Annotated in this window: 55 protein-coding genes, 2 tRNA genes, 1 pseudogene and 1 riboswitch (2 of these 59 cut by a window edge); of the genes and pseudogenes, 24 read left to right on the top strand and 34 right to left on the bottom strand. The window is 70.6% G+C overall.

Features of this window, described 5'->3' with window-relative positions; all coding sequences use genetic code 11:
• Both ABT147_RS10840 and ABT147_RS10845 read right to left on the bottom strand, forming a co-directional pair.
• Nucleotides 1-976, bottom strand: partial view of a carbohydrate ABC transporter permease gene (locus ABT147_RS10840; protein WP_351404197.1) — the 5' portion only. Its footprint begins 17 nt before the window's first position; only the first 976 of its 993 coding nucleotides appear in the window; its start codon is at nt 974-976; the stop codon falls past the left edge of the window.
• Between the two features lie 311 nt (nt 977-1,287).
• A complete protein-coding gene (locus tag ABT147_RS10845) occupies nt 1,288-2,571 on the bottom strand; it encodes an extracellular solute-binding protein (protein ID WP_351404199.1) in 1,284 nt (427 codons plus the stop codon).
• A 367-nt stretch (nt 2,572-2,938) separates the two neighbouring features.
• Here ABT147_RS10845 and ABT147_RS10850 point away from each other — a divergent pair, with 367 nt between their 5' ends.
• From ABT147_RS10850 to ABT147_RS10890, 9 genes are all read left to right on the top strand, one after another.
• The gene (locus ABT147_RS10850) at nt 2,939-3,703 is read left to right on the top strand and encodes a GntR family transcriptional regulator (RefSeq protein ID WP_351404200.1); all 765 of its coding nucleotides are present in this window, start codon (nt 2,939-2,941) and stop codon (nt 3,701-3,703) included.
• Nucleotides 3,704-3,847: 144 nt separating this feature from the next.
• On the top strand, nt 3,848-5,995 hold the full coding sequence (locus ABT147_RS10855) for a carbon starvation CstA family protein (protein ID WP_351404202.1): 2,148 nt from the start codon (nt 3,848-3,850) through the stop codon (nt 5,993-5,995).
• The gene (locus tag ABT147_RS10860) at nt 5,976-6,176 is read left to right on the top strand and encodes a YbdD/YjiX family protein (protein WP_502983075.1); all 201 of its coding nucleotides are present in this window, start codon (nt 5,976-5,978) and stop codon (nt 6,174-6,176) included. The genes ABT147_RS10855 and ABT147_RS10860 overlap by 20 nt, the downstream gene beginning before the upstream one ends.
• A gap of 167 nt (nt 6,177-6,343) precedes the next feature.
• Nucleotides 6,344-6,622, top strand: a complete 279-nt coding sequence (locus ABT147_RS10865; protein WP_351404206.1) for a DUF3311 domain-containing protein — start codon at nt 6,344-6,346, stop codon at nt 6,620-6,622.
• On the top strand, nt 6,619-8,244 hold the full coding sequence (gene mctP / locus ABT147_RS10870) for a monocarboxylate uptake permease MctP (RefSeq protein ID WP_351404208.1): 1,626 nt from the start codon (nt 6,619-6,621) through the stop codon (nt 8,242-8,244). Before ABT147_RS10865 ends, mctP begins: the two co-directional genes overlap by 4 nt.
• 354 nt (nt 8,245-8,598) lie before the next feature.
• The gene (locus tag ABT147_RS10875) at nt 8,599-9,588 is read left to right on the top strand and encodes a nucleoside hydrolase (RefSeq protein ID WP_351404210.1); all 990 of its coding nucleotides are present in this window, start codon (nt 8,599-8,601) and stop codon (nt 9,586-9,588) included.
• Nucleotides 9,589-9,685: 97 nt separating this feature from the next.
• Entirely contained in the window at nt 9,686-10,192 is a 507-nt protein-coding gene (locus tag ABT147_RS10880) for a GNAT family N-acetyltransferase (protein WP_351404212.1), read from the top strand.
• Between the two features lie 63 nt (nt 10,193-10,255).
• A riboswitch (cobalamin riboswitch) is annotated at nt 10,256-10,391 on the top strand.
• A gap of 122 nt (nt 10,392-10,513) precedes the next feature.
• Nucleotides 10,514-12,937 (top strand): ribonucleoside-diphosphate reductase subunit alpha, encoded by a 2,424-nt coding sequence (locus tag ABT147_RS10885; RefSeq protein WP_351404214.1) that lies wholly within the window; start codon nt 10,514-10,516, stop codon nt 12,935-12,937.
• Nucleotides 12,937-13,947, top strand: coding sequence for a ribonucleotide-diphosphate reductase subunit beta (locus tag ABT147_RS10890; protein WP_351404216.1), 1,011 nt, complete (start codon nt 12,937-12,939; stop codon nt 13,945-13,947). Before ABT147_RS10885 ends, ABT147_RS10890 begins: the two co-directional genes overlap by 1 nt.
• A 151-nt stretch (nt 13,948-14,098) precedes the next feature.
• Here ABT147_RS10890 and ABT147_RS10895 read toward each other — a convergent pair whose 3' ends face one another.
• Complete coding sequence (locus ABT147_RS10895) at nt 14,099-14,320, bottom strand: hypothetical protein (RefSeq protein ID WP_351404218.1); 222 nt, start codon at nt 14,318-14,320, stop codon at nt 14,099-14,101.
• A gap of 93 nt (nt 14,321-14,413) precedes the next feature.
• Between ABT147_RS10895 and ABT147_RS10900 the strand changes: the two genes are divergently transcribed.
• Complete coding sequence (locus tag ABT147_RS10900; protein ID WP_351404220.1) at nt 14,414-15,376, top strand: GlxA family transcriptional regulator; 963 nt, start codon at nt 14,414-14,416, stop codon at nt 15,374-15,376.
• Between the two features lie 34 nt (nt 15,377-15,410).
• Here the strand turns inward: ABT147_RS10900 and def are convergent, their stop codons facing one another.
• From def to ABT147_RS10940, 8 genes and pseudogenes are all read right to left on the bottom strand, one after another.
• Nucleotides 15,411-16,061, bottom strand: a complete 651-nt coding sequence (def, locus tag ABT147_RS10905; protein ID WP_351404222.1) for a peptide deformylase — start codon at nt 16,059-16,061, stop codon at nt 15,411-15,413.
• A gap of 142 nt (nt 16,062-16,203) precedes the next feature.
• Complete coding sequence (locus ABT147_RS10910) at nt 16,204-17,208, bottom strand: tetratricopeptide repeat protein (protein WP_351404224.1); 1,005 nt, start codon at nt 17,206-17,208, stop codon at nt 16,204-16,206.
• A gap of 127 nt (nt 17,209-17,335) precedes the next feature.
• Nucleotides 17,336-18,565, bottom strand: coding sequence for an HD-GYP domain-containing protein (locus ABT147_RS10915; protein WP_351404226.1), 1,230 nt, complete (start codon nt 18,563-18,565; stop codon nt 17,336-17,338).
• Between the two features lie 332 nt (nt 18,566-18,897).
• Nucleotides 18,898-20,220, bottom strand: a pseudogene (locus ABT147_RS10920) (HD-GYP domain-containing protein); the annotation flags it as partial.
• A gap of 214 nt (nt 20,221-20,434) precedes the next feature.
• Nucleotides 20,435-20,824: a roadblock/LC7 domain-containing protein gene (locus ABT147_RS10925; protein ID WP_351404228.1), complete on the bottom strand. Its 390-nt coding sequence runs from the start codon at nt 20,822-20,824 to the stop codon at nt 20,435-20,437.
• Nucleotides 20,825-20,877: 53 nt separating this feature from the next.
• Complete coding sequence (locus tag ABT147_RS10930) at nt 20,878-21,399, bottom strand: hypothetical protein (protein ID WP_351404230.1); 522 nt, start codon at nt 21,397-21,399, stop codon at nt 20,878-20,880.
• Nucleotides 21,399-22,235, bottom strand: coding sequence for a hypothetical protein (locus ABT147_RS10935; protein WP_351404232.1), 837 nt, complete (start codon nt 22,233-22,235; stop codon nt 21,399-21,401). Before ABT147_RS10935 ends, ABT147_RS10930 begins: the two co-directional genes overlap by 1 nt.
• The gene (locus tag ABT147_RS10940) at nt 22,232-22,573 is read right to left on the bottom strand and encodes a hypothetical protein (RefSeq protein WP_351404234.1); all 342 of its coding nucleotides are present in this window, start codon (nt 22,571-22,573) and stop codon (nt 22,232-22,234) included. Before ABT147_RS10940 ends, ABT147_RS10935 begins: the two co-directional genes overlap by 4 nt.
• A 196-nt stretch (nt 22,574-22,769) precedes the next feature.
• Between ABT147_RS10940 and ABT147_RS10945 the strand changes: the two genes are divergently transcribed.
• Nucleotides 22,770-23,135 carry a hypothetical protein gene (locus ABT147_RS10945; protein WP_351404236.1) on the top strand — a complete coding sequence of 122 codons (366 nt, stop codon included), beginning with the start codon at nt 22,770-22,772 and terminating at the stop codon, nt 23,133-23,135.
• Between the two features lie 86 nt (nt 23,136-23,221).
• On the opposite strand, the gene rsrA is transcribed toward ABT147_RS10945, so the two are convergent.
• The 4 genes from rsrA to ABT147_RS10965 form a co-directional block, all read right to left on the bottom strand.
• Entirely contained in the window at nt 23,222-23,533 is a 312-nt protein-coding gene (gene rsrA / locus ABT147_RS10950) for a mycothiol system anti-sigma-R factor (RefSeq protein WP_060883359.1), read from the bottom strand.
• On the bottom strand, nt 23,530-24,201 hold the full coding sequence (sigR, locus tag ABT147_RS10955) for an RNA polymerase sigma factor SigR (protein WP_013000816.1): 672 nt from the start codon (nt 24,199-24,201) through the stop codon (nt 23,530-23,532). The genes rsrA and sigR overlap by 4 nt, the downstream gene beginning before the upstream one ends.
• Nucleotides 24,202-24,469: 268 nt before the next feature.
• A complete protein-coding gene (locus ABT147_RS10960; RefSeq protein ID WP_351404239.1) occupies nt 24,470-25,117 on the bottom strand; it encodes an alpha/beta hydrolase family protein in 648 nt (215 codons plus the stop codon).
• Between the two features lies 1 nt (nt 25,118).
• Complete coding sequence (locus ABT147_RS10965; RefSeq protein WP_351404241.1) at nt 25,119-25,934, bottom strand: SOS response-associated peptidase; 816 nt, start codon at nt 25,932-25,934, stop codon at nt 25,119-25,121.
• A 50-nt stretch (nt 25,935-25,984) separates the two neighbouring features.
• Between ABT147_RS10965 and ABT147_RS10970 the strand changes: the two genes are divergently transcribed.
• From ABT147_RS10970 to ABT147_RS10985, 4 genes are all read left to right on the top strand, one after another.
• Entirely contained in the window at nt 25,985-26,707 is a 723-nt protein-coding gene (locus ABT147_RS10970; RefSeq protein ID WP_351404243.1) for a M50 family metallopeptidase, read from the top strand.
• Nucleotides 26,708-26,820: 113 nt separating this feature from the next.
• Nucleotides 26,821-28,161, top strand: a complete 1,341-nt coding sequence (gene aroA / locus ABT147_RS10975) for a 3-phosphoshikimate 1-carboxyvinyltransferase (protein WP_351404245.1) — start codon at nt 26,821-26,823, stop codon at nt 28,159-28,161.
• A gap of 16 nt (nt 28,162-28,177) precedes the next feature.
• Nucleotides 28,178-29,191 (top strand): ribosome small subunit-dependent GTPase A, encoded by a 1,014-nt coding sequence (rsgA, locus tag ABT147_RS10980; RefSeq protein WP_351404247.1) that lies wholly within the window; start codon nt 28,178-28,180, stop codon nt 29,189-29,191.
• Between the two features lie 145 nt (nt 29,192-29,336).
• Nucleotides 29,337-29,660: a DMT family transporter gene (locus ABT147_RS10985; RefSeq protein ID WP_045559048.1), complete on the top strand. Its 324-nt coding sequence runs from the start codon at nt 29,337-29,339 to the stop codon at nt 29,658-29,660.
• Between the two features lie 22 nt (nt 29,661-29,682).
• Here the strand turns inward: ABT147_RS10985 and ABT147_RS10990 are convergent, their stop codons facing one another.
• Nucleotides 29,683-30,306, bottom strand: a complete 624-nt coding sequence (locus ABT147_RS10990; RefSeq protein WP_351404612.1) for a TetR/AcrR family transcriptional regulator — start codon at nt 30,304-30,306, stop codon at nt 29,683-29,685.
• Nucleotides 30,307-31,002: 696 nt separating this feature from the next.
• On the opposite strand from ABT147_RS10990, the gene hisN reads away from it, so the two are divergent.
• The 3 genes from hisN to ABT147_RS11005 all read left to right on the top strand — a co-directional run bounded on the left by hisN (nt 31,003) and on the right by ABT147_RS11005 (nt 33,034).
• On the top strand, nt 31,003-31,803 hold the full coding sequence (hisN, locus tag ABT147_RS10995; protein ID WP_351404249.1) for a histidinol-phosphatase: 801 nt from the start codon (nt 31,003-31,005) through the stop codon (nt 31,801-31,803).
• 203 nt (nt 31,804-32,006) lie between these two features.
• Entirely contained in the window at nt 32,007-32,399 is a 393-nt protein-coding gene (locus ABT147_RS11000; protein WP_086758175.1) for a CBS domain-containing protein, read from the top strand.
• Nucleotides 32,400-32,617: 218 nt separating this feature from the next.
• On the top strand, nt 32,618-33,034 hold the full coding sequence (locus ABT147_RS11005) for a Fur family transcriptional regulator (protein WP_351404252.1): 417 nt from the start codon (nt 32,618-32,620) through the stop codon (nt 33,032-33,034).
• Nucleotides 33,035-33,148: 114 nt separating this feature from the next.
• On the opposite strand, the gene ABT147_RS11010 is transcribed toward ABT147_RS11005, so the two are convergent.
• The 4 genes from ABT147_RS11010 to ABT147_RS11025 form a co-directional block, all read right to left on the bottom strand.
• Nucleotides 33,149-33,222 (bottom strand) — tRNA-Met (locus tag ABT147_RS11010).
• Between the two features lie 238 nt (nt 33,223-33,460).
• Nucleotides 33,461-35,467, bottom strand: a complete 2,007-nt coding sequence (locus ABT147_RS11015; RefSeq protein WP_351404254.1) for a tetratricopeptide repeat protein — start codon at nt 35,465-35,467, stop codon at nt 33,461-33,463.
• Between the two features lie 171 nt (nt 35,468-35,638).
• Nucleotides 35,639-35,712: transfer RNA gene (locus tag ABT147_RS11020), tRNA-Met, on the bottom strand.
• Nucleotides 35,713-35,756: 44 nt separating this feature from the next.
• On the bottom strand, nt 35,757-38,690 hold the full coding sequence (locus ABT147_RS11025; protein WP_351404614.1) for a UPF0182 family membrane protein: 2,934 nt from the start codon (nt 38,688-38,690) through the stop codon (nt 35,757-35,759).
• A 163-nt stretch (nt 38,691-38,853) separates the two neighbouring features.
• Here ABT147_RS11025 and ABT147_RS11030 point away from each other — a divergent pair, with 163 nt between their 5' ends.
• Nucleotides 38,854-39,396 carry a PPA1309 family protein gene (locus ABT147_RS11030; protein WP_351404256.1) on the top strand — a complete coding sequence of 181 codons (543 nt, stop codon included), beginning with the start codon at nt 38,854-38,856 and terminating at the stop codon, nt 39,394-39,396.
• Between the two features lie 108 nt (nt 39,397-39,504).
• Here the strand turns inward: ABT147_RS11030 and ABT147_RS11035 are convergent, their stop codons facing one another.
• The 4 genes from ABT147_RS11035 to ABT147_RS11050 form a co-directional block, all read right to left on the bottom strand.
• Nucleotides 39,505-40,602 carry a YlbL family protein gene (locus ABT147_RS11035; RefSeq protein ID WP_351404258.1) on the bottom strand — a complete coding sequence of 366 codons (1,098 nt, stop codon included), beginning with the start codon at nt 40,600-40,602 and terminating at the stop codon, nt 39,505-39,507.
• Between the two features lie 95 nt (nt 40,603-40,697).
• Nucleotides 40,698-40,844: a hypothetical protein gene (locus tag ABT147_RS11040; protein ID WP_351404259.1), complete on the bottom strand. Its 147-nt coding sequence runs from the start codon at nt 40,842-40,844 to the stop codon at nt 40,698-40,700.
• Between the two features lie 149 nt (nt 40,845-40,993).
• On the bottom strand, nt 40,994-41,455 hold the full coding sequence (locus tag ABT147_RS11045) for a molybdenum cofactor biosynthesis protein MoaE (protein WP_351404261.1): 462 nt from the start codon (nt 41,453-41,455) through the stop codon (nt 40,994-40,996).
• Nucleotides 41,456-41,627: 172 nt separating this feature from the next.
• Nucleotides 41,628-42,740, bottom strand: coding sequence for an SDR family oxidoreductase (locus ABT147_RS11050; protein WP_351404263.1), 1,113 nt, complete (start codon nt 42,738-42,740; stop codon nt 41,628-41,630).
• Between the two features lie 190 nt (nt 42,741-42,930).
• Between ABT147_RS11050 and ABT147_RS11055 the strand changes: the two genes are divergently transcribed.
• Nucleotides 42,931-44,361 (top strand): zinc-dependent metalloprotease, encoded by a 1,431-nt coding sequence (locus ABT147_RS11055; protein ID WP_351404265.1) that lies wholly within the window; start codon nt 42,931-42,933, stop codon nt 44,359-44,361.
• On the top strand, nt 44,358-44,873 hold the full coding sequence (locus tag ABT147_RS11060) for an NUDIX hydrolase (RefSeq protein WP_351404267.1): 516 nt from the start codon (nt 44,358-44,360) through the stop codon (nt 44,871-44,873). The genes ABT147_RS11055 and ABT147_RS11060 overlap by 4 nt, the downstream gene beginning before the upstream one ends.
• Nucleotides 44,874-45,035: 162 nt before the next feature.
• Here the strand turns inward: ABT147_RS11060 and ABT147_RS11065 are convergent, their stop codons facing one another.
• The 4 genes from ABT147_RS11065 to ABT147_RS11080 form a co-directional block, all read right to left on the bottom strand.
• On the bottom strand, nt 45,036-45,788 hold the full coding sequence (locus ABT147_RS11065; protein ID WP_351404269.1) for an AIM24 family protein: 753 nt from the start codon (nt 45,786-45,788) through the stop codon (nt 45,036-45,038).
• Between the two features lie 27 nt (nt 45,789-45,815).
• Entirely contained in the window at nt 45,816-46,493 is a 678-nt protein-coding gene (locus tag ABT147_RS11070; protein ID WP_351404271.1) for an AIM24 family protein, read from the bottom strand.
• Nucleotides 46,494-46,501: 8 nt separating this feature from the next.
• A complete protein-coding gene (locus ABT147_RS11075) occupies nt 46,502-48,118 on the bottom strand; it encodes a TerD family protein (protein WP_351404273.1) in 1,617 nt (538 codons plus the stop codon).
• A 160-nt stretch (nt 48,119-48,278) separates the two neighbouring features.
• Nucleotides 48,279-48,875 carry a M48 metallopeptidase family protein gene (locus tag ABT147_RS11080; protein WP_351404275.1) on the bottom strand — a complete coding sequence of 199 codons (597 nt, stop codon included), beginning with the start codon at nt 48,873-48,875 and terminating at the stop codon, nt 48,279-48,281.
• A 218-nt stretch (nt 48,876-49,093) separates the two neighbouring features.
• Here ABT147_RS11080 and ABT147_RS11085 point away from each other — a divergent pair, with 218 nt between their 5' ends.
• A complete protein-coding gene (locus ABT147_RS11085) occupies nt 49,094-50,362 on the top strand; it encodes a ThiF family adenylyltransferase (RefSeq protein WP_351404617.1) in 1,269 nt (422 codons plus the stop codon).
• Nucleotides 50,355-51,710: an ABC1 kinase family protein gene (locus ABT147_RS11090; RefSeq protein WP_351404277.1), complete on the top strand. Its 1,356-nt coding sequence runs from the start codon at nt 50,355-50,357 to the stop codon at nt 51,708-51,710. The genes ABT147_RS11085 and ABT147_RS11090 overlap by 8 nt, the downstream gene beginning before the upstream one ends.
• A gap of 20 nt (nt 51,711-51,730) precedes the next feature.
• Here ABT147_RS11090 and ABT147_RS11095 read toward each other — a convergent pair whose 3' ends face one another.
• The 5 genes from ABT147_RS11095 to ABT147_RS11115 form a co-directional block, all read right to left on the bottom strand.
• Nucleotides 51,731-51,940 (bottom strand): hypothetical protein, encoded by a 210-nt coding sequence (locus ABT147_RS11095; RefSeq protein WP_351404279.1) that lies wholly within the window; start codon nt 51,938-51,940, stop codon nt 51,731-51,733.
• A gap of 144 nt (nt 51,941-52,084) precedes the next feature.
• A complete protein-coding gene (locus ABT147_RS11100) occupies nt 52,085-52,408 on the bottom strand; it encodes a putative WhiB-interacting protein (protein ID WP_351404281.1) in 324 nt (107 codons plus the stop codon).
• A complete protein-coding gene (locus ABT147_RS11105; RefSeq protein WP_037695023.1) occupies nt 52,405-52,773 on the bottom strand; it encodes a WhiB family transcriptional regulator in 369 nt (122 codons plus the stop codon). Before ABT147_RS11105 ends, ABT147_RS11100 begins: the two co-directional genes overlap by 4 nt.
• A gap of 172 nt (nt 52,774-52,945) precedes the next feature.
• The gene (locus ABT147_RS11110) at nt 52,946-53,269 is read right to left on the bottom strand and encodes a hypothetical protein (protein WP_351404283.1); all 324 of its coding nucleotides are present in this window, start codon (nt 53,267-53,269) and stop codon (nt 52,946-52,948) included.
• A 164-nt stretch (nt 53,270-53,433) separates the two neighbouring features.
• Nucleotides 53,434-55,713, bottom strand: coding sequence for an ATP-dependent DNA helicase UvrD2 (locus ABT147_RS11115; protein WP_351404285.1), 2,280 nt, complete (start codon nt 55,711-55,713; stop codon nt 53,434-53,436).
• Between the two features lie 158 nt (nt 55,714-55,871).
• Here ABT147_RS11115 and ABT147_RS11120 point away from each other — a divergent pair, with 158 nt between their 5' ends.
• On the top strand, nt 55,872-56,114 hold the full coding sequence (locus tag ABT147_RS11120) for a mycoredoxin (protein ID WP_257540862.1): 243 nt from the start codon (nt 55,872-55,874) through the stop codon (nt 56,112-56,114).
• 13 nt (nt 56,115-56,127) lie between these two features.
• Here ABT147_RS11120 and nudC read toward each other — a convergent pair whose 3' ends face one another.
• Nucleotides 56,128-56,366, bottom strand: partial view of an NAD(+) diphosphatase gene (gene nudC / locus ABT147_RS11125; protein ID WP_351404287.1) — the final stretch only. The gene runs 709 nt beyond the window's last position; the window shows 239 of its 948 coding nt (coding positions 710-948); the start codon falls outside the window, past its right edge; the stop codon is at nt 56,128-56,130.

The raw sequence follows: 56,366 nt of genomic DNA on the forward strand, positions 1-56,366 counted from the left end.
TCTTCAGCATCTGGCGCATGTAGACGCCGATCACGCCGAGCAGCAACAGCACGGTGAGCAGGGCGATCGCCGAGCCCTGCGCGTAGTCGTTGACCACGAAGGCCTTGTCGTACGAGTAGGTCGTGAGCAGTTGGAACTCGGCCTCCGGGTGGCCGTTGCGCATCACGAAGACCTGCGGGAAGACGCCCATGTCCCAGATGACGGAGAGGGTCGTGAGCATCACGATGATCGGCTTGAGAATGGGGAGCGTGACGTAGCGGAACACGCCCCACGCGCCGGCGCCGTCGAGCCGGGCGGCCTCCTCCAACTCCTTGGGGACCTGGGTGAGTCCGGCGCTGAGGGTGATGACGACGAACGGCACCGCGCCCCACACCACGAGGAGGGTGATGACGGCCAGGCCCTCGGGACCGCTGGCGAACCAGTTGTGGCCGATCATGTCGACGCCGGGGAGCTTGCTCAGAAGGGCGTTGAAGATGCCGTAGTCGGAGTCGAAGAGCCATTTGAAGACGGTGGTGGCGACGATGATGGGCATGCCCCAGCTCGCCACGAGCGCGATGTTGACGAGCGTCTTCACCCAGCCGGAGACCCGCTGGAGCAGCAGGGCGATCGCCATGCCGATGACCATGGTGAAGACCACGCAGGCGCCGGCGAAGACGATGGTCCGGACGACGACCGCCCAGAACTCGCTGTCCCCCAGCACCTTGGAGAAGTTCTCGAAGCCGACCGACTCGGCGGGCTTGAACCCCCACAGCTGGGACTGGCCGAACTCCTGGAAGGACAGGGTGACCAGACGGACCAGCGGATAGCCGAGGACGACGGCGAGGATCAACAGGCAGGGGGCCAGCAGCGCCCAGGGAACGGCGGCGCCGCCTGCCGAACGTCTGGCCGAACCCCCGGCGACCACGGGCGGGGTCGGCGGCGGCGCCGGCCGCGCGGGCGGCACCTTCGCGGGGGCTGTCGTGTCTGCGGCACTCATCGCGCGCTCCTAAGCAACTGAAGGAGGGGCCGGCAGCAGGCGCCCTCGAAGGGGCGCGGGGAACTGCGCGACCAGCCACGACGCACCGGCACCGAACCCGACACCCATCGCGGCACTTTCGTAGATCACCCACCGGCCGAACCGATGTCATCGACCGGCCCGACCGGTGTCGTCAACCGGCCCGACCGATGTCCCCCACCGGCCGGCCACTGCGGCACCCCGGGCCGGACCCGGGGCACCCACCGGCCGGCGGCGATGGCACCCCCGGCCGGGCCCAGCCATCGCGGCCAGGCCCGACCGGCAGGTCACCGTCACTCGTTGTTGATGACCTTGTCGATCTCGGCGTCCGCCGTCTTCGCGGCCTCCTCGACCGACTGCTTGCCGGTGCCGATGGACTGCAGCATCGTCTGCAGGATCTGCGCCTTCTCGACCTGGCCCCAGCCCGGAGCCATCGGGACGAACCAGTTGGACTCGGCAGCGGTGGCCGGGACCGCCGTCGCCGGGTCGTCCTTCAGGGTGGCGAGGTCGGTCTTGTTGTTGGGCAGGTTGCCCTTCTCGATCAGACCCTTCTGGCCGGCGGGCCCGGTGAAGGCGTTGATCCACTCGGCGGCGACGGTCTGCGCGTCGGACTTCACCGGGACGGCGAGGTCGGAGCCGCCGAGGAAGACGGGGAGGTTCTTGCCGGACGGGCCGGGCATCACGAAGTTCTCGACGTTGCCTTCGAGCTTGCCGGTCTTGTCGTTCTCCTTGGCCGCGGCGGTCGCGCCCTCCCAGGCGGGGGCGAAGATCATGCCGGACTTGCCCTGACCGTAGACGATGTACCGGTCGGACTCGTCCTTGGTCTTGTCGCCGTGCATGTACGTGTCGACGACGTCCTTGAACGCGTCGAGCCCCTTGATGGACTCGGGCGAGGAGAGGCTGGCCTTCCACTTGCCGCCCGACTCGACGGCTATGGAGCCGCCGGCGTCGTAGACGAAGGACATGGCCGCGTACCAGTCACGGGTGGGCTGGTACCAGGCGCTGAACTTGTCGCCCTGCTTCTTCTGGACCTTGTCGAGGGCGGCGGTCAGCTCGTCGTACGTCTTCGGCGGGGACTTGACGCCCGCGGCGGCGAAGACGTCCTTGCGCCAGTTGGCGACACGGCCACCGGCGTAGTACGGGACGCCGTAGGTCTTGCCCTCGTAGGTGACGGAGGCCTTGAGGCCGTCCAGCCAGGCGTCGGAGTTGTCGAACTTCGCCGGGTCGACGGGGGCGAAGGCGCCCTTGACCATGTAGGCGAGCATCTCCGTGTTGCCCATCTCGACGACGTCGGGGGCCTTGTCGGTGGCGAGGACGGCGTCGAGCTTGGCGTTCTTGTCGGGCCAGCCGTAGTACTCGTGCGTGATGGTGATGCCGGGGTGCTTCTTCTCGATCGCCTCGTCGGCGGCCTTGACCAGCTCCGGCCAGTTGTTCTGCGCGTCCACCGTGAGCCAGACCGTCAGCTCCTTGGTGTCCGCCCCCGTGTCCGAGCTCTTGCTCCCGCCGCCGCCCCCGCACGCCGCGACGGAGACCATCATGCCCGCGATACAGACCGCGATCGTCAGCTTCCTCTTCACGCCACCCTCCTCAGGGATGCCATTGCTCAGGGATGCCACAAACCCCCCTGCTCCCCGCGGTGACAGACGTACCGCCCATGGGGCCAGGACCTGGACCAATGGTGTAGACCAGTAGGCGGAGCTTGGCTCAGACCATTCGGCGTGTCAAGAGGGTGCGAACCGGCTCCCACCAGCCGTTATGCGACCTACATATGCAAGAACCTTTATGTAATAAGCCAGCGAAAACAGCGCGCTTGAGCCACACTCTTCAGGTAGACCACTGCCCGTTCGCGGAGTGGACCAGCGGAGACCTCGCCGTGGACTAGACCAGCGGGGCCTGCGAAGGTATACAGAGGGATCACGCCACGAGGAGCCGGGAAGGCGGAGCATGAGCACCGACGTCAGCAGTGCGGAGAACGAGAACGGGGCGACCGTCCGTACCGCACGCGTGCCCAAGTACTACCGCCTGAAGAAGCACCTGCTCGACATGACCGAGACGCTGCCGCCCGGCACCCCGGTGCCGCCCGAGCGCACGCTCGCCGCCGAGTTCGACACCTCGCGCACGACCGTGCGGCAGGCCTTGCAGGAACTGGTCGTCGAGGGGCGCCTGGAGCGCATCCAGGGCAAGGGCACGTTCGTCGCCAAGCCGAAGGTCTCCCAGGCGCTGCAACTCACCTCGTACACCGAGGACATGCGCGCCCAGGGCCTCGAACCCACCTCGCAACTGCTGGACATCGGCTACATCACCGCCGACGACACCCTCGCGGGGCAGCTGGACATCACCGCCGGCGGGCGCGTGCTACGGATCGAGCGCCTCCGGATGGCCAACGGCGAGCCGATGGCCATCGAGACGACCCATCTGAGCGCCAAGCGCTTCCCCGCCCTGCGCAGGTCACTGGTCAAGTACACGTCCCTCTACACCGCGCTCGCCGAGGTGTACGACGTCCGTCTCGCCGAGGCCGAGGAGACCATCGAGACCTCGCTGGCCACCCCACGCGAGGCCGGCCTGCTGGGCACGGACGTGGGCCTGCCGATGCTGATGCTCTCCCGGCACTCGCTGGACCAGGACGGACAGCCGGTGGAGTGGGTGCGGTCGGTGTACCGGGGCGACCGGTACAAGTTCGTGGCGAGGCTCAAGAGGCCGCAGGACTGAGCCACTTGGGGCCCTCCCGGGGCGAGCGGGGCACGGCGGCCGGGGCGAGCGGGGCGAGTAACAGGTGATGCACGCGGTGTAGCGCAACCGTCGCGCCTGTTCTACGGTCCTTGGCGTCGCCGCATGGACACGGGAGGCCCCGCTGTGCGTACCGCGAACGTCCGCACCATCGTCATCTGGACCCTCGTCGCCCTGATCGCCGGGACCGGTTGGGCCGTACTCGCGCTGGCCCGGGGCGAGAACGTGTCGGCGGCCTGGATGGTCGCCGCCGCGCTGGGCTCGTACGCGATCGCCTACCGCTTCTACGCCAGGTTCATCGCGTACAAGGTCCTCAAGGTCGACAAGACCCGGGCCACCCCGGCGGAACGCCTCGACAACGGCATCGACTTCCATCCGACCGACCGCCGGGTGCTGCTGGGCCACCACTTCGCGGCGATCGCGGGCGCGGGGCCGCTGGTCGGGCCCGTACTCGCGGCGCAGATGGGCTATCTGCCCGGCACGATCTGGATCATCGCGGGCGTGATCTTCGCGGGCGCGGTCCAGGACATGGTGGTGCTGTTCTTCTCGACGCGCAGGGACGGCAGGTCGCTCGGCCAGATGGCCCGCGAGGAGATCGGCCCGTTCGGCGGGGCCGCCGCGCTGCTCGCCGCCTTCGCCATCATGATCATCCTGCTGGGTGTGCTGGCGCTGGTCGTCGTCAACGCCCTCGCGCAGTCGCCGTGGGGCACCTTCTCCATCGCGATGACCGTCCCGATCGCCCTGCTGATGGGCTTCTACCTGCGGGTTCTGCGTCCGGGCCGGGTCGCGGAGGTCTCGCTGATCGGCGTCGGCCTGCTGCTGCTCGCGCTGGTGGCGGGCCGCTGGGTCGCGGAGTCCTCGTGGGCGGAGACCTTCACGCTCGCGCCCTCCACCCTGGTGATCTGGCTGGTGGCGTACGGGTTCATCGCCTCGATCCTGCCGGTGTGGATGCTGCTCGCGCCCCGCGACTACCTCTCCACCTTCATGAAGATCGGCACGATCGTGCTGCTCGCGCTGGGGGTCGTCTTCGCCCTGCCGACACTGCGGATGCCCGCGGTGACGGACTTCGCCTCGCGCGGCGACGGCCCGGTCTTCGCGGGCTCGCTCTTCCCGTTCGTCTTCATCACCATCGCCTGCGGGGCGCTCTCCGGCTTCCACTCCCTCATCTCCAGCGGTACGACGCCGAAGATGATCCAGAAGGAGACGCAGGTCCGGATGATCGGCTACGGCTCCATGCTGATGGAGTCGTCCGTGGCCGTGATGGCACTGATCGCCGCCTCGATCATCGACCCGGGCCTGTACTTCGCGATGAACGCGCCCGCCGGGGTCATCGGCGACACCGTGCAGAACGCCTCGCAGGTGGTGAGCGGTTGGGGTTACTCGATCTCGCCGGAGGAGCTGGCGGCCGCCGCGAAGAACGTCGAGGAGGCGTCCCTGCTGTCCAGGACCGGCGGCGCGCCCACGCTCGCCGTCGGGGTCTCGGAGATCTTCTCGCAGGTGACGGGCGACGGGCTTCGGGCCTTCTGGTACCACTTCGCGATCATGTTCGAGGCGCTGTTCATCCTGACCGCCCTCGACGCCGGCACCCGCGTGGGCCGGTTCATGCTCCAGGACACCCTCGGCAACGTCTACCGACCGTTCAAGGACATCAGCTGGAAGCCCGGCCTGATCATCACCAGCGCGATCGTGTGCGGGCTGTGGGGCTACTTCCTGTGGGTGGGCGTCCACGAACCGCTCGGCGGGATCAACCAGCTGTTCCCGATCTTCGGCATCTCGAACCAACTGCTCGCGGCGGTCGCGCTGACGGTCTGCACGACGCTGCTGGTGAAGTCGGGACGCCTGAAGTGGGCCTGGATCACGGGCGTTCCGCTGGCCTGGGACGCGACGGTCACCCTGACGGCCAGCTACCAGAAGGTGTTCTCCAGCGACCCGCGCGTCGGCTTCTTCAAGCAACGCGGCGTCTACCAGGACGGCATCGACCGGGGCGAGGTCATCGCCCCCGCCAAGAGCATGGACGACATGCACACCATCGTCACCAACTCCACGGTCGACGGCGTGCTGTCGGCCGTCCTCGCCCTGCTGATCATCGTCGTGATCGCGGACGCCGCACGCGTCTGCGTACGGCATGTCCGCCGCCCCGCGCTGTCCACGCTGAGCGAGGCCAAGTACGTCGAGTCGAAGATCGTCGCCCCCGCCGGGCTGATCCCGACCAAGGAGGAGAAGGAAGAGGAGGCGACGGCACGTGCTGCGGTCGGTGCTGGGCAGGGCGGCTAGGGCGGCCAGGGGCGTGCGCTGGTACGTACGGGAGCTGACCGACGAGTCCGCGTACGACCGCTATGCGGAACATCTGCGCACACACGACCCCGACGCGCCGGTGCCGACCCGGCGGGAGTTCGAACGCATGCGGATGGACCGCCAGGAAGCGGACCCCCGGCAGGGGTTCCGCTGCTGCTGAACCCACCGCCGAACCCGCTGAACACACAACCTCCGCATCCGATATCCGGACTGGGGGTTCCATACGACGGAACCCGTCCCTTACATTTCCTGCGCGTTAAGCAGGTGATCAGTGGTGACCGGTGCGGTCACCAGTGCGGTGATCAGCGAGGGGACGGAAACCGGGACATGTCGGAAGCGCCTGAAGTGAGACCACCAGGGCCACCGGTGGTGACACCTGTCAGGGTGGTCATCGCCCTGTGCCTGTTCACCCCGTTCGTGGCGATGCTCTGGGTCGGCTCGTACGCCAAGACGGACCCGGCGTTCATCGGCATCCCCTTCTTCTACTGGTACCAGATGGCCTGGGTGCTCATCTCCACCGCGCTCACCGCCACCGCGTACGTCCTGTGGCAGCGTGACCAGCGGGCCCGTAGGTCCGAGACCAAGGACGGGGGTGCCGCGCGGTGAAGGACGGCGTGAACGGCGTGGCACTCGCCGTCTTCATCTTCTTCTTCCTGGCCGTCACGGTCATGGGCTTCCTGGCCGCGCGCTGGCGCAAGGCCGAGAACGACAGCCTCGACGAATGGGGCCTGGGCGGGCGGTCGTTCGGCACCTGGGTCACCTGGTTCCTGCTCGGCGGCGACCTCTACACGGCGTACACCTTCGTCGCCGTCCCCGCGGCCATCTACGCGGCGGGCGCGGCCGGCTTCTTCGCGGTGCCCTACACGATCCTCGTCTACCCGCTGATCTTCACGTTCCTGCCCCGCCTGTGGTCGGTCTCCCACAAGCACGGCTATGTGACGACCTCGGACTTCGTACGGGGCCGCTTCGGCTCCAAGGGCCTGTCCCTTGCGGTCGCCCTCACCGGCATCCTGGCGACGATGCCCTACATCGCCCTCCAACTCGTCGGCATCCAGGCCGTGCTGGACGTGATGGGCGTGGGCGGCGGCGAGAACACCAACTGGTTCATCAAGGACCTGCCGCTGCTGATCGCGTTCGGTGTCCTGGCGGCCTACACCTACTCCTCCGGTCTGCGGGCGCCCGCGCTGATCGCGTTCGTGAAGGACACCCTGATCTACATCGTCATCGCGGTGGCGATCATCTACATCCCGATCAAGCTCGGCGGCTTCGACGACATCTTCGCCAAGGCCGGCGAGGCGTACAGCCAGACCAACCCGGCGACGGACAAGCCGCGCGGCTCCCTCGTCCCCGGTGACGCCAACCAGTGGACGTACGCGACCCTGGCCCTCGGCTCGGCCCTGGCGCTCTTCATGTACCCGCACTCGATCACGGCGACGCTGTCGTCCAAGAGCCGCGAGGTCATCCGCCGCAACACCACGATCCTGCCCCTGTACTCCCTGATGCTGGGCCTGCTCGCCCTGCTGGGCTTCATGGCGATCGCGGCCGGGATCCAGGTGCAGAACGGCCAGCTGGCGATCCCGCAGCTGTTCGAGACGATGTTCCCGGACTGGTTCGCGGGCGTCGCCTTCGCGGCCATCGGTATCGGTGCGCTGGTCCCCGCGGCGATCATGTCCATCGCGGCGGCGAACCTCTTCACCCGCAACATCTACAAGGACTTCATCAAGCCGGACGCCACGCCCGCACAGGAGACCAAGGTCTCCAAGCTGGTGTCCCTGCTGGTGAAGGTCGGCGCCCTCGCCTTCGTCCTCACCATGGACAAGACGGTCGCCATCAACTTCCAACTGCTGGGCGGCATCTGGATCCTCCAGACCTTCCCGGCCCTGGTCGGCGGCCTCTTCACCCGCTGGTGCCACCGCTGGGCACTCCTCGCGGGCTGGGCGGTCGGCATGCTGTACGGGACGATCGCCGCGTACGGGGTGGCCTCGCCCACGCAGAAGCACTTCGGGGGCTCCTCGGCGGAGATTCCCGGGATCGGTGAGATCGGGTACATCGGTCTGACGGCGTTCGTGCTGAACGTGGTCGTCACGGTCGTGCTGACGTTCGTCCTGCGGGCCGCCAACGCCCCCGACGGCATCGACGAGACCCGGCCGGAGGACTACACGGCGGACGCGGGCGACGCGGGCGTCCAGGTGGAACTGCCGCCGGCGACGGCGGGGTCGAGCCACTAGGTTCGCGTACCGGATTCCGGGGCGGCGCGGGGTGTCTTTCGCCCCCGCCGCCCCTACCCGTCCCATCCCCCAGGGGCGGTGCCCCTTCGACCCCCTTCGCGCTCCGCGCGGGATGGGTGGGTGAGTGAGTGCGGGTCCGGTGGGGGCTGGTCGCGCAGTTCCCCGCGCCCCTGAAAAAGCAGGGGCTGCGCCCCTCGCTTTTCGCCCCGAAAGGGCCGGAGGCCCTTAAGGGGCGCGGGGAACTGCGCGAGAAGCCCCACGCACCGGCACCTTGGGGGTCGAAGGGGCGCAGCCCCTGTTGGATGGGACGGGTAGGGGCGGCGGGGGCGAAACCCATCCGGCTACGCTGGCCGCGTGACCGCTCGCACCCCGATCGTCCTGGACAGCGACCCCGGCATAGACGACGCCGTAGCCCTGCAGTACCTGCTCGGCACGGACCTGTGGGACCTCAAGGCCTACACATCGGTCGGCGGCAACCTCCCGGCAGCGGCCACATACGCCAACGCCCGCGCCCTGACCCGAGCCCTCCGCATCGACGCCGACGTCCCCGTACACAGAGGCACGGGCCGCCCCCTCTCCCGCCTCCCCTACCGAGAGGCCTCCGCCTTCCACGGCCCGGCGGGCCTCGGCGACGAAACCCTCCCCGACTCGACGGCCCCGCACCCCACGGAGTCGTCCGCACAGGCCCTCCTGCGGCTCTCCCGGGAGTACGAGGGCGAGCTGACCCTCTGCGCGACCGGCCCGCTCACGAACGTGGCCGTCGCCCTGCTGGAGGACCCGGACTTCGCCCGCCGCATCGGCAGGTTCGTGTTCATGGGCGGCGCCGCCCACGTCCCGGGGAACATCACCCCGGTCGCCGAGTTCAACATCTGGGCCGACCCGGACGCCGCCGAGATCGTGCTCTCCTCCGGCATCCCGTTCACCATGGTCGACCTGGACGCCTCGCACCGCTGGCTGTTCCGTCCCGCCGACCTCGCCGCGCTGGAGGCCGCGGGCCCGGGCGCGGCCCTCGCCGCCCGGCTGATGCGTACCTACATGGACGCCTACACCCGCCACGGCGGCGACGGCACCTGCCCGCTGCACGATCCGCTGGCCGTCGGGGTCTGCGGGGACGAGGCGTTCATCGAGGCGGCCGAGGGGGCGGTCGTCGTGGAGTGCGCGAGCGAACTCACGCGCGGCCAGACCGTGTTCGTGCCGGCCGCCGCCCACCGCGTCCACTACTCCGAGTCCCCCGCCCTGACCGCCCGTCTCGGCGCCACGGGCCGCGTCGCCCTGGGGCCGGGCACACGCGACTTCAGCAGGGACTTCGTGGCGACGCTGCCGCGGTGGCCTGCGGTGGGCTGAGCGGAACACACCCGTCCGGGTCGGATCATCGGACAAGTCTTCGCCCCTGTGGACAACTGCGGGCCCCGCTCCCGCCCGCTGATGCACACTGCGACGCATGGACATCACGATCAGGCCCGTGGCCCCGGACGAGTACACCACCCTCGGCGAGACCACCGCGCAGGCTTACCTCGGCGACGGACTCCTGGACTTCGGGGAGAGCGATGCGTACCTCGTCGAGCTGCGCGACGTGGCGAAGCGGGCCGCAGCGGCCGAGGTGCTCGTCGCCGTGGCGGACGGCCGGGTGCTCGGCGGTGTGACCTTCGTCCCGGCGGGCGGCCCCATGGCCGACATCGCCCGTGCGGGAGAGGCCGAGATACGGATGCTCGCGGTCGATCCGGAAGCGCGTGGGCGGGGTGTCGGCGAGGCCCTCGTGCGGGCCTGCGTGGAGCGCGCCCGGGCCGTGGAGGGCTGCGTCCGCGTGGTGCTGTCGACCCAGCGGAGTATGCACGCCGCCCATCGCGTCTACGAACGCCTGGGCTTCACCCGCACACCGGAGCGCGACTGGAGACCTCTCCCCGACCTCTACGACCTCACGCTGATCACCTATGAGTTGACGCTCTGACACCCTGCGAAGTCGATGGCGACACAACATGTGGGGGTGCCACCGCGCCCCGGCACTAGATGTATGCTCATGCTCGCTGTCGCCGCAGGGGAATCCGGTGCGAATCCGGAACTGTCCCGCAACGGTGTACTCGCGTGCGTACATCTCCATTTGCGCACGCCTGTTCAGTCCGAACACCTGCCGACAGCGCACCCGGCCGTCCGGTCCGGGTGCCTGACGTCCGGGCCTCGTGGAATGGGCCGGTGGACGCGACGCCGCGTGCGCTCGTGTGCTGCCGCCTGCCCTCCGCAAGGCCCCTTGCCGAGCGAGGGAGAGCCCCACGTGACCATCGCGCCAGCCGACCCGGTTTCAGCCGATTCGGTTTCAGCCGACCTGGCTTCAGCCGAACCGGCGACGGAGACCGACGGTCCCGGGACCGCGTTGCTGCGGACCCTGACCGAGCTGACCGTCGACCTCCCCGACGCCGATCCCGGCCGGGTCGCCGCCGCCGCGTTGCGAGGCCGGTCCTCGCGTGCGGCCTCCGCCGAGATGATCGTGGAACTGCGAGAGCTGGCCACGGAAGCGGCCGCGGGACTCATCTCCGAGGACCCCGCCTACTCGAAGCTGGCGGCCCGGCTGCTGGCCATCGGCATCCGCGCCGAGGCCGCCTCGCAGGGGGTCACGACGTTCACCGAGTCCATCGCCGTCGGCCACCGGGAAGGTCTCGTCGCCGACCGCACGGCGGAGTTCGCCCGTGTGCACGCCGGGCGTCTCGACGCCCTGATCGACCCGGCCGGCGACGACCGCTTCGGCTACTTCGGCCTGCGCACCCTCCACAGCCGCTATCTGCTCCGGCACCCGATCACCCGCAAGGTCATCGAGACGCCCCAGCACTTCATGCTGCGGGTGGCGAGCGGCCTCGCCGAGGACGACACCTCCCGTGCCGTCGACGAAGTCGCCGCGCTCTACCGGCTGATGAGCCGCCTCGACTACCTCCCCTCCTCCCCCACGCTCTTCAACTCCGGTACGCGCCACCCCCAGATGTCGTCCTGCTACCTCCTGGACTCCCCGCTGGACGAGCTGGACTCCATCTACGACCGCTACCACCAGGTGGCCCGCCTCTCGAAGCACGCCGGCGGCATCGGCCTGTCGTACTCCCGCATCCGCTCGCGCGGTTCGCTGATCCGGGGCACCAACGGGCACTCCAACGGCATCGTGCCGTTCCTGAAGACCCTGGACGCCTCGGTGGCGGCCGTGAACCAGGGCGGCCGGCGCAAGGGCGCCGCGGCGGTCTACCTGGAGACCTGGCACTCCGACATCGAGGAGTTCCTTGAGCTGCGCGACAACACCGGTGAGGACGCCCGGCGTACGCACAACCTGAACCTGGCGCACTGGATCCCGGACGAGTTCATGCGCCGGGTCAACGCCGATGAGCAGTGGTCGCTGTTCTCGCCGTCCGACGTGCCCGAGCTGGTCGACCTGTGGGGCGAGGAGTTCGAGGCCGCGTACCGCGCGGCGGAGGCGAACGGCCTGGCGAAGAAGACCATCCCCGCCCGTGATCTGTACGGCCGCATGATGCGCACCCTCGCGCAGACCGGCAACGGCTGGATGACCTTCAAGGACGCGGCCAACCGCACGGCCAACCAGACGGCCGAGCCGGGCCATGTCGTCCACTCCTCCAACCTCTGCACGGAGATCCTGGAGGTCACGGACGACGGCGAGACGGCGGTCTGCAATCTGGGCTCGGTGAACCTGGGCGCCTTCGTGGACCGGGCGACGGGCGACATGGACTGGGAGCGGCTGGACGAGACCGTCCGCACGGCCGTCACCTTCCTCGACCGCGTCGTCGACATCAACTTCTATCCGACCGAGCAGGCGGGCCGCTCCAACGCCAGGTGGCGCCCGGTCGGCCTCGGCGCGATGGGTCTCCAGGACGTCTTCTTCCAGCTGCGCCTGCCCTTCGACTCCCCGGAGGCGAAGGCGCTGTCCACCCGGATCGCCGAGCGCATCATGCTCGCCGCGTACGAGGCCTCCGCCGACCTCGCCGAGCGCGGCGGCCCGCTGCCGGCCTGGGAGAAGACCCGTACGGCCCGTGGTGTGCTGCACCCCGACCACTACGGCGTCGAGTTCACCTGGCCGGAGCGCTGGGCGGCCCTGCGCGAGCGCGTCGCGACGACGGGCATGCGCAACTCCCTGCTTCTCGCGATCGCGCCGACGGCCACCATCGCGTCCATCGCGGGTGTGTACGAGTGCATCGAGCCGCAGGTGTCCAACCTGTTCAAGCGCGAGACGCTGTCGGGCGAGTTCCTCCAGGTCAACTCGTATCTGGTGGCCGAGTTGAAGAAGCTCGGAGTGTGGGACGCGCAGACCCGGGAGGCGCTGCGCGAGTCCAACGGCTCGGTGCAGGGCTTCACCTGGGTGCCGCAGGACGTCCGCGACCTGTACCGCACGGCCTGGGAGATCCCGCAGCGCGGCCTGATCGACATGGCCGCCGCCCGCACCCCGTATCTGGACCAGTCCCAGTCGCTGAACCTGTTCCTGGAGACGCCGACCATCGGCAAGCTCTCCTCGATGTACTCGTACGCCTGGAAGTCGGGCCTGAAGACGACGTACTACCTGCGCTCCCGCCCGGCGACCCGTATCGCCCGCGCGGCCCAGGCCCAGGCCCGGCAGCCCGAAACGACCATCCCCGTCCAGCAGGCCGGCTCGGAAGACGCCGTCGCCTGCTCCCTTGAGAACCCCGAGTCCTGCGAGGCCTGCCAGTAATGTCCAGCGACCAGAACCTGCTCGACCCCGGCTTCGAGCTGACTCTCCGTCCCATGCGCTACCCGGACTTCTACGAGCGCTACCGGGACGCGATCAAGAACACCTGGACCGTCGAGGAGGTCGACCTCCACTCGGACGTCGCCGACCTGGCGAAGCTGTCCGAGGGCGAGCAGCACATGATCGGCCGGCTGGTCGCGTTCTTCGCGACGGGCGACTCGATCGTGGCGAACAACCTCGTGCTGACCCTCTACAAGCACATCAACTCCCCCGAGGCGCGGCTCTATCTGAGCCGCCAGCTCTTCGAGGAGGCCGTGCACGTCCAGTTCTATCTGACGCTCCTGGACACCTACCTGCCCGACCCGGAGGACCGGACGGCGGCCTTCGCGGCGGTGGAGAACATCCCCTCCATCCGCGAGAAGGCGGAGTTCTGCTTCAAGTGGATGGACTCGGTGGAGAAGCTGGACCGCCTGGAGTCCAAGGCGGACCGCCGCCGCTTCCTGCTCAACCTGATCTGCTTCGCCGCGTGCATCGAGGGCCTGTTCTTCTACGGCGCCTTCGCGTACGTCTACTGGTTCCGCAGCCGAGGCCTGCTGCATGGTCTGGCGACGGGCACCAACTGGGTGTTCCGCGACGAGACGATGCACATGTCCTTCGCCTTCGAGGTGGTGGACACCGTCCGCAAGGAGGAGCCGGAGCTCTTCGACGACCTGCTCCAGCAGCAGGTCACGGACATGCTGAAGGAGGCCGTGGAGGCCGAGCTGCAATTCGGGCGCGACCTGTGCGGTGAGGGCCTGCCGGGCATGAACACCGAGTCGATGCGGCAGTACCTGGAGTGCGTCGCCGACCAGCGGCTGACCCGCCTCGGCTTCGCGCCGGTCTACGGCTCGGAGAACCCGTTCTCCTTCATGGAGTTGCAGGGCGTCCAGGAGCTGACCAACTTCTTCGAGCGGCGCCCGTCCGCGTACCAGGTCGCGGTGGAGGGCACCGTGGACCTGGACGAGGACTTCTGAGCCGGTCCGCCTCCAGATGACGGCGTCCCCGGCCGACGTGACCCTCGGGGTCGTCGTCGGGCCGGGGACGTACCGGTGGCGGCTGCCCGCCGCCGTGATGATCACCCACCGTGACGATCACCTCGGTGCCCTCGGCGATCTTCACCCGGGGTCAGGCGGCGCGGGCGACGCGGTGCGCGTGCGCGGCGGTGCCGCGGGCGTACCGCTCCGGGCCGGCCCCGTCGAGGGCGGCGGTACGTTCCTCCGCCTCCCTGAGCTGCCGGTCGACGCGCCGGTCGTGCGCGACGCCGATGATCGCCGGCAGTACGACCAGGGCGAGCAGTCCGAGAACGGCCAGCATTCCGATGAGTCCTTGCAGCTGTGTCGTATCCATGGACACCACTGTCGTACCGAATACTCCTTACCAACAGTGGCAGGACTGCCGTACAGCCTCGATTTACTGCCACATGCGAGGCACACTGGCAGCATGCTGAAAAACGTGGCCGCCATCCTCCTGGACGGAGTGCATCCCTTCGAGCTGGGTGTCGTCAGCGAGGTCTTCGGACTGGACCGCAGCGACGAGGGCCTGCCGGTGTACGACTTCGCGGTCGCGTCGGCGGAGGGCCCCACCCTGCGGACACACGCCGGGTTCACGGTCTCGACGCCGTACGGCCTGGACCGGCTCGAAGAGGCCGACCTGGTCGTCGTACCGGCGGGCGACAGCTATGTGCACCGGATCTACCCGGCCGAGCTGCTGGACGCGCTGCGCCGGGCCGCCGACCGGGGTGCCCGGGTGCTGAGCGTGTGCTCGGGGGTGTTCGTGCTCGGCGCGGCCGGGCTGCTGGACGGACGGCCGTGCGCGGTGCACTGGCGGCACTCCGAGGAACTGGCCCGGCAGTATCCGCGGGCGGTGGTCGAACCGGACGTGCTGTACGTGGACGCGGACCCGGTGATCACCTCGGCGGGCACGGCGGCCGGTATCGACGCCTGTCTGCACATCGTCCGCAAGGAGCAGGGGCCGGAGGTCGCCAACCGGATCGCCCGGCGGATGGTGGTGCCGCCGCACCGCGACGGCGGACAGGCGCAGTACATCGAGCGACCGCTGCCCCGCTCGCAGTGCGACACGGTCGGCGAGGTGCTCGTGTGGATGGAGGAGCACCTCGACGAGGAGGTCACCGTCGAGCAGCTCGCCGCCCGCGCGCACATGTCCCCGCGCACGTTCGCCCGCCGCTTCCAGCAGGAGACCGGGACCACGCCGTACCGCTGGATCCTGCGTCAACGGGTGCTGCTGGCCCAGCGGTTGCTGGAGGCGACGGACGAGACGGTGGACGCGATCGCCTGGCGCACCGGCTTCGGCACCGCCGCCGCCCTGCGCCATCAGTTCGTCCGGTCACTGGGCACGACCCCGCAGGCCTACCGCCGGACCTTCCGGGGCCCGGAGGCCGCCTGACGGCAGGCCGGTCGGCGTGACCCGGTGGGGCGGCTCAGTCGTTGGCGACCACGGGGTACCGGGGCTCGTTCTCGGCCATCTGCCGCAGCGCGTCCTTGCGTTCGCGCTTGGAGAGCCGGTCGATGTACAGGTAGCCGTACAGGTGGTCGGTCTCGTGCTGCAGACACCGCGCGAAGTAACCGGTGCCCCGCACCTTGATCGGGTTGCCCTTCTCGTCCTGCCCGGTGACCTCGGCGTAGTCGGGGCGGGCGAGCGGCATGTACGCGGTCGGCACCGACAGACAGCCCTCGTTGCTGTCGTCCAACCGGCGGGTCTCGGCGGGCAGTTCGACCAGTTTGGGGTTGCAGATCACACCGGTGTGCCGCTTGCCCTCGTCGTCCGGGCAGTCGTAGACGAAGACCTTCAGGTCGACGCCGACCTGGTTGGCGGCCAGGCCCACGCCCTCGGCGGTGTGCTGGCTGGCGAACATGTCGTCCACCAGCTTCGCCAGCTCGTCGCCGAACTCGGTGACGTCCTTGCACTCCTTGTGCAGCACCGGGTTCCCGACCACGGTGATCGGCAGAGACGTGCCACGCTCCCGGTACGCCTGCTCGCGCTCCTCGCAGTCCTCCGTGTCGACGACGAACCCCTCGTCATCGACGGGGAGCACGCCCACGTGCTGCTGATCGGTGTCCTGCTGGGCCATGACAGACGTACGCCTTCCTCAAAACAACAAGCGGTGAAGTTGCTGATACAGGGTACGGGGAGCACGCCCCGTCTTTTGGGGGCGCGGGGAACCGCGCGAGAAGCCCCACCGGACCCGCGGCCGAAAACGAACCGCAAGCCCCCTAACAAACCTCTTCCAGATCCCGCCAATCCCTGGAATCAGGGCTGTCGGCGACCCACCCGTCCAGCAACCCCCGAACCAGCGAGGCAGGCGCAGCCACCCCGCACTCCCGCTCCGGCGCCCACAGCTGCCCGTCCGTCACATGCCCCAGCGGCCCGGGATGCCCCGGCTCACTGTGATCGTGCGGATCGAGATGCTCCCCGTCACCCTCGTCGGACGGCATCCGCGACTCCGAACACAGCCGGCACAGCAACCGCACCGACGACGACCAGTCCTCCGCCGCGAACCCGGCGTCCGCCGCGAGCCGCTCCAGCGCGTCCCGGTCCGACTCGGTCGCGGCCTCCAGCAGCACCACCCACGTCGGCACCGGCGACGGCGCCCACAACTCGATCTCGTCGAACACCGGATACGCGTGCCCCGCGGCGGTGGTCCGCTCCCCGTGCGGCACCCCGTCGTGCAGGACGACCTCGCCCCAGCGCCGCCCGGACGACGGCAGCGGAATGGAGAGCACCTCGATCCGCGCGGGGTCGAGCCGCCGCCCCCACACCACCTCGGCCTCACCCTCCGGCGAGAGCCGTACGGCCGCGCTGCCGAGGTCCATGCCCACCGGCTCGCCGTTGTCCCCGGCACCCCCCGGCTTCGGCCGGGACGCGCCTCCGGGCACCCGCAGCCCGTACGCCTGCCAGGCCCGGCGCGCCAGCGGCCAGTCCTGCAGGGCGGTCGCGGCGATGCCCACGTTCCACCAGTCGGGCGCCCCGGTCTCCCGGTCGAGCAGCGCGACGGCGCGCAGACCGGCCGCCCGCGCCTGCTCCCAGTCGTGCCGGAACTTGTGCAGCAGCGCGAGGTTGAACCAGGACTCGGACAGCCACGGCTCCAGGTCCGCGGCACGTGTCAGCAGCGCGCCCGCGTCCTCGTACCGACCGTCGCCGATCAGCGTGAACGCACGATCGGTGGCCTGCCGCCAAGAGGCGGAGGGCCGATGCCGTCCCTTGCCGAAGATCCTCACGATTCCCGCCTGCCAGTTACGGTTCCCGCCTGCCAGTTCCGTCGGAGTGGGCTGGCCGTCGCCCCCGGTACACCCTCTCCCTCGCATCCAACCACGACCGCGTGGAGGGCCGCTCATTACCCATGGGTTACCCCACCTCGGGCAGGGTCAGACAGTCTCTCGACAGTACCCTCGCGAGCGATTCCACCACCTCCGGGTGATAGTCCCGGGCCGTCCCCAGCCGCAGTTCCTCCAACGCCCTGAGCGGGCCTCCCGGCCCTGCTGCCCGGACCTTCTCCTCGTATGCGTTCACGGCCCGCACGATTCGCGCGCCGACCGGCTGTTCACGGTACGGATCCGCCTGCCGCTCCACCACCACGGCGACCTCGGTGTCCACCCCGGTCCGCCGGACGACCTCGCCCCCCAGCAGCGCGATCCGGCGCTGTTCTGCCGCCGGTAGCCCGGCGGTGGCCCCAGCCGGCACGGGGTCGACGAGGCTCAGCCGGCCGATGTCGTGCATCAGCGCCGCGTACTCCAGCACGGTCAGCTCCGGCTCACCGAGCCCCAGCTCACGCCCCACCGCACGGCTGAGGACGGCCACCCGCCGGGCGTGCCCGGGCGGGGTGTGTCCGGCGATCTCGGTGGCCCGGGCGAGCGAGGCGATGGTCTGTCGGTAGGTGGCGCGTACGGCCGTGTACCGCCGGAACGACAGCTGGGCGAGCAGGAGGGGGAGGGAGAAGACCGGCAGCGCCCACAGTCCGACGACGCCGACCGCGAGTGCCATGACGACCCCGGTCGCGCACACCGCCGACCCGATCCCCGGCAGCGCCCGCAGTTCGTCCCTGAGCAGCGGCCCGAACGGCCACCGGGTCCGGGCGTGCGCCATGGCCGCCGCGAGCACGGCGTCGCACAGCGCGGTCACCACGAGCAGCGCGACGAGCAGCAGTACATAGGAGGGACCGTGCCACTCCGGCGGCCCGCCCCGGTCGTACAGCGGCTGGAAGCAGAGGGCGGCGAAGGCGACGGTGAGCACGCGCCGGGTGAGGTGATCGACGGTGGACCCGCACCCCCGCGCCACATGCGGCACACATCCGAGGAGGGCCGCCGCGACGACGACGGCGACGATCTGGAACACCCCGTGCCCGGCCGCGCGCCCGCCGTTCTCGCCCAGCAGGGCGTACGCCAGCGCCCCGGCCGCCCCGAGCGGAGCCACCTCCCGCCCCTCCGCCCCGCGCCACCGCGACAGCTCCCCCACCAGCACGAGCACCCCGAACGCCAGAGCGACACCGGGTTCGTCGAGACCGTGCCAGAGGGTGTGGGCGAGGGCGAGGAGGGTGAGGAGGAGGGCGCCGGAGCGAAGGAGAACGAGAAGGCTCACGGCGCCCGCCTGCCGACGGCCTCCGACTGCCCTGCCTCCGACTGCCCTGCCTCCGCTCGGCCTTCTTCCGCCGGGCACGCCTCGACCTGGCCCGCCTCCGCGCGGCCTTCCTCCGCCGGGCGCGCCTCCGCCTGACCTGGCCCCGCCCGACCCGCCTCCGCTCGGCCTGCTTCCGCCGGGCGCGCCTCCGCCTGACCTGGCCCCGCCCGACCCGCCTCTCCCTGGCCTACCTCCGCCCGTTCCCTCTCTGCCCGTTCCCTCTCTGCCCGACCTGGCTCCGCCCGTTCCCTCTCTGCCTGTCCGGCCTGCGCCCGCCCCGACCGCGCCTGGCCTGCGCCCCGCCCGGCCCCGGACGCCGCCGCATGTGGCGGTACGTTTCCGCAGGGGTCGGCGGTCACGGCCGGGTGCCATCCGTGCCGGTCGAGGGCCCGTGTCAGCGCCCCCACCATGAGGGGGTCGAACTGTGTCCCCGCGCACCGCTCCAGTTCGGCCAGTGCGGTGGTGACGGGGCGGGCCCGGCGGTAGGAGCGGGTGGAGGTCATGGCGTCGAAGGCGTCGGCGACCGCCACGACCCGGGCGCACTCGGGGATCTGGCCGCCGGCCAGCCCGTAGGGGTATCCGCTGCCGTCCAGCCGCTCGTGGTGGTGCAGGACCGCCGCCCGGGCCTCCCCGAGGAAGGCGATCCCGCGCACCATCTCGTGGCCGTACTCGGGATGCAGTTCGACGACCCGCCGCTCTTCCGGTGTCAGCGGCCCGTCCTTGCGCAGCAGCCGCGTGGGAACCCCGAGCTTGCCGATGTCGTGCAGGATCCCGGCGAACCGGAGGACCTCGGCCCGCTCGTCGTCCATGCCCAGCTCCCGCGCGATCAGCAGGGACGCCTGCCCGACCCGCTCGCTGTGCCCGCGCGTGTAACCGTCCTTGATGTCGACGGCCTGGACGAGCGCGCGGATGGTCGCCCGGTGCGCGGCGCGCTCCCGGTGGTACTGCGCGAACACCCAGCAGGACACGTACATCGGCAGCAGCACGAGCAGCGCGGCGACGGGCCCGTACGGGCTGCGCCACAGCACGGCCATCATCAGCCCGGCGAGCCCGTGCACGACGACGGGCGCCACCGACCGCCAGAAGAGCCCTTTCCAGGCTCCCCGCGCGGGCACCCGGTCGGCGAGCGCCAGGATGCCGCCGTCGAGCAGGGTGAGCACCGCGCAGAACACCAGCGCAGCGGCCCCGGCGGGCAGCAGCGCGTACGGGAAGTCGGGGGCGGCGACCGCGTCCCGGCCGCCGAGCGCCTCGTGCGCCCCCGCGGCGGCCCCCACCGCGAGGGCGAGCCGGCCCGCACGCCAGATTCGCCGCAGCCACCGCGGCCGCTGCTCGACCCGGGAGATCAGCGCCCCCGGTACGGCCACGAGCGCGGCGGCGGGTGGCGGCAGCAGGAAGGCCCCGGCGAGGAGGACCGGGAAGAAGGTGCCCATGCCCGTGGGGGCGCGGTGGCCCATGAAGGGGCACCGGGTGATCTGCTCGCACCCGGCGTACAGCGCGGCGAGCAGGGCCACCGCCCACCACGGGACACGGAGGCCCGGCAACGGGGCGAGACAGGCCAGGGCACCGAGGACGACACAGGCGACGTACACACGTGCCCATGCCGGCACCGGCCCCATGGCACCCTCCCGAGTTCAGGTTCCGGAGCCTAGGACGGGCGGGAGCGGGCGGGGACGGCTACGGGTGAATCCATGGGGTCACGATGGCCGGATTAACTCCTTCGAGTGACAACACCGTTGCGTCCCCGCACGCCGGGTCCGCCCGTCCCTGTACGCCGGGTCCGCCTGTCTCAGCCGGCCACGTCCGCGTCTCAGCCCGCCACGTCCGCCCGTCTCAGCCCGCAACGTCCGCCGCGAGCACCTTGTTGAGCTGCTCCACGGTCGCCGGGGACTCGCGCTGGAAGGCGGCGAGGTCGAGGCCGTCGTCGCCCATCACGGTCAACAGGGTGCGCTCGCCGACGGCGACGACGATGACGTGCCCGGCGCCGCACCGGACGACGACCTCGCGGAGCGCGCCGACGCCGGACTGGTCGGCCATGCGGCGGCCGACGCCGAGGGTGGCGGCGGCGAGCGCGGCCACGGACTCGGGATGGACCTTGTCGACGTCGGCGACGACGAGGAGCCCGTCCACGGTGGACAGGACGCTCTCGGCGACCCCCATCACCCGGTCACGCAACGAGGCCAGGATGCCGGTCAGCGATTCGGTCGATGCGTGTGCGGTCATGGGCACGTGCTCCTTGGTCCAGACAACTGCGGTGGGTGTGCGGTCCGAGCGGCTCAGTCGGACAGGTGCCGGTCGGACTCGGGGAGAGCCCGCAGCCCGCGGCGGACGCGCCGCAGCATTTCGACGGAGGGTTGGTCGGCGAGCAGTTCCTCGGCCGACAGCAGGGACAGGGGCGGGAAGGGGGGCGGCACGGCCGGGTTGTCCGGCGTGGCGTCCCCGGCGCTTGCGGGAACCGGTGCCGCGCCCCGCACGGGTAACGGCGGCGGCCCGGCGGCGACGCGAGCGGGTTCGGCGCGCGACGGCGGTTCCCCGGCGGCGACGCCGGAGGGGCTGGACGGTGACTGTGGGGTCGCCGTACCACCGGGCTCGGCGGACGGCGGCTGTGCCGCGGTCGTGGGGACGGGTGCGGCGGGCGGTGGGGCGTCTGTGGGCGTGGAGGTCGTGGCGGGCGGTGGGGTTTCGGGGGTCGGGACCGGGCGGTCGTCCGCGGCCGCTCCGGAGGCCGAACGCCGTCGGAGGCGGGCGGCCTTGCTGCGTATGCGGCGCTTGCGGGCCGGGTCTTTGTTGGGGCTCACTACCCGTCCTTCGCTCCGAGGTCTCCGGTGGGAGAGCCTCCACCGGGCCTGCGTCTGGGCAGGGGACCGGCTCTCGGTGACGTTTCAGCGGCCGTCGGCTGCCCCTGTGGGATCCGGGGCGCGGTGCTGGGCCGGTTGTCGGGCGCGGTCCTGGTCTCCCATCGGACGGCCTGGAGCGATTCCAGCCGGATGAGGTCCAGCATCACCGCGTAGAGGCCGCGCCCCCGGGCGAAGGCGATGTCACGTGGGGTGCGGCGGCCGTTGACGTGTTCGACGAGGTCGCGGTGGCGTCGGGTCAGCCGGCCGTCGGATTCCGGGGTGCCGCGGCCGGTGACCGGTTCGGGCCGGACGCGGGCCAGTTCGCCCGCCGGCCCCCACAGCCGGGTCAGCAGCGCCATGCGGCGGGTGGTCTCCTCGGCCAGGGGCCTCGGCGCGATGCCGGGCCGGGCGAGGAGGGTGGGCTGCCGTTCGTCCAGTTCCCAGCCGCCGGGCGGGCTGAGCGTCATCGCGAAGGCACCGTCGAACACGGCGGCCGTGCAGAAGACCTCCAGCTCGGCGGCGCCGATCAGTCCGGCGGCCGACAGGTGCGAGTCGAGCCGGTCGGCGTCGGGTTCGGCCGCGCAGGCCGCCAGCCAGGCGTCGTCGTCGATCCGGCCCGAGGCGAGCAGTGTGGACGTCGCGGTCGGCGCGCCCGGTGTCTCGATCGCGCCGATCAGGCCGTCCCGGAGGTGAATCGTGCCACCAGGGGAGCCGGAGACCCGTACGGTCCCGGTGTAGCCCTCCTGGTGCAGTGCCTGCAGAAGCGCGGGGACGTTGCGCGCCGAGGGAGTCTTCACGCCAGCACCTCTCGGGCCCGGTCGCCGAGGCTGCGCATCGCCAGGGCCACGTTCGCCCGGTCGCGGTCGAGACCGGCCGCCAGCAGCAGCGGATCACCGCCCGGCCGGTCCACGGAGAGCAGCACCTGATGGCGTCGCCTGCTGGTCATGACCACGCTTTCCAACTCCCCCTCGGCCCCCGCCGCGCCGAGCCGCTCGGAGATGAGCGAGGCGAGGTCGGAGCACTCCGCCCCCGTCCCCACCTCGGCGGCGTCGCCCGCGACCGCGTAGGTGAGGCCTGTGACCGCGTCGACGAGGGCGACTCCGGTGACGCCGGGAGAGTCGAGAAGCCGGTCCAAGGAGGCCTGGAGCGCAGGCTTCCTTTTCTCAAGTCCCCCCATTCGCCCTCCACGTCCACGCGCCGCACAGTACTTTGAACGCCAACTTCCGTAACACGCAAAAAAGTTGATGTTTGTGACCGGTGGGTCACTCGTGTTCGATCGTAGTTGGCCGGACAGTGACCGGTCAGCAGCACTGAGGAATTGGGGCAGCAATATGAACATCGAGACCGCGCTCAAGGAAGCCATGACCCTCGACGGTGCGATCGGTGTCGCGCTGGTCGACTACGAGAGCGGTATGTCGCTCGGCGCCCTCGGCGGCGGCCAGCACCTCGACCTGGAACTCGCGGCGGCCGGCAACACCGAGGTCGTGCGCTCCAAGATGCGCACGCTGGCGTCGCTGGACATGAACGACGTGATCGAGGACATCCTGATCACGCTGGGCCGGCAGTACCACCTGATCCGCCCGCTGACCAGCAGCAAGGGCTCGCTCTTCCTCTACCTGGCGCTGGACCGCTCGCGCAGCAACCTGGCACTGGCCCGGCACGGCCTGAAGCGCATCGAGAACGGCCTGGAGGTCTGAGCCCGCCACGCCCCCGCGCCGCACACAACTGAGCCCGTTCCGGGGACGGCCGCACAGCCGCCCCGGAACGGGCTCAGAAATCAGCTTCAGCTCTCCTGCGGTGTGACCGGCGACGCGGTCACATCATGCTCGGGAACGGTCTGCCCCGACCGGATCAGATCGATCCTGCCCATCACCTTGGCCCGCAGATCGGTGGGCACGTCGTCCTGCCCGCAGCACCGCTTGACCAGCTTCTTGACGGCCTGTTCGAGCCCGTACTTCTCCAGGCAGGGCGAGCACTCCTCGAAGTGGTGCTCGAACTTGGTGCAGTCGGCGTCGGGCATCTCCCGGTCGAGAAACTCGTAGAGATGATCCAGGATTTCGCTGCAATCCGTCTCGTGCGGCTCTCCGCAGCTCATGAGCCCGAGCCTTTCGCTTCGTTCGACTCTCCGGCACCGGCCGGGACCAGGCCACGGTCACGGGCGTAATCCTCCAGCATGCCGCGCAGTTGACGGCGACCGCGGTGCAGCCGGGACATCACCGTACCGATGGGTGTCCCCATGATGTCGGCGATCTCCTTGTACGCGAAGCCCTCGACATCGGCGAGATAGACCGCGATGCGGAACTCCTCGGGGATCGCCTGCAGCGCCGACTTCACGTCCGAGTCGGGCAGGTGATCGAGCGCCTGCGACTCGGCGGAACGCAGCCCGGTCGACATGTGCGACTCGGCACGCGCCAGCTGCCAGTCCTCGATCTCCTCGGCCGCCGAGCGCTGGGGTTCGCGCTGCTTCTTGCGGTACGAGTTGATGAAGGTGTTCGTGAGGATGCGGTAGAGCCAGGCCTTCAGATTGGTGCCCTCACGGAACTGGTGGAAGGACGCGTACGCCTTCGCGTACGTCTCCTGCACCAGGTCCTCGGCGTCGGCCGGGTTGCGCGTCATGCGCAGCGCGGCCGAGTACATCTGGTCGAGGAATTCCAGGGCGTCCCGCTCGAAACGGGCGCTGCGCTCCGCGGCGGTCTCGGTGCCCTCGGGCTGCTCCGCCTGGCCCCGTTCGGTCCCTGCGTCGGTCCCAGTGACCGGACCCACCTCCTCCAGCGTCTGTGCGGTACCGAAACCGGTACCACCAGAATCGGAGGATAGACGACGATCCATGCCCGCCGCCGCCCGAACAGGGCCGCTCTTGGCCGCGTGCAGCACTGTCCAGTCCAGGTCAGCGCGGCTGCTGCGGCTCGGGCAATAGGTCGAACCCATGCGGCGGACTTCCTCTCCTACGGCGGTCAGCACGGTCTTTCGCGCTGTCTGATCCGCACAACAGAGCCCCGCCGCTCGGCATTCCCACCGGCCGCCCGGCCCGTCACCCGAGTGACGCGATCCACTCCACGACACCGTCGGTGATCACCGTCAGCGCCTCCTCCTGCCCGAGGGGCGCACGCTTCGGCACGGCGAACCCGTGATCGCCGTACGGCACCTCCACGAGCCCGTACGAGCCCACCGGGAACTCCTCCGGCCTGCCGAACGGATCGTTCCCGCCCTGGACGACGAGCGTGGGCACCCCGGCCCCGAGCAGTTCGTCGGCCCGCGACTTCTCCGGCTTGCCCGGCGGGTGCAGCGGAAAGCTCAGCGCCAGTACGGCCGCCGCGCCCATCTCCGTCGCCGTACGGCAGGCCACCCGGGCGCCGGCGCTCCGCCCGCCCGCGATCACCGGCAGCCCCGGCTTCACCAGCGCGGGCCACAGGCCCCGCCAGCCCACGTCCAGCGTCTTCGGCGCGGGCGCGAGCCTCTTCCCGGCCACCCGCCACGGCTGCTCCACCAGGGCGACGGTCACGCCGTGCGCCGGGAGCACGGCGGCGAGGGCCTGGAGATCCCGCGCCTCGATGCCACCACCGGCGCCATGGCTGACGGCGAGGACGGTTTTCGGCCGCTCGGCCGCGTGCCAGGTGACGCGGGCCGTACCGGCCGCGGTCTCGATCTCTTCCCGCTCTGCTGCCTCGATCTCGCTCACGTCAGAAGAGTGTGCCCTCCTCGGGCCCCTCCAGCTCGGTCAACAGCTCCGGGCTGTTGTTGCGGACGTTGCTGACGGCCGTGGAAACGGGGTAGGCGCGCATCAGACCGGCGGGCGGCGGGTCGAGCAGTCCGCGCAGGTCGTCGAGGTCCGTACGGGCCGGATCGAGCCAGCTGTCCCAGCGGTCGGGCGTGAGCATCAGCGGCATCCGGGGGTGGATCTCGGCCAGCGCGTGCGGGCCGTCCGCCGGGGCCACGGCCAGCGGGGTCGTCTCGGCCTCCGTCGTGATCACCGAGCAGGTCACCCACCAGGCCCCCGGGTGATCGTCGGGCAGCGTCCTGTCCCGCCAGAACTCGTACAGCCCGGCCATCGCGAAGACGGAGCCGTCGGCCGGGAGCACGAAGTACGGCTGCTTGCGCGGCCGCTTCTTCTTCCCCTCGACCTCCAGATCCCGCTCGCCCTTGGCGGTGACCCACTCGAAGTAGCCGTCGGCGGGCAGGATGCAGCGCCGGGTGGCGAAGGCTCGGCGGAACGACGGCTTCTCGTGCACGGTCTCCGCACGGGCGTTGATCATCCGGGCGGCGCCCTCGGGGCTCTTGGACCAGGACGGGACCAGACCCCACTTCAGCTTCCGCAGCTGGCGAACCGGCCTCTTGTCGTCGGCGTCCTTCACAGGGCGGTCGAGAATCGCGTAGACCTCCTTGGTGGGAGCCACGTTGTAATCCGGCTCCAGAGTCTCCTCCGGCTCCCACTTCTCGATCTCAAAGATTCCTGCGAGATCCTCGGGCCTACGACTCGACGCATACCGTCCGCACATAAGTGCCACACTGCCAGATCCGAAGCGACCCGAGGGAGCCACCACAGAACATGGAAAGCACCGCAGCCACCTCGCTGGCCAGCCTGTGGGACGAAGTCTTCGGCACCCAGCCCGACCCGGACCTCTGGGTCGTCATAGCCACCGCGGTCGCCGCGCTCGCGGCGATCGTCCCGCACGGCGTCTGGCGGCTCTCGCGCAACGCCATCACCATCGCGCACGAGGGCGGCCACGGTCTGATCGCGCTGCTCACCGGCCGCACCCTGACCGGCATCCGGCTGCACTCCGACACCAGCGGCCTCACGGTCAGCCGCGGCAAGCCCACCGGTATCGGCATGATCCTCACCGCCGCCGCCGGCTACACCGCGCCCCCGCTCCTCGGCCTCGGCGGCGCCGCCCTCCTCGGCTCCGGCCGCATCACCCTCCTCCTCTGGCTCGCCACGGTCCTGCTGGTCGCCATGCTGGTCATGATCCGCAACGCCTACGGCGCCCTGACGGTCGTCGTCACCGGCGGCACCTTCGTGGTCGTCTCCTGGCTGGCCGGCCCCCAGGTCCAGGCCGCCTTCGCCTACGCGGTGGTCTGGTTCCTGCTCCTGGGGGGCGTACGCCCGGCCTTCGAACTCCAGGCCAAGCGCCGCCGGGGCGGAGCCGGCGACTCCGACGCGGACCAACTGTCCCGCCTGACCCATCTGCCGGCGACGGTGTGGCTCGTGATGTTCCACGTGGTGTCACTGTGCGCCCTGATGGGCGGCGGCCGCTGGCTGCTGGGACTGTAGGGCCGACCTGCTGTCAGGGGCGCGGGAACCGCGCGACCAGCCACGACGAACCCGCGGTCGCCCACGGCGATCACGAGGCACCCCCTCGGGCGAAGCCCCACTAAAGTGGCTGCATGGCCCTGAACGCACAACCCGCCCTCTGGCCCGCCCCCACCGCGAGCGGAGCCGTCGACGCGACGGTCCACGTCCCGGGGTCCAAGTCCGTCACCAACCGCGCCCTCGTCCTCGCCGCCCTCGCCAGCGAGCCGGGCTGGCTGCGCCGCCCCCTCCGCTCCCGCGACACCCTCCTGATGGCGGCGGCGCTGCGCGCGATGGGCGTCGGCATCGAGGAGACCGTCTCCTCCAGCTCCGCCGCCACCGGCGGCTCCGGCGGTACGGGCGAGGCCTGGCGCGTTCTGCCCACCGGTCTGCAGGGCCCGGCCACGGTGGACGTCGGCAACGCGGGCACGGTCATGCGCTTCCTCCCCCCGGTGGCCGCCCTCGCCGACGGCCCCATCCGTTTCGACGGCGACCCCCGGTCGTACGAGCGCCCCCTGAACGGCGTGATCGACGCCCTGCGCGTCCTCGGCGCCCGGATCGACGACGACGGCCGGGGCGCGCTCCCGCTGACGGTCCACGGCGGCGGCGCCCTGGACGGCGGCCCGGTGGCGATCGACGCGTCCTCGTCGTCGCAGTTCGTCTCGGCGCTCCTCCTCTCGGCCCCCCGCTTCAACCAAGGCGTGGAGGTCCGCCACATCGGCGCGACCCTCCCCTCCCTCCCCCACATCCGGATGACGGTCGACATGCTGCGCTCGGTCGGCGCGCAGGTGGACACCCCGGAGTCGGGCGGCGAGCCGAACGTCTGGCGGGTCACACCGGGCGCGCTGCTCGGCCGCGACCTGACGATCGAGCCGGACCTCTCGAACGCCCAGCCGTTCCTGGCGGCGGCCATGGTGACCGGCGGCAAGGTCGTCGTCCCCGACTGGCCGGCCCGCACCACCCAGCCCGGTGACCAGCTCCGCGAGATCTTCTCGGAGATGGGCGGCACCTGCGAACTGACCGAGTACGGACTGGTGTTCACCGGTTCCGGCTCGATCCACGGCATCGACGTGGACCTGAGCGAGGTCGGCGAGCTGACCCCGGGCATCGCGGCGGTCGCCGCCCTCGCCGACTCCCCCTCGACCCTGCGCGGCGTCGCCCACCTCCGTCTCCACGAGACGGACCGCCTGGCCGCGCTCACCAAGGAGATCAACGAACTCGGCGGCGATGTCACCGAGACCGCCGACGGCCTCCACATCCGCCCGCGGACGCTGCACGGCGGTGTCTTCCACACTTACGACGACCACCGCATGGCCACCGCCGGTGCGATCATCGGTCTGGCCGTGGAGGGCGTCCGCATCGAGAACGTGGCGACGACGGCCAAGACCCTGCCGGACTTCCCCGAAATGTGGGCCGCGATGCTCGGGAAGAACTGACGGGCGGACCGGGATCATGCGCCGTTACGGCAAGCACACCGACGAGGACGACATCCGCAGCCGCCCGAACCGCAAGGGCAACCGTCCTCGTACGCACATCCGCCCCAAGCACGAGGACGCCGCCGAGGGCATGGTCCTCACCGTCGACCGGGGCCGGCTGACCTGTCTCGTCGAGGACCGCGTCGTCCTCGCGATGAAGGCCCGTGAACTGGGCCGCAAGGCCGCGGTCGTCGGCGACATCGTCGCCCTCGTCGGCGATCTCTCCGGCAAGAAGGACACCCTCGCCCGGATCGTCCGCATCGCCGACCGTACGTCGGTGCTGCGCCGCACGGCCGACGACGACGACCCCTACGAGCGCGTCGTGGTCGCCAACGCCCATCAACTCGCCATCGTCACCGCCCTCGCCGACCCGGAACCCCGCCCCCGGCTGATCGACCGCTGCCTGGTGGCGGCGTACGACGCCGGTCTGGCCCCCCTGCTCGTGCTCACGAAGTCGGACCTGGCCTCCCCCGACAAACTCCTGGAGGCCTACGGCCACATCGACCTCCCGCACGTCGTGACGAGCCGCGAGGAACTGGAGACGGGCGGCGCCGCCGACCGCGTCCGCGAACACCTCGACGGCAAGGTCACGGCCTTCGTCGGCCACTCCGGCGTGGGCAAGACGACCCTGGTGAACGCCCTCGTCCCCGAGGACCTCCGCCGTACGACGGGCCATGTGAACGCGGTGACGGGCCGCGGCCGGCACACCACGACCTCGGCGCTGGCCCTGCCGCTGGCGGACTCGCACGGCGGCTGGGTGGTGGACACTCCGGGCGTACGGTCGTTCGGGCTGGCCCACGTCGACCCGTCCCGGGTCATCAACGCCTTCCCGGATCTGGTGCCGGGCACGGAGGGCTGTCCGCGTGCGTGCAGTCACGACGAACAGGACTGCGCGCTGGACCAGTGGGTGGCGGACGGTCACGCGGACCCGGCCCGCCTCTACTCCCTGCGCAGGCTCCTCGCGACACGCGAACGACGGGAAGGCGACTGACCTCCGCGTTGTTTGCGCCCCTCTCCACCCGGTAAGTGCATAATCGCACCAAGTCGGAGCCAGACCAGACGAGATCAGCCGAGAAGCCTAGAAGTCGAGAACAGTCGAAGCGGTCACGGAACGTGGGCCCACGGGAGGACTAGACATGGCGTGGCTGCTGGTGGTGGTGGCGGGACTTCTGGAGACCGGATTCGCCGTCTGTCTGAAACTTTCGCACGGCTTCACCAGACTCTGGCCCACGGTCGCCTTCTGCGTCTTCGCGCTCGGCAGCTTCGGCCTGCTGACCCTCTCCCTGAAGAAGCTCGACGTCGGCCCCGCCTACGCCGTCTGGACGGGCATCGGCGCGGCCGGCACCGCGATCTACGGGATGATCTTCCTCGGTGACATCGTGTCGACCCTGAAGATCGTCTCGATCAGCCTGGTGATCGTGGGGGTCGTGGGACTGCAACTGTCGGGCTCGGCGCACTAGTTCGCGGCTGTCGCCCCCGCGACTACAGGTGGTTGAGGGGCCGGCTCAACTGCCGGGGCAGCGCCGTCCGCACGAGATCGGTGACTCCCCCCTCGCCCGGGGGCGCCGCCACGCACGACAGGGCGAGCCGCACGGCGAGTTCGCAGGAACGGGCCAGTTCCCCCGTGTCCGACCTGGGCGTACCGGGCGCGGAGAGCACGGCGACGGCCCGCTCACGCACCAGGGCCACGAAGTCGCCGGGCGCGGGCAACGGCCCGTCCGCGCGGCGCTGCGCCGGCACCGCGGAGGACGAGGGCACCGCCGAGAGCGTCGGCGAGGGCAGCCGCTCGCTCCAGCAGCCGGTGAGCATGGCTCGAACGAGTGCGTTGTTCCGGGAGGCCGCCACGGTCCACTCGGCGGTCGCGGCCAGTCGGTCCCGGGTGTCGGCGGGGGTGGCCAGCGCCCGGTCGACGCCCGCCAGATAGCCGTCCGCTTCCCTCCGCACCAGGGCCCGGGCGAGCCCGTCCTTGCTGCCGAACTCGTTGTACAGCGTCTGACGTGACACTCCGGCCACCGCCGCCACGTCCACCATGCGCACGGCCGACCAGGGCCGACGCACCAGTGCCGTGTAAGCGGCGTCCAACAAGGATTCCCGCGCTGCAGGCATCATCGCCTCCCTAAGAGCGAGCGGGCGGCTCTGGCCCTCACATTTGACGCGCATCAAGTCACTGTCAAGGGTTCGCGGCGGCCCCCAGGGGCGCACACCAGCCAACACGCGCGCCCCACACCAAGAACACCCCACCGAGGCCCACCGCCCACCACGACACAGCCGCAGAGACAACGGCGACCGCAGAACCGCAAGCCCCCGAAACACCCCACCAGACAGCAACATCAACTCGGGTGCCCACCACGACGGGCGACATTCGCACCCAGCGACAACTGCGAGCAATCGCGCCTGCCACATCTGCGGACGGTCGCGCCGGTCGCAACTGGGGGCAACCGTGCCGGTCACAGCTGCGGGCAATCGCACCAGCCGTAGCTGCGGACAACCGCGCCAGTCGTAGCCGCGGCAATCGTGCCTGCCGCAGCTGCGGGCAATCGTGCCGGTCGCAGCTGCGGACAATCGCACCAGCCGTAGCCGCGGCAACCGTGCCAGTCGTAGCTGCGGGCAATCGTGCCGCTGGGGCGGCACGGGTGGGCGCAGCGGCACCCGGCAAGCGCCGGTGAGCGAAACCCCGCCCGAGCCCGGCCCCAGCGGAGGGCGCCCGACCGATCCACCGCCCCGACCCCCACGCCCCCAACCGCCCCCCGACCCCCGGCCCCCTGTAGCCCCGCACCGACCTCGACAGATACCGTTCGCCACATGGCCGACTACCTCGACGACCTCCGCTTCGCCCACGTCCTCGCGGACGCCGCCGACGCGACCACCATGGCCCGCTTCAAGGCCCTCGACCTCAAGGTCGAGACGAAGCCGGACATGACCCCGGTGAGCGAAGCCGACAAGGCCGCCGAGGAACTCATCCGCGGCCAACTCCAGCGCGCCCGCCCCCGGGACGCCGTCCTCGGCGAGGAGTTCGGCCTCGACGGCACCGGCCCCCGCCGCTGGGTCGTCGACCCGATCGACGGCACCAAGAACTACGTCCGCGGCGTCCCCGTCTGGGCCACCCTGATCTCCCTGATGGAGGCGGGCGAGGGCGGCTACCAGCCCGTCGTCGGCGTCGTCTCCGCCCCCGCCCTGGGCCGCCGCTGGTGGGCCGCGAAGGGCCACGGCGCCTTCACCGGCCGCAGCCTCAGCTCGGCCTCCCGCCTGCACGTCTCCCGCGTCGCCGAGCTGTCGGACGCCTCCTTCGCGTACTCCTCCCTCAGCGGCTGGGAGGACCGAGGCCACCTCAACGGCTTCCTGGACCTGACCCGCGAGGTGTGGCGCACGCGCGCGTACGGCGACTTCTGGCCGTACATGATGGTCGCCGAGGGCTCCGTGGACATCTGCGCCGAACCCGAGCTCTCCCTCTGGGACATGGCCGCCAACGCGATCATCGTCACCGAGGCGGGCGGCAGTTTCACCGGTCTCGACGGCCGCCCCGGCCCGCACAGCGGCAACGCGGCGGCCTCGAACGGCCTGCTCCACGACGAACTGCTGGGATACCTGAGCCAGCGCTACTGAACGAACAGCGGCTCGCGATGCGTACGGGGCCCCCGAGTGATCCCGGGGCGCCCCGAACTGACCACGCACGCCCCCTTGTTGACCTCCGCTTTGCCTGCCACATTGAGAGTCCCCCCACTTGTGAACTTGTGAATCCTTGAACTAGCTGCCCAGAACCAGCTGCCCAGCCGTTCACCGGATTCCCTAGGAGGTGGCTGAACTCCATGCTCGTCCGCGACGCCATGAGCACAGTGGTCCTCACCATCGGCCCCGATCACACCCTCCGCCAGGCCGCCGCCCTGATGTCGGCTCGCCGGATCGGCGCGGCCGTGGTCCTCGACCCGGACGCCGGCGGACTCGGCATCCTGACCGAACGCGACGTCCTCAACTCCGTAGGCCTGGGCCAGAACCCCGACGCCGAGCGGACCCACGCCCACACCACCAACGACGTCGTGTTCGCGGCGCCGTCCTGGACCCTGGAGGAAGCGGCCCGCGCCATGACCCACGGCGGCTTCCGCCATCTGATCGTCCTGGACCAGGGTGCCCCGATAGGCATCGTCTCGGTCCGCGACATCATCCGCTGCTGGGTCCCGGCCCGACAGCACGCGACGGCATAGCCGAACGGGCCGGGGTCTCGAAGGAGATCCCGGCCCGTCCTCAACGGCAAACGGTCCAACCCCGGTGAGCCGCACAGGGCCTGGACGGCGGCCACCGGGCGCCTGCCGAAGCCCAGCTTGATCGAACAGATCCTATATTGGATTAAATCCAAGTCAAGCCAAACTCCAAAGTCACACCTGTTCGGGATCTGTTCCCGTCGACTGTTACGCTGACCGGTATGAGTGACCTTCTGGAGCGGCTGCGCGGACGCGGATGGCGTATGACCGCGCAGCGGCGCGTCGTGGCCGAGGTCCTCGACGGCGAACACGTCCATCTGACGGCCGACGAGGTACACGCGCGCGCTGTCGCCAAACTGCCCGAGATCTCCCGGGCGACCGTCTACAACACCCTGGGTGAGCTGGTCTCCCTCGGCGAGGTGCTCGAGGTCGCCACGGACAGGCGCGCCAAGCGGTACGACCCCAACGCGCACCGCCCGCACCACCACCTGGTCTGCGCCCGCTGCGGCACGATCCGGGACGTGCACCCCACCGGCAACCCCCTCGCCGACCTCCCCGCCTCCGAGCGCTTCGGCTTCGCCGTCTCGGCCGTGGAGGTCACCTACCGAGGCGTCTGCCCGACCTGCACGACGGCATAGCCCCACCGACACACGACGAAGCCCCCGGCGCCAGAACCGCCGGGGGCTGTCTCATTCATCTCGTGACACACCCAGGGCCCGGAACCTGATCGGTTCCGGGCCCTGGGTCTTCAGTAGCGGGGACAGGATTTGAACCTGCGACCTCTGGGTTATGAGCCCAGCGAGCTACCGAGCTGCTCCACCCCGCGTCGACAAACTGAACACTACGTCAGCCCCGTCGACCAGCGCAAATCCATTAAGAGAGCCGCCCACGCCGCCCCTCCCAACCGCGGGCAATCGTGCCGCTGGGCGGTACGGGTGGGCGCAGGCGGCACCCGGCAAGCGCCGGTGAGCGAAACCCCGCCCCGGGCCCAGCCCCAGCACCGGGCACCCTCGCACCTCCGGGCCCCTCGCACCGGCGCAGCACAGCCCCGGCCGCCCGAACCCCTACGCCGACAGTTCGTCCCGCAACGCGTCCCGCAACCGCGCCGCCCGCTCCGCGACCTCCACCGGCCCGAGGGCGACGGCCCGGTCGGCCCACCGCTTCCCCTCCACCAGCTCCCCCCGACGCGCGTAGACGAGGGCAAGCCGCAACGCCGCCCGCCCGTGCCCCGCGTCGGCGGCCCGGGCCCACCACACCGCGGCCTCCGGCTCGCTCCCCTCGCGAGCCAGCAGCAGCCCCAGATTGAAGGCCCCGTTCCGCGACCCGGACTCCGCGGCGACCCGGTACCACCGAGCCGCCTCGACGACATCGCCCCGCCCCGCCGCCAGCATCCCGACCCGCACCTGCGCCCGCCGATGCCCTTGCGACGCGGCCCTCTCGTACCACTCCTCGCACTCGTTCTTCTCCCGCACCGGCTCCCCCAGCTCATGCGCGGGCGCGGGCGGCCGGCGCGCGTCGAGCACGGCGGCCAGCCGGTACGCCGCCTCCGCGCTGCCCCCGCCGGCGGCACACCGCAGATGCCGCTCGGCGGCCCGCTCGTCGCCGTCCCGCAACCGCGCGATGGCGACCTGGAGCGCCGCCTCGGTGTGCCCGGCGGCAGCGGCCCGCTCGTACCAGACGAGCGCCTTGACGTCGTCGCCCCGCCCGGCGAAGAGGATGCCCAGGTTGAAGGCGGCGTCCACGCTGCCGGCCTCCGCGGCCTTGGAGAACCACGGCTCGGCCCCGGACGCGTCCCCGACCTGGAGCAACAGGATGGCCAGCGCGTTCGCCGCCTCCCGGTGCCCGGCGTACGCGGCGCGCCGGTACCACTGCTCGGCCTGCGCGGTCCGCCCCTGCTCGGCGCAGAGCAGCCCGAGGTTGTACGCCCCGTTGACGTCCCCGGCGTCCATCGCGGCGCGGTACCACCGCTCGGCGGTCTGTGTCTCGCCGCGCTCGGCGTGCAGCGCGCCCAGGGCGTTCGCCGCGTTGCCGTCGCCGTCCTGGGCGGCCCGCAGCCACCACACGGCCGCGCTCTCTGTGTCGCCCGCGTCCCGCAGCAGGAACCCGAGCGCGCACGCGGCGCGCGGCTCGCCGTCCTTGGCTGAGGTCAGGTACCAGCGCCCGGCCTCCTTGAGCTCCCCGCGCCGCTCCAGGATCGCCCCGAGGTGCAGCGCGGCCCGCCGGTGCCCGCGCGCGGCGGCCTGGCGGTACCACTGCTCGGCCTCCGCGGCGGCGGCCCCGACACCGTTGTCGGCACCGGGCTCCCCCGCGCGCACGGCGGCGGCACGGCCTTCTCGTACGACGGGACGGCCCTCGCGGGCGGCCTCACGGCTCGCGCTCCCGATCTCGAACGCCGCGCGCGCGATTCTGCGCCCCTCGCGCACGGCCGCGCGCTCCTCCTGCTCGGCGATGTGGTCGAGCGCCCGCGCGAGCCGGTACGCGGCCTCGCGGTGGCCACGCTCGGCGGCGACCCGCATCCATCGCTCGGCGGTGCCGTCGCTGCGGTGCTCCAGCAGGTCGGCGAGGGCGTACGCGCCCAGTGCGTGCCCCTGCTCGGCGGACTGGCGCAGCCAGTACTCGGCGGCCGGTTCGTCGCCGCGCTCACGGTGGTGCCGTCCGAGCGCGTGCGCGGCCGCTGCGGAGCCGGCGACGGCCGCGATCCGCCACCAGTTGGCGGCCTCGTCGGCGTATCCGCGCTGATGCAGCAGGACACCCAGGTTGTTGGCGGCCGCGCGGTCCCCGGCGGCGGTGGCGCCCCGCAGATAGGGCTCGGCTCCGTCGAGGTCGCCGCGGCGCAGCAGCATCGCTCCGAGGACGCTCATCGCCTCGGCGTCGCCGGCTTCGGCGGCGAGCCGCTGACGTGCCTCCTCTACGGCGTCACCCGTCTCGTCCTCGTCCGCCGCCTGCACGGAATCGGCCGACGAAGCGGACTCGGCGGGCAGCACGGAGTCGGCGGCAGGCAGCGCAAAGTCGGCAGGCTGCGCAAACCGCCCTGTCTCCAACAGAGTTGCCTTGTCCCCCATAACGTCCATCGTCGCACCACCTGCAACCTGGGTACACCTGGTATACCGCAGCCATTGAGGTCACTACAGCGTTTTGTCGACATGCCCACAGAGCGACAAGTCAAACACAGATTTCGCCACCGCCCCAGGCAACACGTCGAAGGCCCGGATCCTTTAGAGGATCCGGGCCTTCAACTTCAGTAGCGGGGACAGGATTTGAACCTGCGACCTCTGGGTTATGAGCCCAGCGAGCTACCGAGCTGCTCCACCCCGCGCCGTTGTGTTGCAACCGTACCACGGCGCGGGGTGGAGCCTTGAATCAGCCGCTTCCGGAGCCTCCGTCGCCGCTCTGGTCGCTGTTCTCACTGCCGCTGCCGCCGGTGGCGTCGGCCTTGGACTGCGCGTCCTCGGCCCGCTTCAGCGCGTCCTCCAGGTCCTGTTGGGCCCGGCCGTACGCCTCCCAGTCGCCGTCCTTGAGCGCCTGCTGGCCCTCGTCGAACGCCTTCTGGGCTTCCTCCAGGGCCTGTTGGACCGTCGGATCGCCGGACGCCGGTGGCTCTTCGGTGCCCTCGTCGGGATCCTCCACCGGTGGCTCGGTGGGCGAACCCTCGGTTTCGAACACCTTGTTGAGGGCCTGGTCGAGGGTGTCCTCGAAGGCCGTGTTGCCGCCGTAGGTGACCAGAACCTTGCGCAGCAGCGGGTACTTGAGACCGCCGCCTCGCACATAGACGGGCTCCACGTACAGCAGTCCGCCGTCGAGCGGGACCGTCAGGAGGTTGCCGTACTCGACCTGTGAGTCACCTCTCTTGAGGAGGCTGATGGTCTCGGCGATGTCCTGTTCGGAGTTGAACTGGCTCTGGACCTGTTTCGGTCCGTCGATCGGTTCGCTGGTCGGCAGTTTCAGGACTCTGATCTTGCCGTAGTCCTTGGTGCCCGCCTCGGCGTTGACCGACACGAAGGCACTGAGGTTGTCCCGGCCGTTCGGCGTGAGCGTCGTGGTCAGCGAGAACGCCTGTGCCGTCTGGCCCGGCAGCTTCATGCTGAGGTAGTACGGCGGCACCGCGTTGCCCGAGGTGTTGGTCGGGTCGTCCGGGACCTGCCACACCTCGCTGCCGCTGAGGAACGTCTCGGCGTCCTTCACGTGGTAGCGCGTCAGCAGCTCACGCTGGACCTTGAACAGGTCCTGCGGGTACCGCAGATGGGCCAGCAGCGAGTCGGAGATGTCCGCCTTCGGCTCCACCGTGCCCGGGAACGCCTTCATCCAGGTCTTCAGGACCGGGTCCTGGGTGTCCCACTGGAAGAGCTTGACCTCGCCGGTGTACGCGTCGACGGTCGCCTTCACCGAGTTGCGGATGTAGTTGACCTGGTTCTGCTGGGCCACCACCGCGCGCTGGCTGTTGTCCGCCGTCAGCGAGTCGGCCGTCGTGTCGCCCAGGGTGGTGCGGGAGGCGTACGGGTAGCCGTTGGTGGTGGTGTACGCGTCGACGATCCACTGGATCTTCCCGTCGACGACGGCCGGGTAGGCGTCGCCGTCGATGGTCAGCCAGGGGGCGACCGCCTCGACGCGCTCCTTGGGTGTGCGGTTGTACAGGATCCGCGAACCCTCGCCGATGGCACCGGAGTAGAGGATCTGCGGCTCGTTGAACGCCACCGCGTACGCGGCCCGGTTGACCGGGTTGGAGAGGTTGACCCCGCTCTTGCCCTTGTAGCTGGTGGTCTTCTCACCGCTGTCGTCGGAGTAGTCGATCTCGTCCTGGGGACCGCCGACGATCGAGTACTGGGTGGTCTTCTCGCCGTAGTAGACCCGCTGCTGGTACTTGCCCAGGTCTCCCTTGGACGGCAGGTCGGACTCGGTGAACACCGGACGGCCGCCGGAGGTGGCCTCGGTGCCCTTGGCGGCGACCACGCCGTACCCGTGGGTGTAACGGAAGTGGTCGTTGATCCAGTTGTTCTTCGGGATGCCGGCCAGGTTCAGCTCGCGCAGACCGATGACCGTGTCCTGCTCCGCGCCGTCCTCGCCGCTGTACCGGTCGACGTCCAGGTTCGTGGGGAACGCGTAGTAGTTCCTCATCTGCTGGAGCTGCTGGAACGTCGGCGAGACGATGTTCGGGTCGAGCATGCGGATGCTGGCCGTGGTGTCGGCGTCGGCACGGAGCTTGGCCTTGTCCGTGGTGTCGCTCACCCCGGAGTACTCCTCGACCTCGGTCCCGTCGATGCCGTAGGCCTGCCGGGTCGCCGAGAGGTTCTTCTCGACGTACGGCGCTTCCTTGGCCTGCTCGTTCGGCTGGACCTGGAACTTCTGGACGATCGCCGGGTACAGCCCGCCGATGAGGATCGCGGAGAGCACCATCAGGCCGAAGCCGATGACCGGCAGCTGCCAGGTACGCCGCCAGATGGTGGCGAAGAACAGCAGCGCGCAGATGGCGGCGATGCAGAAGAGGATGGTCTTGGCCGGCAGGTACGCGTTCGCGTCGACGTACCTGAGGCCCGTCCAGTTGCCCGTCGCCTTGAAGTCGCTGGACTTCACCGCGAGCCCGTACCGGTCGAGCCAGTACGCGACCGCCTTCAGGGTGACGAAGATGCCGAGGAGCACCGACAGGTGCCCGGTGGCCGCCGCCGTGGCACGCGCGCCCGGGGAGGTGACCCTGAGGCCGCCGTACAGGTAGTGCGTGAGCGCGGCGGCGATCACCGAGAGCACGGCGGCGGCGAAGCCGAAGCCGAGCAGGAAGCGGTACCAGGGCAGGTCGAAGGCGTAGAAGGAGACGTCCAGACCGAACTGGGGGTCCTTCTGGCCGAACGAGACTCCGTTGACCCACATCAGCCAGGTCCGCCACTGCCCGGAGGCGGAGGCGCCGGCGATGAGGCCCACCAGGGAGGTGATCCCGAGGAGCAGCCACTTCTTGTAGGGCGCGATGCCCATGCGGTACCGGTCGAGGCTCTGCTGCTCCATCGACATGGCGCTCAGCGGTGGCCGCAGCCGGTGCGCCAGCCAGATGTTGAAGCCGACCGAGGCCGACATCAGCAGACCGAAGACGAAGAAGAGCCCGATCTTCGTCCAGAGCGTGGTGGTGAAGACGGACGAATACTTCACCGACCGGTACCAGAGCCAGTCCGTCCAGAACCCCGCGAACATGACGAACGCCATGCCGAGGACGGCAAGGACGCCCAGCGTCATGAGCAGTGTCCGGACACGTCGGGACGGTCGGCCCACTCTGATCCGCGGCCCCGTCGGGCCTCCGCCGCGGTCCGGCATCTGGAAAGCCAAGGTGCGCACCTCGAAGTTCGCTGTCGAAACGTCAGGCCCGCGTCTACGGACCCTCCAGCGGGCCCGTGATCGCAGGGGCCCTCACCTATGCAACTTACTCACGCTTTACTCGGTTCCCGCTTCCGGGAACGAACGAGGCAGGATTGTGACCATGTCCAACACTCCCATGGCAGCGAACCCCCTCACCCGGGCCGTCCTCGAGATCGACGAGTACGCCTCGGGCCTCGGCTGGGACCAGCCCGCTCGCCTCTTCGCCCTCGTGGATACCGCGCGTCTGCGGTCCCAGGAACCCGCCCTCGCGGCACAGCTCGGTCTGCAGGACGAGTCCGAGACCGTCGGTCTCACCCCGATCGAGCAGGACGAGATCCCCGCGGGGAAGGCGCTGGACGAGTTCCTCGGCACCATCGCCTGGCCCGACGCGGTGGTCGGCTGCGCGCTGACGGTGGAGCGTCTGATGCTGCCGCCGTCCGCCGAGGCCTCCGTCCCGGAGGGCCTCGACGGGGCCCGCCTCACCAAGTGGGTCGCCTCCCACCCCGACCGCCAGGAGGTCCGTATGACGGTCGCCGTCCTCCGTGACGGCTCCCGTGACTCGGCCCTGCGCCTGCGCGAGAAGGACACCCCGACCGAGGTCCTCACCGGCCCCGAACTGGTACCGGGCCTGGCGGAGGCCCTGTCCGCGACCTTCGTGGACTGATTCCCCGTCCGTACGGCGGTGGGGGCGCCCCCGGTCTTCGGGAGCGCCCCCACTCGCGCGTGTACGCAGTTCGCGGCTGTGCGTGCCGTGTCGCCGCGGCCGTCCCCGTCAGCCCTTGGTGGTGCACTTCGGCAGGTCGGCGGTGTCGCCGGAGCGGATGTCCTTCAGGGCGCCCAGGGCGTCGTCGATGGTGTCCACCTTGACGAGCGTGAGCCCGTCGGGGGTGTCCTTGGCGGCCGCGGCGCAGTTGTCCTTGGGTGTCAGGAAGTACTCGGCGCCCTTGTCGCGCGCGCCGACCGTCTTCATCTCGATGCCGCCGATGGGGCCGACCTTGCCCTCGTCGTCGATCGTGCCGGTGCCGGCCACGAACTTGCCGCCCGTCAGATTGCCCGGTGTGAGCTTGTCGTAGATGCCGAGGGAGAACATCAGCCCGGCGCTCGGGCCGCCGACGTCGGCGAGCTTGATGTCGATGGTGAACGGGAAGGTGTGGTCGGTCCCGGCGGAGATGCCGACGATCGCCCGCTCCTTGCCGGTGTCGTCGGACCTGCCCGTGGTGATCGTGACCTTCTCGGTCTCGGTCGCCGTCCTGTTCGCCTTCTCGGCGGCGGCCTGCGCCTTGGCGGGCACGATGACGAAGTCGACGTCCTCGCCCGGCTTGTGCTTGGTGACCAGCTTGGCCACGTCCTCGGGCGCCTTGACCGCCGTACCGTCGACGGACTTGATCACGTCACCGGCGTGCAGCTTGCCCTCGGCCGGGGAGTCCTTGAGGACGGTGGAGACGATCACCCAGGACTTCACCGGGACGTCCAGTTCCTTCAGGGCCGCGACCTTGGCGCTCTCCTGGGACTGGCTGAACTCCTCGGCGTTCTCCTGGGTCGACTGCTCCTCGGTCTTGCCGTCCGGGTACAGCGTGTCGTGCGGCACGACCTTGTTGTCGTGCGCAAGCCAGCCGTACACGGCCTCGACCAGGTTCATCCGGTAGTCGGCGCTGGTGACACGGACCGTGGTCATGTTGAGGTGGCCGGTCGTCGCGTACGTCTTGCGCCCGGAGATCTGCAGCACCGGCTCGCCGTCGTGCTCCCCGAGCGTGTTCACCGTCGGCCCCGGTGACATCTCCGAATAGGGCACGGGAATGATCACACCCGCGCACAGGAGCGCGATCAGCATCAGGGTGGAGGCGAGCATCGTCGCGGTGCGGCGTGGCATGGAACGACAGTACGGGACAGGCCTGTCGGCGCACTGTCGGGGCCGTCCGTCCGGGGTCGTCCGTCCCGGGCTGGACGGCGCGAGGCGAAGGGGCGCTAGCCGCCGGAGTGGGACCGCTCCATGGCCTCGCGGAAGCGGGAGTAGCCGGCGAGTTCGCTGCCGTCCTCGATGCTCTTGCGGTTCCGGCTGGCCCAGCCGCCCCACAGTCCGGCACCGATCGCGGCCCCAAGCGGAATCAGCAACCAGGCGAGCGCCGCCATGCCGGCCTCCCAACCCCTATCAAGCAACCACAACTGACTGATCAGCAGATTATCCGTCCGCTCCGTCAACGCTCGCGCCGGGGGGCGGGTTACGCAACCGGAACGCACGGGGACGCATTCCGGTCACGGCCTCAGCAGGCGCCCACCCACTCCTCCGTGCCGTCGGAGAACTTCTGGTGCTTCCAGATGGGCACTTCGTGCTTCAGATCGTCGATCAGCCTGCGGCACGCCTCGAAGGCCTCGCCCCGGTGCGGACATGACACGGCGACGACCACCGCCAGGTCACCGACCTTCAGGTTCCCCACCCGGTGCACGGCCGCGAGCGCCCGCACGGGGTAGTCGGCGACCACCTTCTCCGCGATCCGCCGCATCTCGGCCTCGGCCGTCGGGTGGCACGAATAGCCGAGCTCGTCGACATCGGCTCCCCCGTCGTGGTTCCGCACGGTCCCCACGAACAGCGCGGTCCCCCCGGCCGCGTCGTCCCCGACCGCCCGGAACACCTCGTCCAGGGAGAGCGCCGTCTCCCGGATCCCGATCAACTTGACGGGCTCCTGAGCCCCCCGCTCACCAGGATGATCATCATTCACAGCCATACCCCCATCGTGCCTCATCCGCCGAGAACCCAGCCCGTCCGGCGCCTGAGGACGAGGTCGAGAACAAGGTCGAGGCCGAAGGACGATGGGGGTCCGGGGGCGAAGCCCCCAGGGATGGGACGGGTAAGGGCGGCGGGGGCGAAAGAACCTACGCGCGCCCCCGATCCACTCCTCAGCGCCGCCCCCGGGCCTTCCGAACCTGCCGCACCAACGCGGCCGTGCCCAGCAGCGCGACCGTCGCACCCGCGGCACCCGCCGCCGTCGCGTCCTTGCGGCCCAGCCGCCGCCCGACCACGGTGTGCCGCCCGGCGACCTCCTCTAGCAGCTCCGCGAGCACTTCCTCGTTCGTCCACAACGGCCGCCACCCCGCGTCGTGCAACCGGCTCCCGCTCACGACCCACGGATACATCGTGTAGGCCAGATCCCCGGCCGGCGACGGCGTCAGGCCGATCCGGTGGAGCCGGGCCGCGGCGCCGAGAGCCACCGCGGACGGCAGCTCCATGCGCCGGATCCCGCTGAGCTCCTCGACCTCCTCCTGCTCCAGCCACCCCTCGCACCCGACGGCCAGCTCCCCGTCGACCTTCTCCAGCACGGCGTACTCCAGCGCACCGCACAGATCCTCGACGTGACAGAACTGCCACGCGGGCCGTGACCCGGCCACCACCAGCAGCCGAGGCGACTCGAAGTACCTGGTCAGCGCCGTGTCCGTGCCCCCGATGAGGGTCGCCGGGCGGACGACGGTGACATTGAGGCCCGGATGGGCGCGCGGCGCCCGGCGCGCGAGCCGCTCGATCTCCAGCAGGTCGCCGACCCCGGTGGCCTCGGCGGTCGCCCGCAGCTCGGCGTCCTCCGAGAGCGGCAGCTCGTTGTCGGGCAGCGCCCCGTAGACCATCGCCGAGGTGCACAGCACGACCCGGTGCACCCCGGCCGCTGCGGCGGCCGTCAGCACGGTCTGTGTGCCGCGCACGTTGTACGCGCTGCGGGCCGCCGGGTCCGTGCCCAGGTCGAGGTCGACCGCGAGGTGCACCACGACGTCGGCCCCGCGCAGTTTCTCGGCGATCGCCGGGTCCCGTACGTCCAGGATGTGCCACTGGGCGGCCGCGCACTCGCCGCGCCGCTCGTCGATGGCGATGACCTGCCGGATCTCGTCGGACTCGGCGAGCCGCTCGGTGAGCAGCGCTCCTACGCCGGACGCGGCACCGGTGACCGCGACGACGGGCCCGCGCACGGCGGGACTGGTTGAGTGGTTTCGCGCTGCGCGAACCTGCGGATCTGGGGAACTCACCGGGCGTCTCCAGCGGTTGTCTTCAGTACGAACGCGGGTGACGCGTGCGTACCAGGTGGCATCCATCCTGCCGCAGGCCTTCGGTCGGCGGAGCACCGAGGCCTTAACCCGCCGTGGTGTCTACGCTGGGTGGTGTTCGGGCAGCCGTGCCGTCGGAGAAAACCGATGGCCCTATCAGCCGAGGAATCCCGTGAGTGACACCCCATTCGGATTCGGCCTTCCGCCGGAGGAGCCGGACGACGGCGACGAGGGCAAGAAGAAGGACCAGGAGAGCGGTGGTGGTCAGGGACCGGCCAACCCGTTCGGCTTCGGGTTCCCCGGAGCCGGCGGCCCCGGCGCCGACAATCCGTTCGCCGCGATGTTCGGTTCCATGAACCCCACCGACCTGGGAGCCGCCTTCCAGCAGCTGGGCCAGATGCTCTCGTACGAGGGCGGCCCGGTGAACTGGGACATGGCCAAGCAGATCGCCCGCCAGACGGTCGCCCAGGGGACCGCCGACGGCACGAAGGACGCGAGTGTCGGCCCCGCCGAGCGCACCGCCGTCGAGGAGGCCGTCCGCCTGGCCGACCTGTGGCTCGACGACGCGACGTCCCTGCCGTCCGGCGCGGGCTCCGCCGTGGCGTGGAGCCGCGCGGAGTGGGTGGAGGCCACCCTGCCCGCCTGGAAGGAGCTCGTCGACCCGGTCGCCGAGCGCGTCGGCGGCGCCATGGGCGACATCCTGCCGGAGGAGATGCAGGCCATGGCCGGCCCGCTGATCGGCATGATGAAGTCGATGGGCGGCGCCATGTTCGGCCAGCAGATCGGGCAGGCCGTGGGCGTGCTCGCGGGCGAGGTCGTCGGCTCCACCGACGTCGGCCTGCCGCTCGGCCCGGCCGGCAAGGCCGCGCTGCTGCCGATCAACGTGGACGCGTTCGGCAAGGACCTGGGCGTCGGCAAGGACGAGGTCCGGCTCTACCTGGCCCTGCGCGAGGCCGCCCACCAGCGTCTCTTCGCCCACGTGCCCTGGCTGCGCTCGCACCTGTTCGGCGCGGTCGAGGGCTACGCGCGCGGGATCAAGGTCGACACGGCCAAGCTGGAGGACGTGGTCGGCCAGTTCGACCCGCAGAACCCCGAGGAGCTGCAGCAGGCACTCCAGCAGGGCATGTTCCAGCCGGAGGACACCCCGGCGCAGAAGGCCGCCCTGGCCCGTCTGGAGACGGCCCTGGCGCTGGTGGAGGGCTGGGTGGACGCGGTGGTGCACGCCGCCGCGAAGCCGCGTCTGTCGTCCGCCGACGCCCTGCGCGAGACCCTGCGCCGCCGCCGCGCCACGGGCGGCCCGGCCGAGCAGACCTTCGCGACGCTGATCGGCCTGGAGCTGCGGCCCCGCCGTCTGCGGGACGCCTCCCGTCTGTGGGCCTCCCTCACGGACGCGCGCGGTGTCGACGGCCGCGACGCCCTGTGGGCGCACCCCGACATGCTGCCCACCGCCTCCGACCTGGACGACCCGGACGGCTTCGTCCACCGCGAGCAGCTGGACTTCTCCGAGCTGGACAAGATGCTCGGCGAGGCCGCGGGCGGCACCACCGAGAAGCCGGACCTCAGGAAGAAGGACGACGAGAAGAAGGACGACGACACCGAGTGAGCCTGCACGACGACGCGGTCCTCGTACTGAAGAGCTACGAGGACCAGGCCGAGCTGCGCCAGGCGTATCTCGACCACCTGGCGGCCCACCCGGACGGCATGTGGAAGGCGTGCGGCGCCGGGCACATCACGGCGAGCGGTCTGGTGATCGACCCCGAGCGCGGCCGGGTGCTGCTCACTCTGCACAAGAAGCTGCGCATGTGGCTGCAGATGGGCGGTCACTGCGAGCCCGAGGACACCACGCTCGCGGACTCCGCGCTCCGCGAGGCCACGGAGGAGTCCGGCATCACGGGCCTGACGCTCCTGCCGGGCGGCCCGGTCCGCCTCGACCGTCATCACACGCCGTGCGCCTGGCACCTGGACGTCCAGTACGCGGCCCTCGCCCCGGCCGGCGCCGAGGAGGCGATCAGCGACGAGTCCCTCGACCTGCGCTGGTTCGCGTACGACGAGGTGGCGACGGTCGCCGACGACTCGGTCGTACGCCTGCTGGAGGCCACGCGAGCGCGGCTCTGACCTCGCTCCTGACCTTCTGACCTCGTTCTTTCGCGTGGTGTCGGCGGTCTGAGGGTGTGCTGCCGACGCGCCGTGGGAAGGCCCCCGCCGGGGGGACGGACGCGGTAAGGGGCGCCCGCAATGGCGGACGCCCCTTACCCATGTGCCCACATGTACCGCTGATCAGTTGCGGCTGCCCCCGAGGGAGTTCCCGCTCAGTCCGCCGCCGCCCATGCCGAACTGTCCGAGTACCCCGGACGTACGCAGGTGCTGGGGCGGCAGCAGCTCGCTCGGCTGCACCAGGACGTGCCCGGTGCCCCCGAAGTGCATCTCCCAGCCCTCTCCGGTGGAGCCCCTGCGGCGCCACACGGCGGAGGTCGAGGTCGGCGCCTGCAGCTGCGTACGCAGTGAGGTGGACCAGGCGATGACGGCGTCCGAGTCGACGCAGACGTTCTTCTCGGGCGTCACTTCGAGAGCGAGAGGCGGGCCCGAGGTCATCAGGACGACCTTGCCGCCGCCGGACAGCTCCAGGTTGTACGCCCCGGCCGAGGCCACCTCGACGGCGCTGTCCACGGCGACGATGCCGACGTTCAGGGAGCCGTCGAAGGCGAGGACGGCGGAGGAGTCGACGGTGATGCCGCGGCCGACCTCCATGATGTGCAGGTACTGCGCGAAGTTGGCGAGATACACGATCCCGTTGCCCTTGCAGCGCATGAGTTCGAGCCGCTCACCGGTCATCCGCTCGGCGTTGCGCCAGCTCCGGTTGCGGTACTGGCTGTCGAACTCGACCTGTCCCTCGAAGGCGACCATGGCGCCCTGGCGGGCCAGGACCGGGCTGCTGCCGAGCGTGACATCGGTCTTGAGCAGCTGCGGATTCTGCAGTGTGTAGCGCTCGGTGTGGTTCACCGGGATGTGCGCGAAGAGTGTGCTGTGCATGGTGCGGTGTTCTCCTCTCGGCCCCGGTCAGCCACGGATCTTGAAACGGTCGCCGGTGTCCTCGCTGGGCTGGACGACCACGAAGCCCCGCCCCTTGAACCCGATCTGGAAGGCCTCCCCGCTGCCCCGGCCGATGAGCGCGCTCGCCTTGATGGTGCGGCGGGCCTTCATGTCGAGGCCGTCGGTCCAGGCGATCAGCGCGTCCGGGTCGACGTACGTCTCCCGCTCGGCGCAGTCGAGCGAGATCGGCACACCCCGGCTGACCAGGGCGACCCATCCGGTGCCACGGATCACGAGGTTGGTGAGGCCCGAGCCGGAGAGCTTGGCGAGGCCCTTGACCGGCTCGATGGTGAGCTGGAGGGAGGCGTCGCAGGCCAGCAGGGTGGGGCCGTTGACGGACAGTGCCTCGTTGTTCAGGTGGAGGATGAGGACGTCACCGCCGTAGTCGGCGAGGTACAGCTCCCCGTCGCCCCGGCAGAGCATCAGCTTGCCGCCCTCGCCGGTGACCATCTCCTCCGCGCTGCGGCGCAGCGTGGCGGGCGGGCCGTCGAACTGGACGTAGCCGTCGTACGCGATCATCGAGCCGGCCTTGGCCAGGAGGTCCTGGCCGGTGACCATGGCGACCTTGAGCGTCTTGGAGCTGTGCACGCTCATGCGGACGCCGGTCGAGGTCGAGCGGTGAGCGTTGAGTGTCTGGAGGTCCATGCTCTGCCTCACACCTCGAAGGGCTGGACGACGACGAAGTTGCCGGGGGCACCGCGGAACTGGAGGTTGATGGCCTCCTGGGTCTGCCGGGCGTACCCGGAACGGCGCAGCCTGAGCGAGGTCGTGGTGACGGCCTGCGCGCCGGCGGACCAGGCGATGACGGCGTTGCCGTCGACGTAGGTGGCCGGGCCGACGGGGAGCACCACGGGAATGCCGCGGGTCTTGACGACGACCGCTCCCGTGCCGGAGAAGAGCATGCTGAACAGGCCACCGCCCGGCAGGCCCGCGCCCTCGATACGGCGGATTTCGGTGTCGAGCGCCTCGTCGAAGGCGAGGACTCCGCGCGCGCTGGTGTAGAGCTGCTCGTTCTCCAGGCGGATGACGAAGAGGTGGCTTCCCTCGTCCGCGAGGAACACCTCACCGTCGCCGGAACAGCGCATCAGGGCCATGCCCTGTCCGGTCAGCTGCCCCGTCAACTTGCCGAGCAGGCCGGAACCCTTGTGGGCGAAGTCGATGTCGCCCTGGTAGGCGACCATGCTGCCCTGCTTGGCGAGGATGTTGGCGCCCTTGGTGAGCGTCGTCCGCACCAGCTGCGGGTTCTGCTCGGTCCAGCGGTCGCCGACGGGTGCTTCGGAGTACTTGGTCAGGACGACCCGCAGACCCGCCTCCGGCGGCACGGGCGCGAGCTGCGTACCACCGCCGAACGGCTGCGCCTGCCCCGGGAAGGCGCCGGGGGCACCGGGGGGCGTGAAGGGGCCGCCCTGCGGAGCCGCGCCAGGAGGGGTGAAGGGCCCGCCCTGCGGCGGAGCGCCGGGTGGCGTGAAAGGACCACCCTGCGGCGGAGCGCCGGGCGGGGTGAAAGGGCCGCCCTGCGGCGCGGGCGCCGACGGGGGCGGAACGGTGCCGCCGGGCGGTGTGTTCAGGGGCGCGGCGATGGTCGGCGCGGCGTGCACCGAGGGTGAGTGCGCCGGGGGCGCGAACGGCTGCGCGGGCGCCGGGGCCGGTGGCGGCACCGGGGCGGCGGGGGCGCCGAACGCGGGCGGGGCGAAGCCGGGGGCGGCGGCCTGCGGCTGCTGCGGTACGGCGGCGGGCTCCTCCTCGGCGACCTCGCCACCGAAGTTCTTCAGCAGCGCGTCGAGGCCGCCGTCGAAGCCCTGTCCGACGGCCGCGAACCGCCATACGTCCTTCAGGTAGAAGTCGCCCAGCATCACGGCGCGCTCGGTGGAGAACTCCGAGCCGTCGAACGGGTACCGGGCCACCTCCTCGCCGCCCGCGACGATACGGACGTAGCCGGGGGCGATCTGCGACATCTGCCCGTTGCCGTCGATCGTCGCCGTGAACGACAGCTTCTGGATCTGGGACGGGATCTTGTCGAGGGTGACGCGGAAGGACTCCGTGTCACCTGACTGGGCGCCCAGGAGCTGGATCGACTCCTCGGGGGTCTTCGGCTGGTTGAAGAAGACGAAGTAGCGGTCGTCCGAGAGCCGTTCGTCGGCGTCCAGACCGAAGCAGCTGATGTCGAAGCTCAGCCCGGGGGCGGAGATCTGTACACCTACGTACAGATCCGTACCCGCGGTGAGGTCACTGATCTTGGCCTTGTGGCCGCGTTGGAATTCCCTGGCCATGCGTAACGACCGTCCCCCATCCCGAAAGTGCGTGCGCCTGCGAGTGCGTCGCGTCAGGCTAACCGCAAAGTCCTGGGGCGTACGAGGCTGGTACAGAGCCGGTACAAAAGCGCGACTTCGGTCACCGGTCCCACAAACGCCCACACGCGACGCGGTGGCGTCAGTCGTCCCGCTCGGTCGGCGGATGCGGCAGCCGGTCGGCGGCTACCACCCCTTCGAGGTAGCCCCGCGCACGCTCGGTACGCGGATAGGCCTCCAACAGCTGCCAGAACCGGGGCCCATGACCTGGTACGAGCAGGTGTGCGAGCTCGTGGAGGAGGACGTAGTCGACGACGTACTCGGGCATGCCCTGCAGCCGGTGCGAAAGGCGGATGCTGCCCTCGGCGGGGGTGCACGAGCCCCAGCGGGTGTTCTGGTTGGTGACCCAGCGGACGGAGGTGGGCCGGGCGCGACCGCCGAAGTACTGGTCCGAGAGGCGGGCTGCGCGCTCCGCCAGTTCGGCGTCGCCGAGGCGCCGTTTGCTTTCCTGCGCGGCCAGCTTGTCGAGCATGACCGTCACCCAGCGCTGCTCTTCCGCCTCGGACATCCGAGCGGGGATGAGCACGACGGTGCGATCGCCCTCGCGGTACGCGGAGACCGTTCTGCGCCGTCGCGCGCTCCTGCGGACCTCGATCGCGCTCGCCCGTGAGCCGCTTGGCGGCTGGCTCGTCGTGCTGCGCTGTGGCTTTCCGGCGCGGTGCAGTGGGTCGGCGGGCACGCCCCGACGTTACCCGCTGCACACGGGGGAAGTCCCGCCTCCGGGACGGTTCGATATCGATCCGCACTCCGAGCGCCTGATTTGTACGACGAATGCCGTCGCCTGTGGACAACTCTCGACAGGCTTCGTCGCGCTCCGTGCATGCTGGCACTCGTCGGCGGACCAGACACTCGCACCGTCGGCACATGGGGACCTATCTCTGGCTACGGGGGCCGATCATGCATCCGATGGTGAAGCCCGCGCTCCGGCGCGGCTGGCGGGATCTCAACACCGTGCAGTTCGGTCTGGCACCGGCGCACGCCATGGTGCTGGGTCCGATGGACACGGCGACAGGCAGTTTCCTCGCCCTGCTCGACGGCACACGCGGGCTGCCGCTCCTGCGTGACGAGGGGCGCCGCATGGGCCTGCCGGACGGTCACGTGGACGGCCTCGTGGACCGCCTGTCCCGATCCGGCCTGCTGGACGACGCGACGGGCGGCGGCCCGGCGGCGGACCACCTGCGCGCCAAACCCGAGGTCCTGGACCGGCTGCGCCCCGACGCCGCCGCGCTCTCCCTGATCTCGCCCGAGCCGGGCGACGCCCTGAGGTGTCTGGCCGCCCGCCGGTCGCTGAGAGTGCAGGTACGGGGTGCGGGGCGGGTAGGGGCGGTGCTCGCCTCGCTGCTCGCGGGGGCCGGAGTCGGCGAGGTCGACGTACGCGATGTCGGCCGGGTCGAGCCGGGGGACGTGGCGCCCGGTGGTCTGCCGGCCGAGTCGATCGGCGAGCGCAGGGACATGGCGGCACGCCGAGCCGCTCGTCACGCGGCCCCCGATCGCCCGCCCCGACGCCGCCGCGGCGGACCCCGACCGCCTGCGGACCCGTCAGAGGAGATGCCGATGAACCGTCTTCGCGAGGAGCCCGGCTTCTCGCTGGTGATCCTCGCCCCACGCGACGGTGTCGACGTCCACGCCCCCAAGCCCGCCGCCGCCGAGCCGCTGATCGCCTCGGGCACACCACATCTCTATGCCGGCGTGGTGGAGGGGACAGGTGTGGTCGGCCCCCTGGTCCTGCCCGGTGAAACGGGCTGCGCGGGCTGCCTCGACCAGAGCCGTGCCGACCGCGACGAGACCTGGCCACGGCTGGTCGCACAGTGGCGCTCCGGTCGCCCGCACCCGCTCGACGCCTGCGATCTGACCCTGGCCACGACCGTCGCCGGACTGGCCGCGGGACACGCGCTCGCGTTCCTCGACGGACAGCTGCCGTCCAGCGCGGGCGCCCGCTGGGAGGTGTCGGCACCGGGGTTCGACTGGCACCCGCGCCCGGTGTGGGCCCACCCGGCATGTTCCTGCACAGCCGCTGAAAAAGGTGCCGCTGGGAAAGGTAACGGGGAACACACCGCAAAGGACGGGGAGGCGCACGAGACAATGGCGGGGCATCAGCGGTCAACGAGGTTGTCCCGCAAGGCACACGCGGCACGGCCTGCTGGGACTTGGAGGGCGCATGTCTGATCTTCCCCGGAAGGCGGTCACCCGGACCGCCAAGCTCGCCGCGCTTCCGCTCGGCATCGCAGGCCGGGCCACCTGGGGACTTGGCAAGCGGATCGTCGGCGAGTCGGCGGAGCTCGTGGGCCGAGAACTCCAGCAGCGCACGGCGGAGCAGTTGTTCAAGGTCCTGGGCGAGCTGAAGGGCGGCGCGATGAAGTTCGGGCAGGCCCTGTCCGTCTTCGAGTCGGCGCTCCCCGAGGAGGTCGCGGGTCCTTACCGCGCGGCCCTGACGAAGCTCCAGGACGCGGCGCCCCCGATGCCGACCCGCACGGTGCACGCCGTCCTGGAGGAACGCATCGGAAAGGACTGGCAGGAACTGTTCCTGGAGTTCGACGAGAAGCCGGCCGCCGCGGCGTCGATCGGGCAGGTGCACCGCGCGGTGTGGCACGACGGCCGTGTGGTCGCCGTCAAGGTGCAGTACCCGGGCGCGGGCGAGGCTCTCCTCTCCGACCTCGGCCAACTCAGCAGGTTCGCCCGTCTGCTGGGCCCGCTGATCCCCGGAATGGACATCAAGCCACTCATCGCGGAGTTGCGGGACCGTGTCTCCGAAGAGCTCGACTACGGCCTGGAGGCCCAGGCCCAGCAGGCGCACGCGGAGGAGTTCGCGGGCGACCCCGATGTCGTGGTCCCGGCCGTGGTGCACCAGTGCGAGCAGGTGCTGGTGACCGAGTGGATGGAGGGCACCCCGCTCTCCGAGGTGATCACCGACGGCTCCCAGGAGCAGCGCGACCGGGCGGGCCAGTTGCTGACCCGCTTTCTCTTCTCGGGCCCGGCCCGCACCGGCCTCCTGCACGCCGACCCGCATCCGGGCAACTTCCGCCTTCTGCCGGACGAGAAGCGCGGCTGGCGCCTCGGCGTCCTCGACTTCGGCACGGTGGACCGACTGCCGGGCGGCCTGCCGGCCCCGATCGGTGAGGCCCTGCGGCTGACGATCGAGGGCGAGGCCGAGGCCGTCTACGAGATGCTCTGCGCGGAAGGCTTCGTGAAGGAGTCGATAGACCTGGACCCGGACGCGGTCCTGGACTATCTGCACCCCATCATCGAACCGATCCGGGCCGACGAATTCGCCTTCGCCCGCGGCTGGATGCGCAGCCAGGCCGCCCGCATCGCCGACCCCCGCTCCCCCGCCCACCAACTGGGCAAGCAGCTGAACCTGCCCCCGTCCTACCTCCTCATCCACCGGGTGACCCTCAGCACCATCGGTGTTCTGTGCCAACTCGGCGCGACGGTCCGCATGCGCGACGAACTGGAGGAGTGGCTGCCGGGCTTCCTGCCCGAAGAGGAGGAGGGGGAGACGGCCGCGGAGGCGTAGCCGGTTCGGTGGTGGCGAGTTCACCACCAGGCCGAGTCCAGCCTGCCCTCGATCGCTCGCAGGTTCTCCCTGGCGCAGGTGCCGCAGAAGTAGTGCCGTGCGCCGTTCTCCACGGAGCAGATCCACAGAGGCTGCGGGGCCTCGGCGGTGGTGCCGCAGCGGGCGCACATGAGGGTCTGGGGTTCCGCGGCGGGGCCGCCGTTGTCACTGTCCCCGGAAAGACTCGTCACTCGGCGACGATATCGCCGCGCCCGACGGATCCGTGGGCACAACGCACCGCGGGGGCCGGTCCCTTCGGACCGGCCCCCGCGGGGAGCCACTACTGGTGGTGACGTGCCTGTCCAGGCTGGTTCATGCCGGTTGCCGCGCTGCGGCTACTGCATGACCGCCATGGCGAGCGCACGGCGGGCGCGCATCGACGCGCGCTCGGCCCGGCGCTGCATCCGGCGGGCAGCCGCCAGGCGCATGGCCCGGCGTTCCTGCTCGGCCTGGTGCAGGCGCTCGTGCATATGCGCACGAGCCAGGGCTTCTGGCATGAGATGCATCTCTCGGGTCCTGTTCTGACGCGAGTCGTTCGCGCCGGTGGTGGTGAAGTCTGGAGTCGCGGAGCCGACGGGCTCACTCGTGGACGGCTTCATCGGGGCCTGCTTCTTGGGATCGTGCGTGAGGGGGCGGTCGATCGTTCCGGTGATGTTCATGCCGTGACCGGGTTCTTGCGCGGGCGGCCACGAGGCCGCTTGCGGGCCACGACGACACCCTGGACGAAGAGCTCGCCACCCCAGACGCCCCAGGGCTCACGCCGCTCCTTGGCGCCGGCGAGGCAGGCCTCCATCAGCGGGCAGGTGCGGCAGAGGGACTTGGCGTACTCGACATCGGCCGGCGACTCGGCGAAGAAGACCTCCGGGTCGTAGGAGCGGCAGGGGACGGGTACGCCGAGGTTCTCGATGGCGTCGTCGAGCGCGGTGAGCGCGGTGAGCGGGGTCAAGGTGGAGTCCTCCGTGAGGCCGGGCGGGGAGATCGTTTCGGAAGGCGGTACGGACGGGGCGTGCGCTTCGAGTTGCACGGTTCGTCTTCCTCGTCTGGTCGTTCCGGCCTGTTGGCCGGTGGCGGCTGGTACCGGGTCTTTTCTTGTCCCGAGGCCCCTTCGCTCTGCAGCCCCCGGTCGGGGACAAACAGAAGGGCCGCGGATCCCGGGTGGGGTTCCGCGGCCCTGAAGGCGCCGGCCTGATCGACGATCAGGCTGGATCACTCCAGGGTTCAGGCCCACGGAAGGCCCACATCAGGTGGTGCTGCGTCGTCTGCTTCCGGAATCCGGCACCGGCCGCGGTGAAGGCATAGGCCTGGGCCTGTGCCGTTACTGCTGCTTCCAGTGCCTTGGTCGGTCGCTCATTGCGCTCACGGACGGGAAGACCCGCCAGAGACACGGAGGACGCCGGACGGCCGCCACTGAGGGCGGACAGACCGGTACCCGGGTTGGAGGCGCCGAGCAAGCACAGGGAGACGGCCGAGCGATCGGTCATTTTGACCGGGCTGATGAAGCTGGTGTTGATGCTGATCACTGGACTCGCCTCCTCTCGGCGTCTACGGGGACCGGTGCGAACCAATCCGACGGATATGAAGTACATCACGAAACCAGGCTCTTCGAGAAGACCGCTGCTCTCGTGCCTAAGAACCTATGGGGATTGCTGGGGCATGCGCAAACTATTTTTTCGACGAGTTCGTATCAGTCGTTCTCGTCCTCGTACTCAGGCTCCCGACCTGCGCAGATGTCGAGAACATCGGCTCCGTAACGCTGCAACTTGCGGGCGCGGACACCGGGGATGCGACCCAGTTCAACCGGAGTGCTCGGCCCCGCTTCCGCGATCGCCATCAGCGTCCGGTCGGTGAAGACACAGAAGTCCGGCTGGCCGCTGCGCTGCGCCTGGACCGCGCGCCACTCCCGCAGTCGCTCGTAGAGGCCCTCGTCCATGTCGGAGGGGCAGTCCTCGCAGCGCATCAGTTTCATGTCACCGGCGTCCCGCAGGGTGCGCCCGCAGACACGGCAGCGGGCCGGGGTCCGGCTGGTGCGGCGTGGAGCGGCCTCGGTGCCGCCTGCCGCGAGGTCACCCGTCCGGCCGCCGGCCGAGCCCAGCTCGACGCCCCCTGGGCCGCCCGCGCCGGTCCGGCCGGCCGTCGCGGTGGATCCGGGGCGCAGACCGTTCAGGAAGCGGCTGGGGCGGCGGTTGGGGCGGCCGCCGGGCGAGCGGGACAGAGCCCAGGAGACCGAGAGCTGTTCGCGCGCGCGGGTGACGCCCACGTAGAGGAGTCGTCTCTCCTCCTCTATCTGGTCGTCCGTTCGCGCGTAGGTGATCGGCATCATGCCTTCGGCGACACCGACCAGGAAGACGACGTCCCACTCCAGCCCCTTCGCGGAGTGCAGTGAGGCGAGGGTGACGCCCTGGACGGTCGGGGCGTGCTGGGCGTTCGCCCGTTCGTCCAGTTCGGCCACCAGGTCGCCGAGTGTGGCGTCGGGCTTGGCGGCGGCGAAGTCCTGGGCCAGGTTGACCAGCGCCGCCAGTGACTCCCAGCGCTCCCTGACCGCGCCGGAGCCCGCCGGCGGTTCACTGGTCCACCCCTCACCGGACAGCACGGCCCTTACCAGTGAGGGAAGGTCGACGGCGTCCTCGAGGAGGGTGTCGTTGTTGCCGAAGCGGGCGGCGGCTCTCAGCGCGGCCCCCGCCTTGCGCACCTCGGGGCGGTCGAAGAACCGTTCCGCGCCGCGCAGTTGGTAGGGCACTCCGGTGTCCGCGAGGGCCTGTTCGTAGGTCTCGGACTGGGAATTCGTCCGGAACAGGATGGCGATCTCGCTGGCGGGGACGCCGGAGGCGATGAGGTCCCGGATGCGGCGGGCCGCGCCCTCGGCCTCGGCGGGCTCGTCCGTGTACTCGGTGTAGCGGGGCTCGGGGCCCGGTGGGCGCTGGGAGATCAGTTCGAGTCGGTGGTCGGCGGCTCGGCCGCGGGCCTGGGAGAGCAGGCCGTTGGCGAGGTGGACGACCTGGGGGGTGGAGCGGTAGTCACGGACGAGCTTGACGACGGTGGCCCCGGGGTGGCGGTGACGGAAGTCGAGCAGATGGTCGGGGGTTGCGCCGGTGAACGAATAGATCGTCTGGCTGGCGTCGCCCACGACGCACAGGTCGTCCCGGTCGCCGAGCCACAGCTCCAGGAGGCGCTGCTGGAGGGGGCTGACGTCCTGGTACTCGTCGACCACGAAGTGCTGGTACTGGGAGCGGACCTGTTCGGCGATGTCATGGCGGTCCTGGAGGATGCCGACCGTGAGCAGGAGGACGTCCTCGAAGTCGATGACGGCCCGCTCGCGCTTCAGGTCCTCGTACATCGCGTAGATCTGGGCGATCTCGGCCGGGTCGCGGGGCGCCTCTCGGCCGTGTTTGGCGATCACGGCGGCGTAGTCGGAGGGGACGGTCCGGGTGACCTTGGACCATTCGATCTCGGCGGCGGCGTCGCGGAGTTCGTTGCGATCGAGACGGATGCGGCAGGCGGCTGCCGCGTCCGCGACGATCTGAATCTTGCGGTCGACGATGCGTGGCATGCCGCCGCCGACGGCCTTCGGCCAGAAGTACTGGAGCTGGCGCAGCGCGGCCGAGTGGAAGGTCCGGGCCTGGACTCCGGCGGCGCCGAGCTGGCGGAGGCGGCCGCGCATCTCTCCGGCGGCGCGGGCGGTGAAGGTGACGGCCAGCACGCTGGCGGGCTGGAGGATCCCGGCACGCACGCCGTAGGCGATCCGGTGGGTGATCGCCCGGGTCTTGCCCGTGCCGGCGCCCGCCAGCACGCACACCGGACCGTGCAGGGCGGTCGCCACCGCGCGCTGCTCGGGGTCGAGCCCTTCGAGCACCGCGTCGGCCGAGTCGGGGACCCGCGGGAAGAGGGTGGAGTGCGTTGCTGCTGTCACATGGCCATGCTGCCAGGTCGCCGGAGACGGCTGAGCAAGTTGTCCACAGGCAGGCACTCGCAGTCGTACTAATGCGGCAGGCGCCCCTGCGTTCCGGTGCGGCGGAGGCACCGGCGGCGGTGGACACCACCCGCGTGGGGGAATGGCGGGCCTGTCGCGTACGTTCCACCCACTGCGACCACGCACCCCTCGGACCGTGAAGGAGCGCCAGGAACATGGCGGGCACTGTGACGATGTACAGCACCACGTGGTGCGGCTACTGCCGCCGGCTGAAGAGCCAGATGGACCGCGAGGGCATCACGTACAACGAGATCAACATCGAGCACGACCCGGAGTCCGCCGCGTTCGTGGAGAAGGCGAACGGCGGGAACCAGACGGTTCCCACCGTCCTCTTCCCGGACGGTTCGACGCTCACGAACCCCTCGCTTGCGCAGGTCAAGCAGAAGATCGGCGCGTAACGGCGGAGGAGTCCTAGCCGGTGTGACCTCGCGTCGGCAGGGGCTTGCCGTACCAGAGTTCGATCAGTCGGGCCGCGATCGAGATGCCGTAGGGAGGCAGGACCTCTCCGGACTCGAACGCGGCCCGCAGCTCTTCCCGGGAGAACCAGCGGGCCTCGTGGATCTCGTCCCCGTCGACGTCCACGGTGGTCGAGGTGGCGCGGGCCATGAAGCCCAGCATGAGGCTGGAGGGGAAGGGCCAGGGCTGGCTGG

Origin of the sequence: Streptomyces sp. NPDC001868 (genome assembly GCF_040297125.1) — a bacterium.
Lineage (GTDB): Bacteria > Actinomycetota > Actinomycetes > Streptomycetales > Streptomycetaceae > Streptomyces.

Bases quoted from the DNA above. Each gene is read 5' to 3' on its own strand.
- ABT147_RS11090 (WP_351404277.1), top strand. From the start codon at position 50,355: ATGTCTGATCTTCCCCGGAAGGCGGTCACCCGGACCGCCAAGCTCGCC.
- ABT147_RS11045 (WP_351404261.1), bottom strand. From the start codon at position 41,455: ATGGCTGTGAATGATGATCATCCTGGTGAGCGGGGGGCTCAGGAGCCC.
- ABT147_RS10850 (WP_351404200.1), top strand. From the start codon at position 2,939: ATGAGCACCGACGTCAGCAGTGCGGAGAACGAGAACGGGGCGACCGTC.
- ABT147_RS10890 (WP_351404216.1), top strand. From the start codon at position 12,937: ATGTCCAGCGACCAGAACCTGCTCGACCCCGGCTTCGAGCTGACTCTC.
- ABT147_RS10945 (WP_351404236.1), top strand. From the start codon at position 22,770: ATGAACATCGAGACCGCGCTCAAGGAAGCCATGACCCTCGACGGTGCG.
- ABT147_RS11120 (WP_257540862.1), top strand. From the start codon at position 55,872: ATGGCGGGCACTGTGACGATGTACAGCACCACGTGGTGCGGCTACTGC.
- ABT147_RS11030 (WP_351404256.1), top strand. From the start codon at position 38,854: ATGTCCAACACTCCCATGGCAGCGAACCCCCTCACCCGGGCCGTCCTC.
- ABT147_RS11065 (WP_351404269.1), bottom strand. From the start codon at position 45,788: ATGCACAGCACACTCTTCGCGCACATCCCGGTGAACCACACCGAGCGC.
- ABT147_RS11025 (WP_351404614.1), bottom strand. From the start codon at position 38,690: ATGCCGGACCGCGGCGGAGGCCCGACGGGGCCGCGGATCAGAGTGGGC.
- hisN (WP_351404249.1), top strand. From the start codon at position 31,003: ATGGCCGACTACCTCGACGACCTCCGCTTCGCCCACGTCCTCGCGGAC.
- def (WP_351404222.1), bottom strand. From the start codon at position 16,061: ATGGCCCAGCAGGACACCGATCAGCAGCACGTGGGCGTGCTCCCCGTC.
- ABT147_RS10985 (WP_045559048.1), top strand. From the start codon at position 29,337: ATGGCGTGGCTGCTGGTGGTGGTGGCGGGACTTCTGGAGACCGGATTC.
- ABT147_RS11075 (WP_351404273.1), bottom strand. From the start codon at position 48,118: ATGGCCAGGGAATTCCAACGCGGCCACAAGGCCAAGATCAGTGACCTC.
- ABT147_RS11085 (WP_351404617.1), top strand. From the start codon at position 49,094: ATGCATCCGATGGTGAAGCCCGCGCTCCGGCGCGGCTGGCGGGATCTC.
- ABT147_RS11015 (WP_351404254.1), bottom strand. From the start codon at position 35,467: ATGGACGTTATGGGGGACAAGGCAACTCTGTTGGAGACAGGGCGGTTT.
- rsrA (WP_060883359.1), bottom strand. From the start codon at position 23,533: ATGAGCTGCGGAGAGCCGCACGAGACGGATTGCAGCGAAATCCTGGAT.
- ABT147_RS10895 (WP_351404218.1), bottom strand. From the start codon at position 14,320: ATGGATACGACACAGCTGCAAGGACTCATCGGAATGCTGGCCGTTCTC.
- ABT147_RS11035 (WP_351404258.1), bottom strand. From the start codon at position 40,602: ATGCCACGCCGCACCGCGACGATGCTCGCCTCCACCCTGATGCTGATC.
- ABT147_RS10925 (WP_351404228.1), bottom strand. From the start codon at position 20,824: ATGACCGCACACGCATCGACCGAATCGCTGACCGGCATCCTGGCCTCG.
- ABT147_RS11070 (WP_351404271.1), bottom strand. From the start codon at position 46,493: ATGGACCTCCAGACACTCAACGCTCACCGCTCGACCTCGACCGGCGTC.
- ABT147_RS10880 (WP_351404212.1), top strand. From the start codon at position 9,686: ATGGACATCACGATCAGGCCCGTGGCCCCGGACGAGTACACCACCCTC.
- ABT147_RS10970 (WP_351404243.1), top strand. From the start codon at position 25,985: ATGGAAAGCACCGCAGCCACCTCGCTGGCCAGCCTGTGGGACGAAGTC.
- ABT147_RS11000 (WP_086758175.1), top strand. From the start codon at position 32,007: ATGCTCGTCCGCGACGCCATGAGCACAGTGGTCCTCACCATCGGCCCC.
- ABT147_RS11005 (WP_351404252.1), top strand. From the start codon at position 32,618: ATGAGTGACCTTCTGGAGCGGCTGCGCGGACGCGGATGGCGTATGACC.
- ABT147_RS10865 (WP_351404206.1), top strand. From the start codon at position 6,344: ATGTCGGAAGCGCCTGAAGTGAGACCACCAGGGCCACCGGTGGTGACA.
- ABT147_RS10990 (WP_351404612.1), bottom strand. From the start codon at position 30,306: ATGCCTGCAGCGCGGGAATCCTTGTTGGACGCCGCTTACACGGCACTG.
- ABT147_RS10965 (WP_351404241.1), bottom strand. From the start codon at position 25,934: ATGTGCGGACGGTATGCGTCGAGTCGTAGGCCCGAGGATCTCGCAGGA.
- rsgA (WP_351404247.1), top strand. From the start codon at position 28,178: ATGCGCCGTTACGGCAAGCACACCGACGAGGACGACATCCGCAGCCGC.
- ABT147_RS10900 (WP_351404220.1), top strand. From the start codon at position 14,414: ATGCTGAAAAACGTGGCCGCCATCCTCCTGGACGGAGTGCATCCCTTC.
- aroA (WP_351404245.1), top strand. From the start codon at position 26,821: ATGGCCCTGAACGCACAACCCGCCCTCTGGCCCGCCCCCACCGCGAGC.
- ABT147_RS11100 (WP_351404281.1), bottom strand. From the start codon at position 52,408: ATGAACATCACCGGAACGATCGACCGCCCCCTCACGCACGATCCCAAG.